The following is a 57,671-nucleotide window of genomic DNA, read 5'->3' as shown; positions in this document are numbered from 1 at the left end:
CCCCGATGAAGGTGGAGCAGGCGTCCTGCAGGAGCGACGCGATCAGCGTCCAGATCACGAGGCCGATGCACAGGTAGGGCAGGTAGGTGCGGACGTCGAGGCGGAACAGCTCCGAATACAGGAAGCCGAGCGCCAGGATGGCGATGGCCATGCTGAGGGTCAGCCAGAACGGCCCCAGCACCGAACCGCGGTAGCGCTGCAGGATGTCCTGCCACGACATCGCCGTCCACATCCACCACCGTCGCGTTCCGTCGGCGATGTCGTGCAGCGCGGCCTCCGTGCGTGAGCGGCGGGGCCGCCCGGCCGGGGTCTGAGCGACGGGAGCGAGCATGCTGTCTTTCGCTTCGATGGTCATGAATTCAGTGCTTCGGGCTATGCGCGGGCGATGCCCGCCTGCCTGCCGTCCACGGGGCTGCGGCCCGGTTGCGGAAGGAAGGCCGGCCGCGAAACGGGGCTCTCCCCCGCCGGTGGAATGGCCGCGCCGAGCCTGGAGCGTCTGTATACATTGTCGCAACGCACCCCGTACACCTCGAACTCGCGAAGCCGTTCCCGCCGGGCCTCTCCGGCAAGCCGTGCAGGGTATAGAGCAATTCCATCCCGCACACCAACAGCAACGTGCCCCGCCCCGCGCCGGGACGGGGTGGTTTTCCGTTAGGCTACAGTTGAATGCACGGGGGAAGATCGCTAGCGTCTGGCGCCGGCATGGCGAGGAGGATGCCGTGGCCTTGCCGGATCCTTGCTTCTCCAGGGAAAACCTGTTTTAGGTCCGCGACGGCTGTCGACTCCGGTTGTAAGGTATCTCAGGGAATATGGTCGCATGAGCGTTGCGGTACTCGACACCACTCCACGTCCGCGGTCCTCGGCGTCGCAGGAGAGCGCCGGCCGGCCGGCTGAGGGCGGCGGAAACGGCCTCCTCCCGCTCCACATTCTTCTGTTCGCCCAGTCGACCGCCGCCACCGAGCGCCGCTCCGGCATCCACCGCGTGACTGTGGAGTTGGCCCGGCGCCTGTCCGGCGTCGCCCCGGTGGACTTCGTCAAGTGGGACACGACGCAGGGGCAGCTCGGCTATTTCGACCGCCGCGACCTGGAGTCCCTGTTCCGCGCGCGCACCCTGCCCGCCGGGGTGCGGGTCAACCCGTACGCCGGGCGCGTCAACGACCGCTTCTCCGCCACCCTCGACCCCGGCAAGCGCTACTGGCTGGTGTTCCCGGAGATCGCCTACCACCTGCCCGACGGCAACGAGACGTTCGCCCGCGTGATCTCGCAGTGCCGCGACTACGGCGTGCGGGTGGCCAGCGTCTTCTACGACCTGATCCCGGTCACCAACCCGCACTACCAGACCTACCGCCCGCCGCACCTGCGCTACAGCATCGATCTGGCCCGCAGCGACCTGATCGTCCCGATCTCGCACCATGTCGGGACGGTGCTGGCCGACTTCTACGCCCAGGGCGGGGTGGACGCCGACGGCGTGACCGCCCGGATCCGCGCCGTCCCCCTGCCGGAGGGCGAGCGCGTCGCCCTGCCGGCGCCGGAGGACGGGCAGCGCGACACGGTGCTGATGGTCGGCACCGTCGAGCCGCGCAAGCGCCAGGTCGAGGTGCTGAAGGCCTTCAACCAGGCCGCCGCCGCCGACCCGGCGGTGGCGCGGCTGAAGGTGGTGGTCATCGGCTCGCTGCACCCCGACAGCGCGCTGGAGTTCCACAGGCAGGTCGATGCCAACCCCAACATCACCTATTGCGACTACAGCAGCGAAGCGTTCATCCAGGACTGCTACCAGCGCGCGCTGTTCACCGTCTTCGCCTCCAACGACGAGGGCTACGGCCTGCCGATCGCCGAGAGCGTGGCGCGCGGCGTCCCCTGCCTGACCGCGAACTTCGGCTCGATGGCGGAGATCGCCGAGGGCGGCGGCTGCCTGACCGTGAACGTCGAGGACCAGGAGGCGCTGACCGCCGGGATCCGCCGTCTGGCCGGCGACGCCGCCCTGCGCGAGCGCCTGTGCGCCGAGATCGCCGAGCGCCGCCTGCGCACCTGGGGCGACTACGCCGCCGACGTCGTCCGGCTGATCGAGGACACCGACGCCCGGGCGCAGCAGGCGCTGGCGGCGGTCCGCCCGCCGGAGGCCGAGCCGGCCGCCGGAGTCCGCGTCCGCGAGGCCACCGTCGGCACGACACCGGTCCGCTTCGTCTCCCTGCCGCGCGCGCTCGACGCCGCGGCGCTGCTGCCGTCCGCGGAGTCCGCCGGCCTGACCGGCGCCGCCTTCCCCGGCTCGGCCGAGGAGCTGCGCGCCCTGCCGGCGGCGGCGCGCGCCCTGCTGTACGCGGCCGACGCCGCGGCGTTCCGCTCGGAGGAGGCCTACCGCGCCTTCGTCGAGGCCGCGCGCGAGGACGGCTGGCCGCGGCTGCTGCCGACCCGCATCGTGCGCGACGCCGACGCGGAGGCCATGGAGGCCGGGCTGTGCCGGGCGCTGCAGGAGCTGGCCGGCCGCCGCGCCGAGCGGATGCGGTGGGCCGACGACGAACGCGTGCTGATGGGGCTCGCCCGCCGCTGGCAGGCCGAGAGCGAGGCCCCGGCGGCGCGGCTGTCCATCGTCATCTCCACCTACAACCGCGCCGCCTTCGTCTGCGAGAACGCCCGCTGGGTCCTGGAGGCCATCGCCCCCTACGGCCCGGAGGTGCGGCTGGTGGTGGTCGACAACGCGTCCACCGACGACAGCTGGGCCCGGCTGCAGCAGTTCGCCGGCAACCCGCAGTGCACGCTCCACCGCAACAGTGCCAACACGGGGATGCTGGGCAACCTGCGGGTCTGCTCGATGCTGCGCGGCAGCCGGCACGTCTGGGTGACCGGCGACGACGACTACATCATGCCCGAGACCCTGGCCGAGGTGCTGCGCGTCCTGCGCGAGGAGCCGGCGCTGCCGCTGGGGGTGGTCAATTTCGGGGTCTACCACCGCGCCGCCTTCAGCCCGATGGACAGCGCCGACATCTTCGTGCGCGAGCGCCAGCCGCTGGCGCCCGAGCCGATGCCGTCGGGCCTGTACCCGGTCAGCAAGGCCGCCGGCGAGCACGACAACCTGTTCACCGCGGTCTACGCGATCATCTTCCGCTCGGACATCCTGGCGGCGTGCTTCAACCACCCGTTCACCGGGGTGCCGTTCATCGACTTGGTGGAGTCGGTGCCGACCACCCGGATCATCCTCGACAACTACCGCCACACGCCGGCTTGGTGGTTCGCGCCGATCGGCATCGTCGGCAACGCCCACAACAGCTGGACGCGCCACCGCATGCGCTGGCACGCCCTGCTGATGCCGATGGTGTTCGAGCTGGCCCGCGAGGCGGGGATGGACGGGGAAAAGCTGTACGGCTGGTCGCGCATCCACCGCGAGCTGTTCCGCGAGGCCGCGGGCATCGCGCTGGAGCGGGACATCCCGGCGCACCTCGACCTGCCCGGCGACCTCGAGGTCGGGGAGCGGGTCTTCCGCGAACCCATCGAGGTCCCGGCCGGGATCCGCCTGGAGCGGCCGGAGTCCGGCTGGTAAGCCGGGCGGCGGTACAGGACGGGGCACGGAACAGGATATCGCTCGCACCATGAAATCGATCATTTCACGCCTGCTTGCCTTGCTGTTCCGGCCCGTCCTCAACGAGATCCGGCAGACGCAGGCGCAGCAGCGGCACCTGTCGGCACGGCTCGATCAGATCTCCGAGCAGATCCAGGCCACGGCGCGCGGCCTCGCCGAGGCGCAGGGCCAGCTGCACCATCTGCTCGCCACCAGCGTCCAGGGGATCGCCGGGGCGCAGGGCGAACTGCACCACCTGCTCTCCACCACTGGCCAGGGCATCGCGCAGTCGCAAGGCGAGCTGCACCACCTGCTGGCGTCGAGCGCGCAGGGGCTCGCCGAGGCGCAGGTGCGCACCGAGGGCGCCGTCCACGGCCTGCGCACCGACATCGCCGCCGAGATGGAGGCGCTGCGCACCGCCGCCGCCGCCGGCATGGACGAAGCCGCGGAAAAGGTCGAGCGGATCGTCCTCGGCGTCGCCAGCCTCGACCGGTGACCGGCGTGCGGGACGTCTACGCCGATATCCGCGCCCTGCAGGCGGCCGCGCTGAAGGACGGGCCGGCAGCCCGCCACCTCGCCGCCGTGCTGTGCGAGGCGCGGCGCCGGCTGCCGGACGGGGCGCGCCTTACCGGCCTCGCCGACCCGGCCCTGCCGGACCTGGACGCCGCCGCCCTCGTCGACCGCCTCCTGCCGTGGGGGGCGCTGCCGGCGGCGCCGCGCGGCGCCGTCCTCCTGCAGTCCCTGGTCCCCGGGCTGGCGCCGATGCCGCATGTCCGGACGCTCGGCGGGTGGGTTCTGCGGGCGGCGCTGCTGCACGCCCTGCCGGACGGCGCCGGCGACCGGCTGGAGCGGATCGAAGCTCTGGCTTGGGCGCCGCACCACGACCGCATCCTCGCCACCGGCCCGGACGTCGCCGGGCGGATGACGGCGGCGTTCGGCGTCCTGCGGGAGCGCATCGCCGTCACCGGCTTGGCCCCTGACGAGCCCACGGCGGCGGAGCGCGTCTGGACGGCGCTGGCCGCCGCCTGGGAGGAGCGCTTCGCCGCGGACCCGGCTCCGGCCGCCGCCGCCCGGTCCGCCTCCTGGCCGGCCCGGCCGCGGATCGCCGTGGTGGCGTCCTGGCCGCCGGCGCCGTCGGGCGTGGCGGCCCGCACCGCCGCCCAGGTGGGGGCGCTCGGCCGGCACGCCGACATCGACGTCTACACGCCCGGCCTGACGCCGGACCGCCCGGCCCGGCCGACGGACGGGGTGCGCGCGCTGCTGCCGCTGTCGGCGCTGCCCTACCTGTCCGACCGCTACGACCGCGTGCTGACGGTCCTCGGCGGGGCCGAGGGTGGCGCCGGGGGCGGCGAGCTCGCCATTTTCGACCTGGCCCTGCGCTTCGGCGGCGCCGTCCTGCTGCACGGCCACCAGCTGGTCGACCACAGCGTGGCGCAGCGCGGCGCCGAGGCGGTGGCGCGGGTCCTGGGCCGCCGGATCGGCCGCGAGATCCCCGCCGGGGAGCTGCGGCACCGCCAGCGCCTCAAGGACGAGCTGCCCGACGCCATGCTGGACGAGACGCTGGCCGTCGCCCGGCCGCTGATCGTGTCGTCGCGCGACCTGCACCGCCGGTTGCGGGAGCGGGGGGAGGACGTGCGGTGGATCCCGGCCTGCCCGACCCGCCGCTTCGCCGACGCGGACCTGGGGCCGGAGGCGCGCGCCGCGGCGCGCCGGCGCCTCGGCCTGCCGGAGGACCGGCTGCAGCTGGCGGCGTTCGGGGCGGTGGCGGAGAGCCGGGGATCCGATGGCGCGATCTGGACGCTGCGCAGCCTGCTCGCCTGGGGCGTGCCGGCCGACCTGACCTTCGTCGGGCCGCCGGGGGCGGTCGGGCCGGCGCTGCGCAGGCTGGTGGCCCGGCTCGGCCTGGAGGAGCGCTGCCGCTTCATGGACGGCTGGGCGGACGACGCCGTCTACGACGACTGGCTGCGGGCGGCCGACGTGGCGCTGCAGCTGCGGACCTACGGCGAGGGGGTGGTGTCGGGCAGCCTGCTCGACTGCATCGCCGCCGGCCTGCCGACCATCACCACCGAGGCCCAGGCGCGGGCGGCGGACGCCCCCGGCTTCTGCGCGCGGCTCGGCGACCGCCTCAGCCCCGTCCTGGCCGCCGAGGCGGTGCTGGCGCTGGTGGAGGGCGGGCGGCACCGCGCCCCGCGCGCGTCGCCGGACCGCGACGCCTACCTGGAGCGCCACGGCGCCGAGGCGTGCGGCGCGGCCCTGTTCGAGGCGCTCGCCCCGGCGCCGGTTCCCGTGCTCGGAGCCGTGGAATGACGCCCGACCGCCGGATCCTGGTGGACATCTCCGAGTTCGCCGCCAACCCGATGCGCACCGGCATCCAGCGCCTGGTGCTGCACACCATCCTGGACTGGCCGGAGCCCAGCACGCTGCGGCTGGCGGTGATCGACGAGGCCGCCCGGCTGCGCTACCTGCCGGACAGCTACGCCGGGCTGATGCGCGGCTACTTCGCCAGCGCCGACGACGATCCCGAGATCCGCGAGCGGCTGCGCCGGGCGGCCGAGGCCGTCTCGGAGCCGGTGCCGGTGGCGGAGGTGCTCGCGCACCGCGCCCTGCTGGTGCCGGAGCTGTTCTACCGGGACGCCCGGCTGACCTTCCACATGGACGTGCTGCGGCGCGCCCCGGACTTCACCTTCGCCGTCTTCATCGACTGGTTCATCTGGCTGCACCCGGAGTGGCGCGAGCAGGGGGTGGCGGTGTGGACCGCCGAGTACCTCGACTTCGCCCGCGCGGTGAAGCACGCCTCCTTCATCTCCGAGCGCACGCGCCGCGAATACCTGACGCGCATCCTGCGCGCCGAGCGGCCGACCGGGCCGGTGCTGGTGCTCGGCGGCGACGGGCTGGGCACGGCGGCGCCAGCCTTCGACCCGGCGCGCCGGGGCTTCCTGTTCTGCGGCTCCATCGAGCCGCGCAAGAACGTCGCCGCCCTGCTCGACGCCTTCGCCGCGCTGTGGGCGGAGGGCTGCGAGGCGGAGTTGACGCTGGCCGGCCGCATCGCCACCGCCGACCCGGGGATCCTCGGCCGCCTGCACGCGCTGCAGGACGGCCAGCCGCGCTTCCGCCACGTCAACAACCCCTCGGACGCCGAGATGCGGGCGCTGATCCAGGGCAGCCGGGCGACGGTCTACCCGTGCCTGTCCGAAGGCTTCGGCATCCCGCCGCTGGAGAGCCTGTCGCTGGGGGTGCCGGTGATCGTCGCCGCCGACGTGCCGTCGGTGGGCTGCATCGCGGCGCACGGGCAGGTGCGGCTGCCGGAGCCCACGGCCGCGGCCATCGCCGACGCGGTGCGCGCCTTCATGGACGATGACGCGGCGCGGCGCATCACCGGGGAGATCGCCCGGCTGACCCTGCCGCGCTGGAACGGCGTGGCGGCGGCGCTGGCGGACTGGATCGCCGAGGCCCGTCCGCGGGGAGTCAGGGCAGCAGCCGACGCGCCGTACGGCGCGCCCACCGGAGCGGCCGGGTAACCTGCCAGCTGGTCGAGTCCGACATGGCGGCGCAGAAGCGGCGCCAGTGCGCGGCGTCCGCCGAGGCCTCGGCCAGGGCACGCTCCAGCTCGGCGACGCGGGCGGCGGCATCCGTGGCGCTTGCCCCGGCCGGCCGCTCGTCGAGGCGCCGGCGCAGGGCGGCGGCCTCCTCGCGGGCGGCGCGCAGGGCGGCGTCGCGCTCCGCCAGCTCCGGCTTCAGGGCGGCGATGTCGAACTGGTGGCGCTCCAGGCTGGCCAGCAGGGTGTCCAGCATGCCGCGGCCGAAGGCGGCGGCGGCCGTGCGCTCCTCCTCCGTGCCCTCCAGGGCGTCGACCGCCGCGGCGAACACCGCCTCCAGCCGGGCGGCGAGCGCCGCGCGGTCGGCCACGAAGAAGGGGGCGAACTCGATCCCGTCGCGCACGCTGGACAGGTCGACCGCCAGCCCGGTGCCGGCGGCGATGCGCGCCTCGACGTCCTGCCGGTAGGCCGGCTCGCGGAACAGCCGGTTGACGTCGATGCAGCAGTCCGCGGCGCCCGCGGCGTTCATCGACAGGTAGAGGTGCAGCCCGGCGAAGACGACGAGGCCGTCCTCGTCCGCCTGCAGGCGCCCGTCGCCGATCGCCATGCCCGGCGCCACGCCGTGCAGCGGCATCCCGCCCAGCCGGGCGAGGAAGCGGTCGTGCCGGTTGCGGTCGATGGTGTAGTGGATCGTGTTCAGGAAGTACGGGTTCGCGTGGTGGCCCAGGCTGGCGTAGGACATCCACTGCTGGTACAGGTCGCGGTACAGGAAGACGTGCCAGCCGCCCAGCCGGCCGCGGATGCCGCGCAGCCGGCCGGGCGAGCGCGTGCAGGACAGCACCGCGACCTTCCCCTCCGCCTCGGCCAGTTCCACGAGGCTGGCGAGGTGGCGTTCCTCGTCCGCGCCGATGGCGGCGCGCAGCCCATCCGCCGGGACGTAGCGGTCGAAGGCCATGCCCGCGCGGTAGTGCCGCGCGCCGCCCTCCGGCTGCAGGACGGGGAGGAACTCCAGGAAATAGGGCGCCACGTCGCCGTGCTTGGACCGCCAGCCGTTGCTGGTGTGGGTGTTCACGTCGCCGGGCTTCAGGGTGGCGAGGATCTCGTGGAAGACCTCGCAGTAGGCCCGCGTCTCCGGCAGCCGCCGGAACCGGTCCCACAGCCAGGTGCTGGAGGTGCGGAAGCTCGAATGCAGGAACACCAGGGACACGAACCGCTCTCCTTGCCGGGCCGGGTGGGCCGGGTCGGGCGCGCGATCGCCCGGCTCCCCGTCTGCGGGTACCGTATACGGTGGCGGGCGGACGCGGTCCAGGCCGCCGACGCGCGGCGGGAATGCCGGTCCGGCATGGCGCGGGTTCCATGATGGCATAGTACTGTTTTGGCCTTCTTTCCAGACGCTGCGACACCGGTAGTCCTGGACACCCAAAGGGTGATCTGCTTTTTTACCGCCGGCATCGCCTCGGGGCCGGCAGTGCTGCGCCGGCCCTTTTCCGTGCGACCGCGTCATCGAAGTTTCTTTCCCGACAGGGCGGGTGTTCCAAGTAATGGCCATGCGGATGCGAGCGATATTCAACCGAGTCATGCGCCTGCAACAGGTGCTGCCGCAGCTGCTCCGCTTCGCCGTCCGGCATTGGGGCCTGTGGAGTCTGCTCCGCCGAGTCGTCGAGGCCTACCGCCAGGGCGGCTTCCAGCTGCTGCGGCTGAAGCTGCGCATGGCCCTGAACTTCATGGTGCACCACCAGCGGCCGCTCGACGGCCCGGTGCCGGCCAGCGCCCTGCCGCCGCCGCGGCCGGCCGGGCTGCTGGAGTCGACCGCCCCGGTGGTGTCGCTGAACACCCGCTACGGCCTGTCCGACGCGGAGTGGACCCGCTTCCTGGACCCCGTCCTCAACGAGAAGTTGATCCGCCCGGCGCAGCGCCTGCCCTCCCGCGCGACTCCGTCGCCGCGGCTGTGGGCGGTGCTCGACCTGAGCGGCGGGGCGGATGCCGGGGGCGACGGCGGGGCCGAGGGCGGAGACGGTGGTCCCGGCCTGGACGAGCGGGTCGCGGCGTCGCTGGCGGCGCTGCAGAGTCTGGCCGAGGCGGCGGAGTTCCCGGTGTCCATCGTCAGCTATGGCGCCGCGGCGCCCACGTCCGCAGCCGAGTCCGGTGGGGCGCCCGCCCTGCACCGATGCGCCACCCTGGCCGAGGCGGTGGCGCTGGCCGGGGACGAGGATCTGCTGCTGTTCCTGCGCCCCGGCGACGCGGTGCGCGCCGAACTGGCGGCGGCGCTGCCCGTCTACCGGCTGTTCGACCGCGCGATCGTGCTGCTCGACCTCTACTATCGCGACAGGGAGGAGGTCCACCCGCTCTTCCTGCCGGGCGTCAACTACTGCCACGCGCTGAACTGCGACTACTTCCGCTCCCGCTTCCTGGCGCGCGGGCGGGAGGCCAAGGCGCAACTCGCCGGGTCTGTGACGCCGCGCGATCTGGCGGTGCGCATCATGGGCGATGTGTACGCACGCGAGGACTGGGACGCCGAGTGCCACCTCGCCGTGCCGCTGATCGAGCTGAGCGAGAGCACGGAAACGCTCCGGCGCGAGCGCACCGACCTGGTGCGCCGCCGCACCCCGCTGCGCTACCCGTTGGCGCCGGAAGCTCCGACGGCGACCGATGCAGCCGGGGCCGGTTCGGTCTCGGTGGTGCTGTGCACCAAGGACAAGGGGCACCTGCTGCGCCAGATCGTCAACGCGTTGCTGCGCTACCCGGCCGGGCTGGTGCGCGAGGTGGTCGTGGTGTCCAACCAGACCGGCAACGAGTACGCCCTGTCGACGCTCGACGACCTGACCGCCAACCCGCGGGTGCACATCGTCCGCTTCGACCAGCCGTTCAACTTCTCCCGCCAGTGCAACCTCGGCGTCCGCAGGACGACAGGCGAGTTCCTGCTGTTCCTCAACGACGACATCGTCCCGATCAGCGAGGACTGGCTGGAGGAGCTGCTGGCGCCGTTCGCCAACCCGCGGGTGGGCATCACCGGGCCGCTGCTGGTCTATCCGGACGAGCGCGTGCAGCAGGGCGGCATGTACCTGGGCTTCAACAACGTCGCCGGCCACACCCTGCGCTTCGCCCGCCTGCCGGACGAGGACTACGGCTTCATGGCGAGCGCGCCGCGCTTCGTCAGCGTGCTGACCGGCGCCGCGCTGGTCATGCGGCGCAGCCTGTTCGAGGCGATGAACGGCTTCGACCCGCTGCTGGCCTCCTACATCCAGGACGTCGACCTCTGCCTGCGGGCGCGCGCCGTCGGCACCGACATCGTGTTCAACCCGCGCTCCGTGCTGATCCACATGGAGTCGATTTCGGTGAAGACCACGCTGGACAATCAGCTGGTCCAGACGACGCGCAACCGCGAGTTCGAGATTTTCCACACGCGCTGGTCGGACTTCCTCGGCCGCGACCCGTTCCACAACGCCAACTTCGCGCCGAGCGACGAGGGCCTGCACACGCTGCGCTTGGCCTAGATCGGATTGCGATCCGATCTGGACCGCGACTGCGGTCCCGGGCGCGCGTGCGCCTCTCGCGCTGGCAAAGCCAGCGCTGACGGCGTCAGGCGGATCGAAGATCCGCCGAGAGCCCGAAGCCCGGCCGGCGTGTGATACGGCCGGCGCCTGGAGGCTTCCAAGATCGGCCGGCCGCATGACCCTCCCGCACATTGCTGTGCAATGTGCTGCCGGGTTTGAACCAAAGGCGCTCGATGGAAGCCATCAAGCGCCTTTGGTATGAGGCCATATGAATCTAGAGCGGATCACAATCCGCTTTAGGGGCGGAATCCGGCTCGGGCCGCGGATTGCTCCGCCAGCGCTGCCGTCATGTGGGTTCCGCATCCGCCAGCCGCCGCTGGGCGACGTGCAGCCAGAGGGCGAAGGAATCGTACGGTGTGAGCCGCAGCCGGGAGAAGATGTCCGCAGCGGCGAACGTGGCGACCGCCGCCCCTTCGCGCAGGTCGAAGCGGTCCACGTCCGCCTGGGTGACCGGCACGATGAAGTAGCTGCGCCGGCACACCGTCTGGCCGAACGGGCGGAGGTCGAAGTCGAAGTCGGTGAACCAGCGCACGGCCGCCAGATCGGCTTCGAACCCAAGCTCTTCGCGCAGTTCGCGCACGAGCGCTTGTTCGGCCGTCTCGCCTTCGTCGATCGCCCCGCCGAACAGCCCCCAATGATCCGGAAACCAGATCTGCGGCAGGGGATCGCGCAGTTGCAGGGCGTAGCGCCCGTCCTCCAGCACCAGAAGGGCGGCGACCGCGTCGCTGGCCCGCAGCGGCGTGTCGGAGGTCAGGAACGGATTGACGCTGCAGGGTTCCATGCGGGCGGTCTTCAGGTGGGGAGGTCGAGGAAATCCGGGTGGTAGAAACAGTATTCCTCGGAGATGCGGGACAGCGGTGTGGCGTACCCGAACCAGTCCAGGTTCCGCGATGCGCGCTTCCAGTCCCCTTCCGCCCGCCGGTTCTCCGCCTCGGCGACCGTCATGAAGGCGCTCTGCACCGGCGAGGAGAGGGAGTCCGTGTGCAGGCCCCGGTCCATGAACTCGACCATTTCGCGCGTGACCGCCAGGATCTCGTGGGCCGACAACTCCTCCACCTGGACCTTCTTGCGGATCAGGTCGTAGGTCGAATAGGTGTCGTGAAGATCGCGCTCAAGGATTTCCCGGAAGCTCATCGGGCGCGGGACCGTGCCGGAGACGTCCATATACTTCTTGAAGGCGAGCAATCCCGGAGCCTCCGGGAAATCGACCGAGCAGATTGGCACGTTGAGCGTGAGAATCGGCCGTTTGAAGCCCCGTGCCAATTCGTGCGGCCCGGACAACGACGAGATCATGAAGTGGCAGCGGCGGATGAAGTACGGTTCGGCGATCGGGTCGTAGAACGGGGAGAAGGGCGCGTCGATCACCTGCGGCCCGAAATCGGGCAGCGGGGTCATGCTGGTGTCGCCCACCCGCACCACGAAGAAGCCCTGGCGCACCAGGTAACGCAGCGCTGCGTGGTAATGGGAGGCGGTGGCGTCGCGGTAGGAGAACTGGGTGACGAGGCTGTGGAAACCGGCCTCGCGCAGATGCAGGACCACCACCCGGGCATCCTCGGGGATGCCCATGCGCCGGGCCGCCGCATGGCCGTGCTCCATCTCCTCGGCGGTGAGGTCCACATGCGCACGCGTGTCGCCGCGGCGCAGGTTCCGGAACACCTCGCGGATCACATAATGATGATCGTACAGCAGATACCCCGTGCGGCCGCGCACGAAGGCCCCGTTGTTCCGCCAGGACAGGTTCAGGACGTCGTAATCGATGGTCTCCACATAGGTCACCCCACGCATGGCGACATCGAAAATGCGCGGATTGATCTTGGGGAAGAGCCGACGCGGCTGTCCGAGCATGATCACGCGTTCGTACGGCCGCTCGCGGCAGGACCGCACCGCGGAGGGCTCGGTGAACACGTGGCCCAGGGCGCCGGTGCGGGCGTGGATGTAGATGGTGCTGTCCGTCGGGTCGGCGTGCGCCGACACGGCGGCGTCGATCCGGTCGAGGATGGCGTCGTAATCGGCCGCCGGGCCGGGACGTGGGGGCAGGTTGCCGTAGTGCACGGCACGGCAGCGCCAGCTGATCTCCAGGGCCTTCCGGCCTAGACCCAACGCGTGGCATGTCCGTCCCAGCCCATCCATGGCGGACAGCAGGCCGGGGGAGGAGGCCAGCGCACGGCGGTAGAGGACGGCGGCCTTTTCCAGGTGATTCTGATCATAGACGGCGCGGGCCAGCGCGTTCAGGGCTTCCGGATAGGCAGGCTCCAGAGCCAGGGCGCGCTTCAAAAACGCCTCGGCCTCGGCCGTGCGGCCGTCCTCCTGCAGGACATGGCCGAGCGGCAGGAACAGCCAAGCGGCGGAGCGGTCGTGTGCCAGGGCCTCGCGGAAGACCGCTTCCGCCGCGCCGCGCTGGCCGTCACTCTCCAGGAGAAAGCCAAGGCGGTGAAGAGCCAGAACGAAGCCAGGACGCAGGCTCACCGCCCGGCGCAGCGCCGCGATCGCCTCCTCGGCGCGTTCCAGTGCCTGAAGCGCCATGCCGAGGTGGTACCAGCCTTCGGCCAGGGTGGGAACCAGGCGCACCGCCCGGGCGATCAGGCGTGCGCTGTCCTCCACACGCTCCAGGCGGGACATCACCACGCCCAGCAGGTGAAGCGCGTCGGATTCGGCGGGCTGCTCGATCAGCAAGCGGCGGTAGGCCGCCTCGGCTTCGGCAAGGCGGCCCGCTTGGTGAAAGGCGAAGGCGTGGGCGAGAGAGGTGGAGGTCATGCGGGGCGGTCGGGGGTGGAGATAGCATCGGCGGGAGACGGCAGGATGATCGCGTCCGCCCGCTCACGCAGGCGGGCGCGCACCACCGCCACCAAGTCGGCGGCGGCGAAGCCGAGGCAGGGCGCCCCGGCGAACTCGGCCCGGCGCAACGCGCCGCGCGCCTCCAGCAGGCCGGCGAACTGGGCGAAGTCGCGCCTGAGGCGCAGGTGCCGACGGGTGTGGACGACGAACTCGGCGCCGTGGCGGTCGCGGCAGACGTAGCGTTCCCGGCGCTCCGGCGGCTGCACGTAGAGGCCCGGCGCCACCTCCTCCTCGACGTGGTGGATCAGCGTGCAGGATTCCAGCCCGACGCCCAGCATGACCACTTTGGCGCCGTGGTCGTCGAGCAGGCCCCACGGGCTCCGCGGCGGGCAGGGGGTGTCGCCGGCCAGGTGCTGGGCGGCGAGCAGCGCGTCGGCCTGCCGCCCCAGCCCGGACACCGCGTGGGTCGGGTGCAGGCTGCGCCGGGTGGCCAGACGGGTGCGGAACAGTTCGCTCAGGATCCCGGTGATCGAGGGCGTCGCCAGCTCGTCGAACACCGGGTTGTCCGGGTTGACGGCCCGCCAGCTCATGGACGGCATCAGCAGCGTGCCGGGCGCCATCTCCGCGGCCAGCGCGTCCAGCACCGCTTCGGCGCGCAGCCCGGCCCGCGAGGGGACGGCGAAGGCGCTGTGCAGCATCAGCACGCCGTCGCGCGGAACGGCAAGCCGGTCGAGCAGTTCGCGGACGGCGCGTGCGGCAGCGGACGTCATCCGCGCCCGGACTGCCCGTCCGTCGCGTCCCCGGCGGTTTGGCCCGCCTGGGCCAGGGTGGGGGAGGCGTGGGTGTTCTGCAGGCTGCCGGTCCAGTTCGTCAGGCGGTCGATGCGGTTGTAGTAGGTGTACTCGGCCGAGCGCCGGATCAGCAGGCCGTCGCGGATCTCTTCCTCGTAGGCATTCGAGGCCCAGCGGTCGCAGTTGGTGCAGAACGGCACCTCGTCGTAGCGCCCCTGCTCGTGCAGCCGGCGGACCTCGGTCAGCTTGGGGCCGTGCCAGACGCCGCGCACGCCGTCCTTGAACACGTTGCCCACGTTGGTGTCGCCGAAGCCGTCCAGGCAGCAGAGCGACACGTTGCCGTCGACGTGGATCGCCATGGTCGAGTAGAGCGCGTGACAGGGCTGGCGCGGGCCGGCGGTGCGGACGTTCGGGAAGCCGTCGGGGCCGATGAACAGCTCGCCGACCCGCACCACGTCGACCTTCCGGGTCCAGTGGGCGACGAACGCGTCGAGCTCGTGCCGGTTGGCGTCCTGCAGCGTGAAGGACACGCCGATGCGCGGCGTCGCGGCGTCGCCGCGGGCGGCCAGCAGGTTCTCGATGCCCCGGTGGATCTTGTCCAGCTTGTTGATGCCGCGAACCTTCATCAGGGTCTCGGGCGTCATCGAGTCCACGGAGACCGATACCGAATCCACCCCGGCCTCGACCAGGAAGCGCGCGGTCGCTTCCGTGAGCAGCAGGCCGTTGGTGTTCATCGCCACCGTGGCCCCGCGCTCCTTCATGGCGCGGACGTGCTCCTGGAAGTCGTGGGCGAGCGTCGGCTCGCTCCACAGGCTCGGCTGGATCAGCGGCTTGGCCGCCATGACCTCGTCAAGGATGCGGCGGGACTGCTCGACCGACATCGAGCGGCGCAGGATCCCCTTGACGGCCGGGTTCTCCGGGTCGCCGTGCACGATGCACATCGGGCACTTCAGATTGCAGTCGGTGCGCAGGTCCATGAGGATGCGCGGCGGCAGATCGGGCACCGGAAGGGCTGCCACGGCCTCGGCGTTTTCCGTGTCGGCGGAAGTCATGTGGGTGTCCATCGCCTGAAGTCCCGGATGCCGAGGGTACGAACCGGCCTTCAGCTATAGCCGCCCCCGCCGGGGGCGTCAATTCGGCAGCCGCCCGCGCCAGGCATGGTCACGGCGTCAGCGCCGGACCGCCGGACGCAAGGCCGCCAGCTGGGCGAAGACGCGCTCCAGCACCGGTTCCCAGCGGCGGCCCGCGTCCTGGCGGAACAGCCGCAGCGACGGGTACCAGGGATTGTCGTCGCGCCCCAGCAGCCAGCGCCAGTCGGGGGCGAACGTGACCATCGTCCACACCGGCCGGCCGAGCGCGCCGGCGAGGTGGACGATCGAGGTGTCGACCGAGATCAGCAGGTCTAGCTGGTCGACCAGCGCCGCGGTGTCGGCGAAGTCCTTGACCTGCCCGCCCAGGTCCGGCAGCCGTTCGGACAGGCCGGCGGCGGCGACCCGCTCGCGCGCCGGGCCGACCTGCAGGCTGTGGAAGTCGACGTCCGGCAGCGCCTCGATGTGCGGTTTCAGCAGCTCCAGCGGCAGCGAGCGGTGGCGGTCGTTCAGGTGCGTCGGGCTGCCGGCCCACACCAGCCCGACCTGCAGCGCCCCCGGCCGCCGCGTCAGTTTCCCCGCCCAGGCGTCGCGCCGGGCCGGGTCGGCGGACAGGTAGGGCACCTTGGCCGGGATGGTCGCCAGATCGGTGCGGAACGCCTTCATCAGGCTGAGCAGCGGGCAGTGCACGTCGAAGGCGGGCAGCGGTTCGCCGTAGGTGACGATCCGGTCGACGCCCTCCAGCCCCTGCAGCAGCGGCACCAGCGAGCGGTGCGCCTCCAGCAGCACGCGCCCGCCGCGCGCCTTGACCATGGCGGCGTAGCGGCAGAAGTGCAGAGTGTCGCCCAGCCCCTGCTCGGCGTGCAGCAGGACGGTGCGACCGTCCAGCGGCTCGCCGTTCCAGCGCGGCTCGCCGAACTCGCGCGGCTGGATCTCCGGCGAGAGCATCCGGTACTCGTAGTGCTCCGCCCCCTCCACCAGGTCGCCGCGCAGCAGCTGGCAGATGCCGAGGTTGCGGTTGGCGTCGACGTCCTGCGGGCGCTGCTCCAGGATCCGGCGGTAGATGGCGATGGCCTCGTCCAGCCGGCACAACCGGGCCAGCGCGTTGGCGAGGTTGGAGAGCGAGCCGTAATGGCCGGGGCTGACGGCGGCGGCGCGGCGGCAGGCGGCCTCCGCGGCCTCCTCCTCGCCCAGGTCGATCAGCGCCGAGCCCAGGTTCATCAGGGTCAGGGTGTGGCTCGGCTCCAGCGCCAGCGCGCGGCGGTAGCAATCGAGCCGCTCCTCCTGCTGGTTCAGCGCCTTGTGCATCACGCCGAGGTCGGCGTGGTAGACGGCGACCTCTGGCATCGCCGCCGCCGCCCGGGTCACGCAGGCGACCGCTTCCGCGAAGCGCCGGGCCTTGTAGAGCAGCAGGCCGAGGGCGTAGAGCGCCTCGTGCATCTGCGGACGCTGGTCGATCAGCTGGCGGTAGATCCCCTCGGCCACCGCGGCGTCGCCGCGCGCCTCGGCCTGGCGGGCCAGCGTCATGGCGTCGGCGACGGTGTAGTTCCCCTGCGGCATGGCCGGCGCCGGCTCGCCCGCGCCCTCGGGCAGCGGCAGCGGCCCGGCCGTCGGGGTGCGGCCGGCGATCAGGTCGGCGAGCACGCGCTCCATCTGCGGCAGGCAGACGGTCTCGATGTCGTAGCGCTCCAGCGCGGTCTGCCGCGCCCGGCGGCGCAGCCCAGCCATGCGGTCGGGGTGGTCGAGCGCCTCGTCGATGCGGTCGGCGATGCCCTTGACGTCGAAGAAATCGACGAGCAGGCCGTTCTCGCCGTCGCGGATGACCTCCTGCACCGGCGGCGTCGCCGAGCCCAGCACCAGGCAGCCCGCCGACATCGCTTCGATCATCGACCAGGACAGCACGAACGGGTAGGTCAGGTAGACGTGCACCGCCGAGGCCTGCAGGATGGCGGTGAAGTGGGCGCGCGGCACCCGGCCCATGAAATGGACGCGGCTGCGGTCGAGGCGGTCGCCGGCCTCCTCCAGCAGCGCCTCGCGGAAGGTCCGGCCACCGCCGAGCTTCGGGCCGTAGCTGGTGTCGTCGCCGCCGACCACGATCACCTGCGCGCGCGGGCGGCGGCGCAGGATCTCGGGCAGGGCGCGCATGAAGACGTGGAAGCCGCGGTAGGGCTCGAGCGAGCGGGAGACGTAGGTGATCACCTCGTCGTCCGGGCCGACGTGGCCGCCGTTGGGCAGCTGCAGGCGGATCCGCGGGTTCGGCCGGATGGCGCGGGTGTCGACGCCCTCGTGGAACACCGAGATGCGCTGGCGGTGGCGTTCGGGGAAGCGGCTCCACTGCCACACGGTCGGCGAGTGCCCCCAGTCCGCCGCCTCCAGGCCCAGCAGGTTGACGGTGTTGAGCGTCCGGCAGCGCGGAAAGTCGCCGAAGTCCGAGGGGAACTCCGGATCGAAGCCGCAGTCGGCGCCGCGCGCCTGATAGTAGAACTCGAAGTAGGAGAGCAGCGGCACGTCCGGCCAGACGTCCTTGAGGAAGAGCGTCTCGCCCCAGGCGTTGTGGCCGATCATAACGTCGGGGCGGAAGCCGCCGCGCTTCAGCTCCAGCGCCGTCTGCAGCACCGCCTCGGCGTTGCGCAGCGCCGTCTCGGTGGTGGCGAGGTTGCGCACGCCGGTGGTGGGCGGGCCGGCCGGGGCCGGGTAGACGACCGTGCGCGCGCCGGGGACGTGGCGCTCGGTCGATTGGGTCAGCACCACGATCTCGTTGCCGGGAACGGCGACCAGACGGCGGATGATGTGGGCGTACTGGCCGGGGGCGTTCTGGTGGACGAAGAGGGCTCTCATGGCACCGGGTCAGGCTTGGGGAGCGGGGAGGGCGGTGTCGGCACGAGGAACGGAGCCGCCTTCTGGTGTCCGATGTGAGGCCATACACTCTTGCCGCGGGGCGGAGCAAGCCTCTTGCGCGGCGCGCCTCAGGCCGGGCCCTTCTGCGCGAGCGCCCAGCGGTAGGTGCGCTCCAGCGCGGCTTCCCAGGGAGTTTCCGGCCGCCAGTCGAGAGCCTCGCGGGCGCGGGCGATGTCGAGGACCACGGCCGGGACGTCGCTGGCGCGCGCCGGGGCGTGGATCCGTTCCAGCGGCCGGCCGGACACCCGCTCGACCGCCGCCGCCACCTCGTTGAGGCTGCACCCCCGCCCGCTGCCGACGTTGAGGACGCGCTGCGCCAGGGCGGGGGAGCGGGCGGCGCGGACCATCGCCTCGGCCACGTCGCCGACGTAGACGTAATCGCGCACCGACGAACCGTCGCCCATGACGCTGATCGGCCGGCCATGCACGGCGGCGTCGATGAAGGCGGCTACCACGCCCTGCTGGCGCTGGCAGACCTGATGCTCGCCGAAGGGGTTGGCGACGCGCAGGACGCAGGCGTCGAGGCCGTGGCGGCGGTGGTGCAGGGCCACGTACTTCTCGATCGTCAGCTTGTTGATGCCGTAGGCGCCGATGGGCTCGGTCGGCGCGTCCTCGGGGATGGGCAGGCGGTCGGTCGGCCCGTACACCGTGCCGCCAGAGGAGACGAAAACGAAGCGGCGCGGCGGCGCCGCGCGCAGCGCCTCCAGGAAGCGCACGGTGGCGACCACCGTGCCGGCGAGGTCGGCGACGGGGTCGCTGTCGGACAGCGCCGGCGAGCGGCTGCCGATCAGGTGGAAGACCGCGTCGCAGCCGCGCGCCGCCTCCACCGCCAGCGCAGTGTAGGCGAAGTCGCCGCGCACCCAGGCGACGCCGGGATCGTCCTGCGCCCAGGGCGGGCTCTCGCCGTGGCCGAACGCCACCACCTCGTCCCCGGTGCGCCGCAGCGCCGCGCACAGGTGCGTGCCGATGAACCCCCCGGCCCCGAGGACGAGTGCCCGCGCCATCCGGCCGGCTCCGCTCAGGCCGTGCCGGGGATGTCGTACCCGGCGGCGACGGCGTCGCGGCGGAACATCTGCACGGTCTCCAGCGAGTAGGCCGTCAGGTTCTTGCCGATCAGCGGCAGCTTGCCCAGCAGGTCGGGCGGGACGGTGATGATCTGGCAGCCGACGGCGTCGGCCTGGACCACGTTGAACAGCTCGCGCGGGCTGGCCCACAGCAGCTCGGCCTTGGGCCGGCGGGCGAGGATGCCGAGGGCGTCCGCCATCACCCCCATCGGGTCGACGCCGGCGTCGGCGATGCGCCCGGCGAACACCGAGACCACGGCCGGCGTCGCCGGGTCGAGCGCCCCGGCCACCATCTGCACCTGGTCGAGCGTCAGGATGGCGGTGACGTTCAGCTGGACACCCTGCGCCGACAGTTCGGCGATCAGCGGGGCACAGGAGACGCCCTCGGAGTTGGTGACCGGGATCTTGACGTAGACGTTCGGCCCCCAGGAGGCGATGGTCCGGGCCTGCGCCTTCATGGTGTCCAGGTCGTCGGCGAAGACCTCGAACGACACCGGCCGGCCGCCGACGATCCCCAGCATCTCGTGCGCGAAGGCGACGTAGTCGCTCACCCCCGACTTGCGCATCAGCGTCGGGTTGGTGGTGAAGCCGGCGATGTACGGCTTGGCGGCGAGGTCGGCGATGCTGGCGAGGTCGGCGCCGTCGGCGAACAGCTTGACCTTCAGGTCCTGGAAACGGGTCAGAGGCATCAGCCAATGCTCCTCTTGGTGGATTGATTGCCGAGGATGATGCGGGCCGCCTCAGCCAGGTCCCGGACGACGGCATCGGGAGCGACGGACGCCGCGCGCTCCCGATAGCCGTAATCGATGAAGAAGGTGCGGCAGCCGGCCGCATGGCCGGCCTCGACGTCGCGCCAGCGGTCGCCCACCATGAAGCTGCGGGCCGGATCGGCGCCGAGCGCCGCGGCGGCCTCGAGGATCATGCCCGGCCTGGGCTTGCGGCAGGCGCAGCCGTCGGCGTCGGTGTGGCGGCACATCCAGATGCCGTCCACCCCCAGGGTGCGGCGCAGTAGGTCGTGCATCGCCTCGACCTCGGCGGGGTCGGCCTTGCCGGTGGCGAGGTCGGGCTGGTTGGTGACGACGGCGACGGCGAACCCGGCGGCGCGGAGGTCGGCCACGGCCTCGGAAACACCGGGCAGGAATTCGAACTCGGCCAGGGTGGCCGGCGGGTAGGGGCGGCCGTCGCGCACCACCGACCGGTTGACCACGCCGTCGCGGTCGAGGAACACGGCGCGCCGGACGGAGGCGCCGCCGCTCACCATTTGGTCTGCGACTGCTGGAGGGCCGGGTGGCTGACCAGGCAATGCCAGACGACGGCCTGGAAGGCTTCGGCGTGCGGGGTGACCCGGTCGGGGGCGACGGTCGGCACCACGACCACGGCGTCGCCGACCTGGCGGGTGTAGCCGCCGTCGCGGCCGACGATGCCGAGGATCCGCAGGCCGCGCTCCTTGGCGAAGCGCAGCGCCTCGACGATGTTCATGCTGACCTTGCGCTCGACGTTGCCGCCGCCCACCGACATCACCAGCACGGCGTCCTTGTCGCCGGCGCGGCTGCCGCGCAGCCAGCCGGCGAAGGCGCCGTCCCAGCCCTCGTCGTTGATGCGGGCGGTCAGCTCCGACACGTTGTCGGTCGGCGCGTACGCCTCGATGTTGCACAGCTTGCGGAAGTCGTTGACGGCGTGCGCGCAGTTGGCGGCGCTGCCGCCGACGCCGAGCAGGAACAGCCGCCCGCCGCGCTCGCGCAGGGCCGCCAGCTCGGCGCACAGTCGTTCGATCGACTCGGTGTCGATCGTGGCGGCGATCTCGGCGGCTTCCCGCATGAACGTCTGAGAATGCTGCATCGGCTGCTCGTGTCCTGAAAGGCGCGGATCGGCCAGGATCCATGGTGCGGACGAACCTGTAGTCCACATCCGGGGACGCTGCAATCCGCTTTGCCGGGACAATCGCAAAACAAACGACGAAGTCACCGGGAAACCACCCCGCTTCCCCGTCCGGCGGGGCTATGCGCGTTGACAAGGCGCCGGGCGACGCCATACCGTCACGGCCGCGGCAATGATCCGGCCAAGCCCGGCGAGCGACGGACCCACTCGATGATTTACGATTGCTTCACCTTCTACAACGAGTTCGAGGTGCTGGACTTGCGCCTCCGAGAACTTGCCGGGGTGGTCGATCGCTTCGTCCTGGTGGAGGCCGACACCACGCACGCCGGCCTGCCCAAGCCGCTGTTCTTCGAGGAGAGAAAGGCCGAGTTCGCCCCTTACCTGGACCGCATCACCCACATCGTGGTGCGCGACATGCCGGAAACGACCGACAGCTGGGTGCGCGAGAACTTCCAGCGCAACGCCATCATGCGCGGGCTCGACGGTCTGAAGCCCGACGACATCGTGCTGATCTCCGACGTGGACGAGATCCCGCGCCGCTCGGTGATCGCCTCCCTGCCGGGCAACGGCGCCGTCGTCAGCGGTCTGCGCATGCCGCTCTTCTACTTCAAGTACAATTACCTGAACATCGCCGGCAACGACTGCATGGTGGTGTGGACGGTCGCGGTGCGCGGCTCGCACATCGCCCAGATCACCCCGCAGGGCGCGCGCAACGCCCGCTTCGCCCTGTCGCAGAACCCGCCGGCCAACACCCGCGTCTATCCCCACGCCGGCTGGCACTTCTCCTACATCGGCGACGTCGAGCACGTGCAGCGCAAGCTGCGCAACTTCGCGCATCAGGAATACAACGACGAACGCTTCATCGAAGCGATCGACATCGACCGCATCGTGGCGAGCGGGGCCGACCTCTACGGGCGTGCCGGCTACGCCTGGACGACGGTGCAGGCCGACGACTACTTTCCCGACCCGCTGCGGGCGAACTTCGAGCGCTACCGCCCGTTCGTGGCCGAAGGCGCCCAGCACCGCATCCAGACCGCCTGATCCCCGAACCTTCCCTCCCAGGACGCCGCCCCATGCGACCGGTCACCATCGTCAGCCTGCTGGTCTGGGACTCCGTCCGCTATCTGGACAACCTGCTGCGCAACCTGGAGGCCTACCGGCCGGGCAACGGCTTCCATCTGCGCATCCTCGACCAGGGGTCGGGGCCGGAGACGCTGGCGCTGCTGCGCGCCTTCGACGCCCGCCATCCGTGGGTCTCGGTCGAGTACCTGGACGCCAACATCGGCTATTCCGCCGGCCACAACCGCAACTTCGAGGCGATGCGGCGGACCGGGCATTTCGATTACTTCGTCACCATCAACAACGACCTGATCTTCGGCGAACCGGGCTGGCTCGACACGCTGGTGACGGGGATGGAGGCCGCCCCGTCCGCCGCGGTCGGCGGACCGGTCTGCTACGTCAGCGAGCCGGGGCTCATCCGCCCGGCCACCCGGGCGGAGAAGGAGGCGGGGCAGTTCTTCTTCGTCAACGGCTCGGTGGCGATCATCCGCGCCGCCGCCGTGCGGCGCTTCGGTCTGTTCGACGAGATCTACACGCCGGCGTACTGGGAAGACGCCGACATGTGCATGCGCTACAAGCACTTCGGACTGCGCGACGTCTACATCGACATCCCGATGTTCCACGCCTACCTGGGCGAGATCGAGCGGGTCAACCAAGCCAAGAACGCCGAACTGCTGGCCAGGCACGGCGACTTCCGCACCCGCAACATGCACCTGTTCTACGAGCGGTGGGCGACGGTCGCGCAGCGCGCCCGCTTCCCGGCGGAGCCCGGCCTGCGCGCCGGCTGCCCGCAACTCTACATCCCGGACTGACGTCCCCTACAGGTCGAACGCCTGCGGCGGCAGCCCGGCGGCGCTCAGCGCGTGCATGCGGGTGAACGCCGCCTCCAGCTTGCGGGCGAAGCGGCCGGCGTCGAACAGCGGCGTGGTCTCGCGGTTCATCCACAGCCGGGCCCGCCACTCCGCCAGCACCGCCGGGTTGAGCGCCAGCGCCACCGCCAGCGCGGCGTAGGCGCGCGCATCCGGGCAAACCAGGGCGCCCAGGCCGACGGCGTGCAGCATCGAGGTGCTGATGCGGTTGGAGAAGCAGTCCCCGGCCCGCACCATGATCGGCACGCCGGCCCACAGCGCGTCGAGCGCGGTGGAGGACGCGTTCATCGTCCAGGTGTCGAGGAACAGGTCGGCGAGCTGGTAGCGGGCGAGGTGGTCGCGCTTGTCGGGCACCCGCCCGGCGAAGACGATGCGCTCCGGCGCCACGCCGAGGGACGCGGCAAAGTCCTGCAGGGTGGCGGCGACCTGCCCGCGGGGCGAGCCGGACAGCCACAGCACGCTGCCGGGGACCTGGCGCAGGATGTCCATCCAGGCGCGGAACGCCGGCTCGTCGATCTTCTCGGTGTTGTTGAAGGCGCAGAAGACGACGCCGTCCTCCGGCAGGCCGTGGTCGGCGCGGCGCGGCCGTTCGGCGATCGGGTGGCGGTCGGCGCAGTGGTAGCACTCGGGCAGACGGACCAGCCGCTCGGCGTACGCGCGCTCGGCGCCGGGCGGCACGACGTGGCGGTCGGCGAGCAGGTAGTCGGCGCACGCCGTGCCGATGCCGCCGGCGTGCCCCAGCCAGAAGACGCGCACCGGGGCCGGGCGGTGCGCCATGATCGCCAGCCCGTCCTTGTCCATGTGGCCGTCCAGGTAGACGAGCACGTCGATGTCCGCCTCGCGGATCCGTTGCGCCGCCGCCTCGGGGGGCAGGCCGGCCAGCTCGTGCACCCGCTCGAAGCCGGCGCGGTGGCGGGCGGCGTAGGGGTCGTCGGGGGAGGCCGGCTTGCGCAGGAAGCCGTGCGTCTCGATCCGCGCGCGGTCGTGCGCGGCGAACTGCGACAGCGTCACCTGGCCGACCGGGTGGTTGGCGAGCAGCCCGGACAGGTAGCCGACGCGCAGCCGCCCGTCCGCCGCCGGAGCCGGGCGCGGCACCGGCGCGGCGGCGGCCAGCGCCTGCAGCCGTTCGGTCAGCGCCGCCTCGGTGCGCGTCCGCAGCGCCTCGGGCAGAGGACGGTAGAGGTCGCGGTACAGCACGCTCGACAGCAGGTGCCAGTGCGCCCGTCCGAACGCCCGCGGCAGCGTGTCGGCCAGCCGCCCGCGCCAGGGCTCGATCGCGTCGAAGCGCATGCCGGTGCGCGCCACGTCCAGGCCGTGCACCGCGTCCTCCAGCCGGCCGGGGTCGAGCGCCAGCGCGCGGGCGTGCAGGGCGAGCGCCTCGCCGCGGCGCTCGGCCCCCGCGCGGCAGAGCCCCAGCCCGGTCATCGCCTCGGCGTGGTCCGGCCGCACGGCGCAGGCCGCCGCGAAGGCGCGCGCCGCCCCCTCGGCGTCGGCGTGCTCGAAACGGCGGCGGCCCAGCATGTAGAGCGCCTCGGCGTCGCCCAGGCCGGCGGCCGCACGCAGCGCCGCCTCGGCCTCGCCGTCGCGCCCGGCCGCCTGCAGCAGGACGGCGAGGTTGCGCCGCCACGTCGGCGCGGCGGGCTCCAGCGCCACCGCCTCGGCCTGCACGGCAACCGCCTCGTCGAGCCGGCCGCAGAGCTGCAGCGCGCTGCCCAGACTCGACAGGATGACGGGCGAGCGCCGGCCGGCGAGCGCCGCGGCGAAGCGCTCCACCGCCTCAGCCGGCCGGCCGGAGCGCAGGCGGATCAGACCGTCCAGGTGCAGCGCCTCGGGCATCTCCGGCCGCACCGCCAGGATGCAGCCGACGACGTGCGCCGCCAGCGCGAGGTCGCCGGCCTCGAGCTGCCGCGCCGCCAGCGCGTACGCCTCCGGCAGCGTGGTGACCGCGCCGACCGCGGAGGGGGAGCCCGCCGGCGTGTCGTCAGCGGGCATGCCGGCCGCACCACAGCGACCAAGCTTGGCGGTAGGCCGCCTCCAGGTCGCGCACGAAGCGCTCGTGCTGCATCATCGGCGAGGCGATCATGCGGTTCTGGATGTCGTGGCGCAGACCGGGGTTGGCCCGCACCTCGGCGACGATCGTCTCGGCGACGGCGACGTACTCCTCCGGCGTGTGGGCGATCCAGTCGGGCCGGCCGATCGCCATCAGCGCGGTGCGGCCGAAGCGCTGCATGGGCGTGTCGCCCTCCAGCGTGACCAGCGGCACGCCCATGAAGAGCGTGTGCATGCTGGTGGTGACGCCAGTGTAGGGGAAGCTGTCGAGCGCCACGTCGATGCTGCCGAAGGTGTCGAAGAACGACCCCAGCGGCGAGAACCCCTCGAAGCGAACCCGGTCGGCCGCCACCCCGTGGCCGGCCAGCGCTTCGATGACGCGGGCCTGCACCATGGGCACGCTGTAGGTCTTGTACTTGAACAGCAGCCGGCTGTCGGGCACGCGCTTCAGGATCTCGGCCCAGGCCTTCAGCGAGGCGGCGGACAGCTTCGCCGGGTTGTTGAAGCAACCGAAGGTGATGTGGCCGTTGCGCTGCCACGGCGCCTCCGCCGGCTCGCGCCCGGCGATCAGCGGGGTGTAGCAGTAGGCGGTGTGTGGCAGCTTGAGCGGCGCCTCGACAAAGGCCGCCTCGGCGGCCGGGCTCAGCAGGTGGGGGTCGAGGACGGCGTGGTCGACCGCCGTCAACCCCATGCTGTTCAGGTAGCCGATCCAGTTGACCGTCACCGGTGCCGGCTTGCGCGCGACGACCAGCACCCGGTTGCGCGCCGTGTGGCCGGAAAGGTCGACCAGGACGTCGATGCGGTCGTCCTGGATCATGCGGAACAGCCCGGCGTCGTCCGTCAGGCCGACGTCGCGCCAGTTCGGCACCATGGACCGGAAGGCCTGGGTCACGGAATCTGACCAGCCGATCAGCGAGTAGGCGAACGGCTCGAAGTGGCTGCGGTCGTGCAGCCGCAGCACCGGCTCGATGTAGTGGGAGGCCGGGTGGTTGAAGAGGTCGCCCGACAGGTAGCCGATCCGCAGCGGTCGGTCGGGATCGGGGGTGTTGGGATAGGAGGTCGGGCGCGGCCCGGCGGCGCGGGCGATGTGCTTGCCGGCGCGGCGGTGCAGCTCCATCAGCTCGGACAGCGGTACCGTCTCGTCGTAGTTCGTGATGGACAGCAGGTTCTGCCAGATCGGCACCAAGTCGGGCTTCAGCCGGTTGGCCTTGTGCAGCGGCTCCAGCGCCTCGCGGATGAAGCCCAGGCCGAAATAGACCGCGCTCAGGTTGGTCAGCGCCTCGACGTAGTCGGGCTTGCGCTTCAGCACCGTCTGGAAGCTGTGCAGCGCCTCCTCGTAGCGGTTGATGCGCATGGCGGCGAGGCCGCGGTTGAAGTGCGCGTCGATGTGGTCCGCCTGGCGGGCGAGGATCCGCTCGCACAGGTCGAACGCCTCCTGGTTCCGGCCGACGTGCAGCTGGAGGTGGACCGTGTTGAGCAGCAGGAGCGGATCCTCCGCGCCGCCGGCGATCGCCTGCTCGCAACGCGCCGCCGCCTCGGCGATCCTGCCGGCGCGCAGCAGCGGCTGGATCTCGGCAAGGATCGGGTGGAGGGGAGCGGCGGGCGCCGGCTTGGACGCGGCGGCGGAGGGCGGCGGGCTGCGGCGGTTCATCGACTTATCCTTCGCCAGCGGTTGGGGCGCCGGCGGGCTGGGAGGCGTGGCGAAGGGATACCGGGTCGGGCGCCGCCGCGCAACGGTCGAAGGGCGGCGGAAGGGCGCCCAAGGGGTGGTGGGACAAACCGCGCCGGCCGTGCGGGCATCCTCGCCAGCCGCGGAAATTGCGGCTATATGTGGCGCCTTCCGGTGGGGCCGCGCCCGGCCCCGTTCTCATGCGAGCAAGAGAATGACTTCGTCGCGTCGCGTTTCCGTCATCGGGCTTGGCTACGTCGGGCTGCCGGTGGCGATCGCCTTCGGCCGCAAGGGCTTCCCGGTCGTCGCCTTCGACATCAACCAGCAGCGCGTGGCCGAACTGCGGGCGGGGCGGGACCACACCCGCGAGGCCGCCCCCGAGGATCTGGCGGCGGCGAAGCTGCACCTCACCGCCGACCCGGCCGACCTGGCGCAAGCCGACTTCCACATCGTCACCGTGCCGACGCCGATCTCCGCCGCCAACCGGCCGGACCTGGGGCCGCTGCTCTCCGCCACCCGCACGGTCGGCCGCCACCTGAAGAAGGGCGACATCGTCGTCTACGAATCCACCGTCTACCCCGGCGCCACCGAGCTGGAGTGCGTGCCGGTGCTGGAGGAGGAATCCGGCCTGCGCTTCGGCCGCGACTTCAGCGTCGGCTACTCGCCCGAGCGCATCAACCCCGGCGACCGGCTGCACCGCTTCGAGACCATCGTCAAGGTGGTCTCCGGCTCCGACCCGGCGACGCTCGACACGGTGGCCGCCATGTACGGCAGCGTGGTCGAGGCGGGCATCCACCGCGCCTCCTCCATCGCCGTGGCGGAGGCCGCCAAGGTCATCGAGAACACGCAGCGCGACCTCAACATCGCGCTGATGAACGAACTGGCGACGATCTTCCACCGCCTGGACATCGACACGCTCGACGTGCTGGCGGCGGCCGGCACCAAGTGGAACTTCCTGCCCTTCGTGCCGGGGCTGGTCGGCGGCCACTGCATCGGCGTCGACCCCTACTACCTGACGCACCGCGCCGAGCAGCTGGGCATCCACCCCAACGTCATCCTGGCCGGGCGGCGGATCAACGACACCATGGGCCAGTACGTCGGGCGCGAGACGGTGAAGCGCCTGATGGGCAAGGGGCCGCGGCCCGACCTGCGGGTCACGGTGCTGGGGCTGACCTTCAAGGAGAACGTGCCCGACCTGCGCAACACGCGGGTGGTCGACGTGGTGACCGAGATCGCCGGCTTCGGCGTCGCGGTGGCGGTGCACGACCCGTTCGCCGACCCGGCCGAGGCGGAGGCGGAGTACGGTCTGGCGGTGCACGCCCGCGAGGCGCTGCCGCCGGCCGACGCGGTGGTGCTGGCGGTGCCGCACGAGGCGTTCCGCCAGGGCGGCTGGCCGCTGGTCACCGGCCTGCTGCGCGGCGGGCGCGGGCTGGTCGTCGACGTCCGCGGCGTGCTTGACCGCGCGTCGGTCCCGGACGGCGTGGAGCTGTGGCGGCTGTGAGCGGGTGAGGGGGCTGCCCCCTCACGCCTGGTCCACGGCGGCGACGAAGTCCTCGGCGAACCGGCGCCAGGTGCGCTCGGTGGCCATGAAGCGGGCGGCGTTGGCGGCGCGGCGCGCGGCCTCGGCGCGGTCGGCGTGGATCTCCTCCAGCCGCTCGACCAGCTCGTCCACCGAGGATTCGCCCCAGTCGATGCGGCTGCCGTCGCGGTCGGCCACCGGCTTCTGGTCGTTGAGCGCGTAGGTGCGGTCGTCGCCGACGATGTCCAGGTGGCCGGTGTTCGCCGACAGCACGGTGGGCACCGCGCAGGCCATGGTCTCCATGGCGACGAGGTTGGTCGCCCCCTCGCAACGGTTGGGGAACACCGCGGCGTGGCAGTCCCACAGCACCGACGCGATCTGGTCGCGGCCGAGGAAGCCGAGGTCGAGGAAGGCGTCCCCCGGCACGCCGTTCGCCGTGGCCCAGCCGGTGATGTCCAGCCGCTGGTCGGCGCCCACCCGCGGCGCCCCGGTGCCGAGCGGCGAGTCCGCCATGCTCATGGCGGTGGCCGGCCACGGGTTGTGCCAGGCGGTCACCAGCAGCGCCTCGGGATGGCGCTGCTGGAAGACGCGGAAGGCGGCCAGCACGATGTCCTGGCCCTTGCGGAACTCCAGCTTGCCGCCGGAGAACACCACGAAGCGGTCGCCGAAGCGGCGGCTGCCGGTGCCGGGGTGGATCTCGGTCGGGTCGATGCCCTGCAGCGCCACCCGCACGTTCGGGACGCCCTTCTCCTCCAGAAGCCGGCGGTTGAAGGCGGAGTGGACGACCATGGAGTCCCAGGAGGAGGCGCGCGTCACCACCTCGGGCGTCAGCCGGGTGTCCTCGTAGGCGATCACCCCGACGTTGCGCCGGCCACGGAAGCGGTCCGACACCGGGCCGGGCAGGAAACCGTTCGACAGCCCGTGCATCACCGTGTGCTCGGCCAGCTGGAAGCGCTTGCCGGGGTGCTGCTCCTGCGCCTTCAGCACGCTCTCGTAGCCCGGCGTCAGCGCCGCCAGCCGCTCGCGGTTGGTCGGGCGCATGGTGTTGAAGAGCGGCTTCTCCAGCAGCAGCGGCGGGCGGCCGACGTCCAGCAGGTAGAGCGCGGTGTGGACTCCCAGGAGCCCCCAGCCGTGCATTTCCGTGAGGTTCCAGGTGATGGCCAGCGGGTGCGGCATGACGGTACGGGCTCCCTCGCGGGTGGACGGCGGGTGGGTTGCGGGCCTGTGTGCGACGCCGGCCTGTGTGCGACGCCGGATGGGCCGCTGTCAATGACGTGCGGCCCCCGTCACGCCCCGAAGCGGCCGGCCAGATGCTCGTCCCACAGGCGGCGGTAGACGGCTTCCAGGTTGCGGGCGAAGCGCGGGGTGTCGAACAGCGGGCAGGTGTCGCGGTTGGCCTCCAAGCGGGCGCGCAGCGCCCGGCGGCGGCCGGGGTCGCGGGCGAGGTCCAGCGCCAGCGCCTCGTACTCCGCCAGGGACCGGGTGATCAGCTCCGGCACGCCGGCGTTGGTCAGCAGGCTGGCGGCGACGCGCGCGGGGAAGGTGTCGCCCATCAGCGTCACCAGCGGGCAGCCGACCCACAGGCTGTCGCTGGTGGTGGTGTGCGCGTTGTAGGGCCAGGTGTCGAGGAACAGGTCGGCCAGCCGGTAGCGCGCCAGATGGCGGGCGAGCGGCACGCGGTCGGCGAACACCACCCGGGCCGGATCGATGCCGCGCGCCGCCGCCGCCTCGGCCAGCCGGCGGTCGGCGAGGTCGTCGGTGTGCAGCAGCCACAGCACGCTGCCCGGCACCGCGTGCAGGATCCGCATCCAGGCGTCGAAGGTCTCGGGCAGTATCTTCGGGGCGTGGTTGAAGCTGCAGAAGACGACGCCGTCTTCGGGCAGCCCGCACGCGGCGCGGGTCGGTGTCTCGGCGGCGACCGGGCGCTTGCGGTCGTTCGGCTGGTAGCAGTCGGGCAGGTGGATCAGCCGCTCGCTGTAGAAGGGCTGCTGGTCGGGCGGCACGACGATGGGATCCACCAGGATGCCGTCCATGAAGTCGGCGCCCGAGGTCCCGGGATAGCCCAGCCAGTTGAGCTGGATCGGGGCGGGGCGCAGCGCCAGCACGTCGAGGCGCGCGTGCCGGGTATGCGCGGACAGGTCGACCAGGATGTCCACCCCGTCCTCGTGGATGCGCCGCGCCGCGTCGAGGGCACTCAGGTCGCGGATGTCGGTCATGCGGTCGAAGCCCGCCTCGATGCGCCGGCGCAGCGGCTGGCCCGCGGCGTCCGGCCCGGTGGAATAGCCGAACACGCGGAAGCCGGCGCGGTCGTGCTCCTCGAACAGGCCGACGATCAGGTGAGCGACGGCGTGGTCGCGGAAGTCCCCCGACTGGTAGCCGATGGTCAGCCGTTCGCGCGGGCCCGGGCGGCGGGCGAAGCGGATTCGCTCGCGCAGGCCAGCCGGCAGCGCCTTCAGCTCGACCTCGCGCATGTGGTTGACGGCGCAGCGATGCTGGTCGGCGGCGGTGGTCGGCAGGTAGAGGAAGGCGAGCGGCGGCAGCGCCCGGTCCTGCCGGCGCACGCGGTCGATGAGCGCGCGGCAGTCGGACTCGAAATGGCGCCAGTCGCAGTAGGTGAACTTCTGGACGATCTTCTCCCACGGCGGGTCGAAGCCGGGGTCGAGGCGCCAGGCGCGCTCGTAGCAGGGCACGGCGTCCACGAGCCGCCCCTGCCGCTCGTGCATCATGCCCAGATTGTAGTGCGCGCGGGCGTCGTGCGGGGCCAGCGCCACCAGGCGCGCGAACTGCGCCTCGGCGCGGGGGTAGTCGAACCGGCGCTCGAACGCGCGGGCGAGGCCGTCGCGGGCGTCGGTGGCGCCCCGGTCGGACATCACGGCGCGGGCGAACCAGACTTCCGCCTCCTCCGGACGGCCGCGGTCCAGCAGGGTCTCGCCGAGGCCGCGCAGGCACGTCGTGTCGCCGGGGGTGCGGGCGAGGCCGGCGCGGTAGACCCGCTCCGCCTCCTCCGCCCGGCCGAGGCGGCGCAGCAGCAGGCCGGCGTTGGTGTAAAAGACCGCGGTGTCGGGGCTGACCCGGATCGCCGCGCGGTAGCGTTCGGCGACCTCGGTGGCCGGAACGGTATCACCCGGCAGCAGGCCGAGCTGGAACAGCGCCGTCTCGTCGGCCGGGGCGAGGGCGAGGGCGGCGCGGAAGGCGGCCGCGGCCTGCCCGGCCCGGCCGCACTGCGCGTGGACGAGGCCGACGCCGACCAGCGCGTCGGCGCGCCGGGGATCGAGCGCGAAGGCGATGGCGTGGCTGTCCGCGGCCTCCTCCGCCCGACCCATCCGGCGCAGCGCGAGGCCGAGCGTCTGGCGGATCTCGGCCGAGCCCCCGTCGGCCGCCACCGCCTGCCGCAGCCAGCCCACCGCCCCCGCCGCGTCGCCGCGCTGGAGCGTCAGGACACCCAACAGGCGCAACGTCTCGGGGTGGTTCGGAACCGCCTGCAGGATCTGCCGATAGACGGCCTCCGCTTCCCCCAGGCTGCCGGCGTTGTGCCGGGACAGCGCGTGCTGGAGGGCTTCCTGCAGAGTCGTCATGGCGCCACCTTAGAGCAGCGCCGCCGCGATGCGCTCCGCCGACAGGCCGTGCTCGGCCAGCAGGTCGGCGTGGCTGCCGTAACAGTGGATGAAGGCGTCGGCCAGCGAGAAGGCGTCGAGCCGGCAGTGCGCCCCGGTCTCCTGGGCGATCGCCTTGACCTGCATGCCGAGGCCGCCGTTGGGCGCGCACTCCTCGATCACCACCACGTGGGCGAAGTCCTTCAGCGCCGCCTCGACCCCGGCGCGGTCGAGCGGCTTCACGGTGTGCACCGACTTGACGCAGACGCTGCGGCCGGCGGCGGCGAGGCGGTCGGCCACCTCCAGCGTCATGTCCATGATCGCGCCGTAGCTCAGCACGCAGACGTCACGGCCGGGACGCAGGGTGCGCAGGCGGCCGAACTCCCACGGCTCGGGCGCGTCGGCGGTCAGCACCGGTTCGCCCGCCTTGGCGAGGCGCAGGTAGACCGGCCCCTGCTCCTGCGTGGCGCACCAGCGCGTCGCCGCCTCTGCCTCCAGCGGGTCGCACGGGGCGATCACCGACAGCCCCGGCACGGCGCAGGCCAGCGCCACGTCCTCCTGGGCGTGGTGGGTGGCGCCCAGCGTCGAGTAGGTGACGCCGCCGCCGATGCCGACCACGGTCACCGGCAGGTTCTGGTAGCACAGGTCGTCGCGCACCATTTCGAACGGTCGGTACAGCGCGAAGGTGGCGATGGTGTAGGCGAAGGGTTTGAGGCCGCGCTGCGCCATGCCGGCGGCCATGCCGATCATGATCTGCTCGGCCACCCCGGTGTTGACGAAGCGCTCCGGAAACTCCTCGCGGAAGCGGGCGATCGAGCCGGCCGGCGAGATGTCGGCGACCACGATGCACAGGCGCGGGTCGTCCTTGGCCAGATCGTAGAAGACGTCGGCAAAGCGGTTGCGCACGGGTCAGTTCTCCTCGATCTCGGCCAGGGCGCGGCGGTATTCCTCGGGATTGGGCGAGCGGTAGTGCCAGATCGGCACGTGCTCCATGTAGGACACGCCCTTGCCCTTGACGGTGCGGCAGGTCACCAGCATCGGCCGGTCGCCACCGGCGCGGCCCTCCACCGCCTCGACGATGGCGCCGCCGTCGTGGCCGTCCACCTCCGCCGCCTCCCAGCCGAAAGCGCGCGCCTTGTCGAGCACCGGGTAGAACGCCCGGTGCGCCTCGCTCATGCGCTCCAGGCCGGAGAAGTCGTTGTTGTCCAGCAGCACGACGAGGTTGGACAGCCGCAGGTTGGCGGCCATCATCATCGCCTCCCAGGTGGAGCCCTCCTGCAGCTCGCCGTCGGAGAGCACACAGAAGATCCGCACGCCGGTCTTCTTCAGGCGCTCGGCGTAGGCCTGCCCGACGGCGATGCCAAGCCCGTGGCCGAGCGAGCCCGTCGAGGCGGCGATCCCCGGCACGCCGTAGTCGGGATGCGCCCCCAGCCGGCCGCCCGGCTTGCAGTAGAGATCGAGGTCGCGGCGCTCCAGCACCCCCATCTCCTCGAGGATCACGTACTGGATCATGCAGCCGTGCCCCTTCGACATCAGGAAGACGTCGAGGGGAGCGCCGTCGGCGCCGCGCCGCATCAGCCCGTTGTAGGCGGCGTCGGTGATCTCCGTGCAGGAGAAGGCCGGCGCTACGTGCAGCGCCGACACCTGCTGCGAGATCTCCAGGATGCGCCGCCGGTAGGCCCGGCAGCGCGCGCGCGCCGCCGCGCGGTCGAAGGCGTTGGAGACACGGTGCTCCATGGAGCGCTCCCTCGGGGGTTCTCGGGGTACAGGGATCGGGTCAGGCCCGCAGCACGTAGTCCGTCGGCCAGTCGCGGATCTGGTCCAGGTAGCGCCGGCCCCACTCGACCATCTCCGCCAGCCCCTCGTCCCAGCCGATCTCCGGCTCCCAGCCGGTATCGCGCTTGAGGGCGCTGGAATCGAGCCAGTAGCGGGAATCCTGGCCGAGGCGATCACCGGTTACCTCGCACAGCTCCTCGAACGGCATGCCGAGCGCGCCGGCGCAGCGCTCCACCACCTCGCGGATCGAGGTCGGCAGCGCCGGCCCGGCGTTGTAGACGGTGCCGAGCGGCGCCTTCTCCGCCACCAGGTGGATGGCACGGCCGAGGTCGCGGGCGTGGATGTAGCTCTTCTCGGCGCGGCCGCCGCCGTGCAGCGGCAGGCGGTTGCCGGTCAGGCCGCACCAGATCGCCTTGGGAATCACCCGGTGCAGCAGCTGCCCCGGGCAGTAGGCGTTGGACGGCCGGATGATGTTCATCGGGAACTTGAGGAACTTGTGGATCGACAGGAGGTGCATGTCGAAGGCCACCTTGGAGGCGGCGTAGGGCGAGGACGGCTTGATCGGCTCGTCCTCGGTGACCGCGTGGTCGACCGAGCCGTACATCTCCGAGGTGCCGATCTGGATGAAACGCTCCAGCCAGTCGCGCTTCATCAGCTCCTCGCTCAGCCGGGCGAGCGCCATGGAGTTGGTCTCGAAGAAGCGCCAGCTGTGCTTCCAGCTCACCGCGCCCTCGCCCTGGGCGGCGAAGTTGACGATGACCTCCGGCTTCTCGCGGTCGAGCAGTTCGAGCAGCAGGTCGAGTTCGTGGGTGACATGGCGGGCGTGGTACTCGTAGCCCGGCTGCTTCTCGATGTTCAGCGAGAAGGGCTCCGGCCGCAGCGGGTTGCGGCCGATGCCGATCACCTTGCGCGGCTCGGCGTGCCGGAGCAGGTAGAAGGCGGCGTGGATGCCGAAGCTGCCGCCGCCGCCCAGGATTGCATAGGTCTTGCCAGCCATCGCGGAACTCTTTCCCTTGGTTTGTCGTGTCGGCGCGCGTGTTCCGCCGCCTATTCGATGATCGTCCAGTAATGGTCGCCGGTGTAGCCCGCCTCTTCGAACACGGCGATCCAGCCCGCGGGGTAGTCGTGGAACTCCGCGGTGAGCACCCAGCTCTCGAAGAGCTCCTTCTCCTCCGGCGTGCGGTAGCTGTCCACCTGCACGAAGGCGCGCCCGCCCGACAGGCGCTGGATCTCACGCATCGCCCGCACGGCGGCGGGGCGGGTCAGGTTGTGGATGGTGTTGAGCGACAGCACGCAGTCGAAGGCGCCGTCGGCGAAGGGCAGCTTCTCGGCGGTGCCCAGGTGCAGTCGGCCGGCCAGTTCGGGCGGGGCGTTGGTGATGGCGTAGAGCGAGACGTCGAGCCCGAACGCCTCCAGCCCCGGGCACTCCAGCATCAGGTCCTTGACCAGGAAGCCCTTGCCGCAGCCGACGTCGAGCACCCGCATGCCGGGCTTCAGGCCGAAATGCGCGATGATGTCGCGCGCCACCGCCCGCCAGCGGCCGTCGTAGCGGTAGCCACCGTAGCCGTACTCGCGCGGACCGTCCCAGTACATCTCGCCGTAGGTCTTGGCGACGGCGACGACCGCCGGGTCCTTGGCGTCCTTGCGCTTCTGGATGTTGCGCTTGGCCTTGGGCAGGGAGGCGAGGAGGTCGATCTCGGCCATCAGGGGGCTCCTTCGGTGGGCGCGGCGGTGGACGCGGCGCGCAGCTGCCGCTCGACGCGGGCGAGGCCCTCGGCCAGCGGGGTCATTTGCAGGTCGGGGAAGGCGGCGCGGATCGCCGACACGTCGAACGGCCGGTAGCCGTTGTGCGGCATCGGCCCGCTGCGCGGCGTGCCGCGGATCGGCACCTCCCGTCCGGCGGCGGTGGCCACCATCTCCGCCACGGCGCGGAAGCTGTGCACGGCGCCGCTGGCCACGTTGAGGCTGCCGGTCGAGCGATGGCGGAGCACGCACGCGGCGATCTCGGCGATGTCGTCGACCAGCACGTGGTCGCGCCGCTCCTCGCCCTCGCCGAACAGCACGATCTCCCGGCCTTCGTGGACGAGGCGGCGGAAGCGGTTGGGGCCGTAGCCGTTGTGCGGGTCGCGGGCGCCGTAGACCAGCGTCGGGCGCAGCGTGGCAAGGGGCGCGCCGGCCTCGGCGGCGAAGGCCAGTTCGCGGGCCAGGTGCATGGCGCCGTGCAGCGAGTCCGGAGCGCGCGGCGAGGCCTCGGTGAGCGGCACCGGGCCGTCGGCGAAGACCGCGTCGGAGCCGATGTTGACCACGTGGGCGACGCGCACCTTGGTCAGCGCCCCCAGCATGGCGCGCACCATGACCAGATTGTCGGCCAGCATCGCACTGTTCCTGCAGGGCGCCAGCGCCGACACCGCCACCAGGCTGTCGTCGGAGCGCAGGTGCCCGGCCAGCCGTTCGGCGGCGTCGGCGGCCAGCAGGTCGACGTCGGTGCGGCTCAGCGCCAGCACCGGCACGCCATCCGCGGCCAGCCGTTCGGCGACGGCGCGGCCGATGAAGCCGCCGGCCCCCAGAACCACCACGCGGGCCGGCGGGGCGGGCGCGACAAGGGAATGGGTGAGCATCGAACGGCCTCCGGTCAGGGTGCGGGCGGTCAGCCGCGGGCGGTCAGGGGCGGGCGCCCCAGGGTGTGGTACTCGAGCCCGGCGGCGACCGCCGCCTGCGCGTCGAGCACCGCGTAGGGGTCGAGCACCAGCCGGCCGGCCATCGCCACGGCGAGCGCCTTCGGGTCGAGGGCGCGGTAGGCCGGCCACGGCGTCAGGATCGCCAGCGCGTCGGCCCCCGCGGCGCAGGCCAGCGGGTCGGCGCAGCCGGCGGCGTCCCGCCCGGCGGCGGACGCCGGCACCACCGGGTCGTGCAGCCGCAGCCGGGTGGCGGCCGGCAGCTGGGCGATGGTGGCCAGCGACGGCGAGTTGCGGGTCGAGTGGGTGTTCTCCTTGTACGCCAGCCCGAGCACCGCCACCGTGGCGTCCGGCCGGGCGTCGAGCAGCTCGCGGCGCAGCGTCCGCGCCGCCCAGTCGCGGCGGTGCCGGCTGTTGGCGATCCAGGCGTCGACCACGCCGGCGTCGGTGCCGTGCTCGGCGGCGAAGCGCTGCACCGTCGCCAGGTCGCGCTCCAGGTTGCCGCCGGCGATGCCGAGGCCGGGCGCGAGGTAGCTGTACGGGCCGATGCGGCGGTCGAGCTTGAGCGACGGCACGATCTCGCCCCACACCGCGCCGACGTGCTCGCACAGCTCGGCCATGGTGTTGGCGACGGCGATCGACGCCACCAGGCACATGTTGATGGAGATCTTGGCGAGCTCCGCGCTCTCGTAGCGCATCGGCAGGACCGGGCAGCCGAAGGCGCCGAGCACCGCGGCGAAGCGCGGGTCGAGCGGCCGCGCGGGATCGGCGCAGCCGACGATGTAGCGCTCCGGCTCGCTCGCCCGCTGCACGGCGATGCCGAACACCAGCGTCTCGACCTGATAGTACAGGCGCTCGGGCGGCAGCACCGCGAGGGCGCGGGTGAAGCCGGGGGGCACCTGGCAGAGCACCACCATCACCGCGTCCGGGCGCAGCGCCGCCGCCACCCGGTCGATCAGCGCGCGGATGCCGGCCAGATCGCTGCGGCCCTGCTCGTCGGTGGGCACGTCGGGGGCGATGTAGACCACGTCGCAGCGCCCGAGGTCGGCCACGTCGGCGGTGAAGCCCTGGCGGCCGCCGTTGCCGGCGACGAGCTCGTCCAGGCCCGGCTCCACCACCGGCAGCCGGCCCGCGCGCAGGCGCCCGACCAGCGCCGCGTCGGGGTCGTAGCAGACCGTCGGGAAGCCCTTGCCGCACACCGCCGAGGCCGAGACCAGGCCGAGGTGCGTCATGCCGGCGAAGCCGACGGTGGGCAGGGCGGTGCTGGCGGTCATCGTGCGGCCTCCGCGCCGAGGCGGCCCAGGCAGCGCTGGAGCCAGAGGTCGTTGGACAGATCGGTCGGGGCGCCGGCGGCCACCCGATCCTTGAAGTGGGCGTACTCGGCCGCCCAGGTCGGGTCGTCCTCGACCAGGGTGGTGCGGGTCTCCGGCGGCCGGCCCGAGGGCAGCACGCGCACCCGGTGGGTGAAGCTGGCCGGCCCCCACTTGCACAGGCTCTCGATGTGGGCGGTGCCGTTCTCGGCCAGGATGTCGCAGGTGAAGTGGTTGCGCCACATGCACAGCGTCATTTCCAGCTCGATGCGCGGCACGCCGCCGCCGGCCGCGGGGCCGTTGTCGATCACCACATGGTCAGGGGCGCGGTTCTCGAAGCGGTTGGCGGCGATCAGGCGGAAGCCGTCGGGCAGGTCGCCGAACCAGAACCGGCACATGTCTAGCAGGTGCGAGCCGAGGTCGGGCAGCACGCCGGCCCCCTGGTCGCGCCACTCGCTGTCGCGCACCAGCCGCGCCGTGCCGTTGCCGTAGAACGCCCGGCAGGAATAGATGCGCCCGAGCGCGCCCGAGGCGATCAGGTCGCGCATGGCGACGAAGTGCGGCTCGAAGCGGTGGTTGTAGGCGGTGCAGCAGACGGCGCCGTGCGCCCGCGCCAGCCGCTCCAGCCCGGCGATCTCGTCCGTGCCGGCGGTCCACAGCGGCTTCTCGACCAGCACGTGCTTGCCGTTGCCGAGCAGGTGGCGCAGCAGCGCCGCCTTCGGCTCGTCCGGGGTGCAGACCAGCGCCGCGTCGTAGTCGGCGAGCGGCACCTCCTCGACGGCGCGGTAGCGGGCCTCCGGGTGCACCGGGTCGACGGCGGCGACGAAGTCCGCCCCGGCGTGCTTGCGCCGCTTGTGGCCCTGGATGCCCAGGCCGACGACGATGACCCTCACGCGGGGTTCTCCTCGAAGCGGGCCTCGCGCTCGACGCGGTCGATCTTGGCCATCAGGTGCTGCGGCGTCACCGGGATGTTGCCGTCGAACTCGCACTCGCAGGCGGCCGCCATGCTGCCGAGGATGGTGGCGACCACCGCGTTGCCGCCGGCCAGCATGGCCAGCGTCGAATAGGCGAGCAGCGCGTCGCCGGCGCCCACCGGGTCGACCACCGTGTCGGCGAAGCTGTCCACCACGAAGAAACTGTCGAGCGCCTCGTGGTCGGCCGTCCGGCAGGCCAGCACGCCGCGCGCGCCGAGCTTGAGGATCAGCAGCTTGCACTGCGCGGTGTCGTAGAGCAGCGAGGCCAGCGGCCGCACGCCGGAATCCTGGTCGGCGAGCGCGAAGCGGGCCTCCCGCTCGTTCGGCGTGATGAGGTCGAAGCCCTTGAACTCGGTGATGTTGCCCCAGCGGCTGGCGACCTGGCTGTCGGCGACCTTGAGGACGCCGTCGGGGATCGCGTCCACCAGCGTGGGGATGGTGCGGCGGTTGAAGAGGCCGTGCCGGAAGTCGGAGAACACCACGGCGTCGGTCGGCCGCTCGCGCACCGAGCGGGCGAGGTCGTCCAGGATCGAGTCCGAGATCGAACGGTTATCGAGCGTGTCGATCTTGAGCAGGCGGTAGCCGCCGGCGACGATGGCGTTCTTGTTGACGGTCGGGCGGGTCGGGTCGATCACCGCGCGCACCTCGACCCCGGCTTCGGCCAGCCCGTCCAGCACGAAGGCCTTGAGCGGGTCCTCGCCCAGCACGGTGGAGAACACCACCTCGGCCCCGGCCGCCTTCATGTGCTTGGCGACGATGCCGGCCCCGCCGATGTAGTGGGACTGGTTCTCGAACAGCACGCTCATGGTCGGCGTCTTGGTCTGGCCGCCGATCATCGCGCAGTGGGTGTAGGAATCGACGATGGTGTCGCCAACCACGTGGACCCGCTTGCCCGCCATGCGGTCCAGCGTCCGGCGCAGGTCGTCGAAGCCGATGCCGGCGCGGTCCATCAGCGTCAGCAGCTTCTCCAGCCACAGCTGCGGCGGGGCTAGGTTGATCAGGTTGCTGGAGGAGTAGACGATGTCGCCCGGCGTGAAGATGATCTGGCCGCCGTAGCCCTCGACGACCTCCAGCTCCTCGCGGGTCTTCGGGTGCATCTGCCCGCTGGCGTTGTACTCGTACCCCTTGGCGAAGTAGTCGGGCCGGATGATGCCGAGGTTGGTCAGGGGCTTGTCGTTCTCGTCGATGACGACGTAGTCGACCATCTCGAACGCCGCGAGATTGAGGGCGCGCAGGTCCTGCGGCACGTGCGGGCGGTACTTGCCCTTGTCGATGTGCCGGTCGGCGGTCAGGCTGGCGATCAGGATGTCGGCCTTGCTCTTGGCGAACAGCAGGTGCCGGACGTGGCCGGGGTGCACGATGTCGAAGACCCCGTGGCACAGGATCGCCTTCCTGGCGCGGGGCAGGGGCCCGAGGATTTCCCGCAGCTCCTGCGCGGTCTTGATCTTGTGTCCGTACTGCGCGGTCAGGGACGACGTCATCTTGCCATCAACCGATACTGTGGGTGGTCATCAGGAAGGAAGGGGACGGCGTCACCCCTGGCGGCCGAGATGCTCGAACCAGGTCTTCGTCGCCACGGCGATCGAGGCGGGGTCCCACAGCGGCGCGTCCTTCCAGTCCTCGATGCGCGCGGCCATCCGGGCGACCCCCTCCTCGAACGGGACCGTCGGCTCCCAGCCCAGCCGGGTGCGGATCTTGGTGATGTCGGCGTGCGTGCAGTCGGGCTCGCCCGGCCGCTTGGGAACGTAGACCACCTCGCCGCCGAGCAGCGCGACCAGCCGGTTGACCGGCTGCGGGTCGCCGGCGCCGACGTTGAAGCGCTCGCCGACGATGTCGGTCTCGGCCGCCGCCAGGAAGGCGCGGGCGACGTCGCTGGCGTAGATGAAGTCGCGCCGCTGGGTTCCGTCGCCGACCACGGTGAACGGCTTGCCGGCCAGCTTCTGACGGAAGAACACGCCGAACACCGCGCCGTAGGCGCCGGTGGTGCGCACCCGCGTGCCGTAGGCGTTGAAGATGCAGATCGCGTTCACCGGCAGGCCGTAGACCTTGTGCCAGTGGAACGCCGCCTGCTCGCCCTGGTACTTGGACAGCGCGTAGGGGTACTGCGGGGCGATCGGGTGGTCCTCGCGGGTCGGCGTGTCGGCCAGCCCGTAGCAGGACGAGGACGCGGCGTAGACCAGCTTGGCCACGCCGGCGTGGCGGGCGCACTCCAGCACGCGCACCGTGCCCTGCACGTTGACGTCCATGTACTCCACCGGCCGCTCGATGGACGGCACGATGTCGCCGATGCCGGCGAAGTGGAAGACGTACCGCGCACCGGAGAAGATCGCGTCGTCGTGCTCCAGGCCGCGGATGTCGGCCCAGCGGCACTCCAGGTCGGGGTTGCCGGCATGGTGGGCGAGGTTGTCCCGGCGCCCGCCCGACAGGTTGTCCACCACCCGCACCCGGTAGCCGCGGTCGAGCAGCAGGTCCACCATGTGGCTGCCGATGAACCCGGCTCCCCCGGTGACGACGGCGATCGGCTTGCTCATGCGGCGTTCTGCTTCTTGAGCAGGCGGACGTTGTAGTACCAGTCGTTGCTCATGCTGTCGGGCAGCTTGCCGGCGCGGAAGGCGCGGCACAGGTCGCGGATCGCCTCCTCGATCGAGTGCTTCGGCTGGAAGCCGAGCACGCGGGCGATCTTGTCGGAGTTGATGTGGTAGGAGCGGTTGTCGTCCGACGGCGTGATCGCCAGGTCGATCGGCGGGCGGCCGGGGAACTCCTCCTCCACCACGCGCTTCACCAGGTGCGCGAGGTCGAGGATGCTCATGTTCTGGAAGCCGACGTTGAAGATCTCGTTGGCGATCTTGGCGTCCGGGGCGGTCAGCAGCAGGCGCACCGCGTCGATGTAGTCCTGAATGTGCAGGTTCGGGCGCAGCTGGTCGCCGCCGAACACCAGGATGCGGTTGTTGGTGACCGCGTGGTTGGTCAGGATGTTGACCGACAGGTCGAGGCGCTGGCGCGGGGCGTAGCCGCACACGGTGGCCGGGCGGAAGACCACGCCGACGAAGGATTCGTCGGTGTGCTTGAACAGCCGCGGCTCGCACATGCCCTTGTACTTGTTGTAGAGCGTCAGCGGCACCAGCGGGTGGGTCTCATCGACGTCCGGGGCGTCGGACACGCCGTAGACCGAGCTCGAGGAGGCGTAGACGAAGCGCTTCACGCCCGCCGCCTTGGCGGCGAGCACCATCGGCTCGAAGGCGTCGAGGTTGATGGTGGTGGACAGCGCCTCGTCCAGCTCGAAGCTGGCGTCGTTGGAGATGCAGGCCAGGTTGACCACGGCGTCCTGACCCTGCAGCGCGGCGCTCAGGCTGGCGGTGTCGCGGATGTCGCCCTTGATGACGCGCAGCCGCGGGTGGTCCTTGGGCAGGAAGTGATCGCCGAAGAACATGATGTCGTAGACGGTCACCTCGTAGCCGTCGTCGAGCAGAGCCGGAGTGAGCAGGCTGCCGACGTAACCGGCACCGCCGGTGATCAGGACCTTCTTGAACTTCATGGCGATCTTGTTCCTGTGGAGAAAATCTCGTAAGAACGGCTTCGCGGACAATGTCCGGCACGTCGCCGTGCCGCGGGCGATCCGGTGGGCGAGGTGTACGCTGTCTCCTTCCGGCAGGCAAGACCGGAGTGGTCGTTTGTCATAGGCTGCGCACGGGGTCTCCGCACGGCCGCACAAGGCCGGACACCCACAGAAGACGATGCCGGAAGGACGCACGCCGATGACGACCGACACCCTCGCCATTCACGGCGGCACGCCCGTGCGCGCCCGCCCGATGCCGCCGCGCCGCGCGCTCGGGGAGGCCGAATCCCGGATGATCGCCGAGGCGCTCGCCCACTACCGCGAGCTCGACGTCGACCCCGGCTATCAGGGCGTCTTCGAACGGCGCTACGCCGAGGCGTTCGCCGCCTTCATGGGCGGCGGCCACGCCGACGCGGTGGCCACCGGCACCGCCGCCCTGTTCGTGGCGATCGCCGCGCTGGAGCTGCCGCCGGGCTCGGAGGTGCTGGTCTCGCCGATCACCGATCCCGGCACCCTCTCGGCCATCGTCCTCAACCGCCTGGTCCCGCGGCTGGTCGACAGCATGCCCGGCAGCTACAACGTCGGGCCGGAGCAGGTGCTGGCGCGCGTCACCCCGGCCACCCGCGCCGCCGTGCTGGTCCATTCCATCGGCCGCCCCTGCCCGATCGACGCCATCGTCGAGGCGCTGCACGCCCGCGGCGTCCGGGTGGTGGAGGACTGCAGCCAGGCGCACGGCGCCCGCCTCGCCGGCCGCCGGGTCGGCGCCTTCGGCGACATCGCCGCCTTCTCCACCATGTACCGCAAGGCGCACATCACCGGCGGCTCGGGCGGGGTAGTCTACGGGCGCGACGAGGCGCTGTTCCGCATGGCGCTGGCGCACGCCGACCGCGGCAAGCCGCGGTGGGTGGAGGGCTTCGACGACCGCGACCCCAACGGCTTCCTGTTCCCGGCGCTGAATCTGCACACCGACGAGCTGTCCTCGGCCATCGGGCTGGCGTCGCTGGCCCGGCTGGACGACACCATCGCCCGCCGCCTCGCCTTCGTCGCCGACGTGACGCGGCGGCTGGAGGCCGAGGCGCGGGCCTGCCGGCCGTACGGCTGGGGCGAGGGGGATTCGCCCTTCATCTACCCGATCGTCGTCGATCCCGCGGCGATCGGCACCGACAAGACGAGCTTCGCCAGGGCGGTGCTGGCCGAGGGCATCGGGCTGAGCCCGCACTACAACTACCTCGCCGCGGACTGGCCGTGGCTGCGGCCCTGGCTGTCGGACGGCTTCGACACGCCGAACGCCCGCGCCATCCGCGACCGCACCTTCAACCTGTACCTCAACGAGAACTACGGCCCGGAGGAGGCCGCGGACGCGGCGGCGGCGATCCTCAAGGTCGAACGCCACTTCGCGCAGCCGGGTCGGGCATGATGCCGCAGCGCTCCCCGGACGCCGGCGAACGGCTCCAGAGGGCCATGGAAGCCCACAACGCCGGGCGCTACGACGACGCCATCGCCCTGTACCGGACGGCCCTGGCGCTTGACCCCGGCCTGAACGACGCCCGCCACCTGCTGGGGCTCGCCTGCGGGCGCAACGGCCGGATCCTCGAAGGATTGCGGCTGCTCCACGGGGCGCTGCGCGCCGCACCCGGCCATGCCATCGCCCAGGCCAACCTGAACAACCTGCGTGCATCCGTGCCTTACACGCTGATGGGCATGGCGCGCCTGGCCGACGCCCCGCCGCCGCGGGGTGACGGTGCCGACCTGGAGCCCGGACGCGCCTGGTGCGCCGCCGTCCACTCCGACGAAGCGTTCCGGATCGAGCGCCTGCCCACCGTCGTCGCCGCGCCAGACCGCGCGCCCCTCGACCTGCTGGCGCAGGCCGGGTACCCCTGCTCCCTGGAGCAGCGCGCGGGAACCGCCACGCTGGCCAAGCTCGACGATGTCCACCTCGACGCCGGAACGGGGATCATCTTCGACGACCGGTCGCTGTTCCTCGAGTCCTGCAGCCGCGTCGACCCGGCGACCCGCATCGAGGATGTCGACTTCGGATCTCCCGGCTCGGTCTTCAGCTACACCGACCAGTTCATCGTCGAAGCCCATACCGACTTCGAGACGGGCGCCCGGACGAACCGGTTCTTCGTGCAGACGGCGCTGGTCGAGGGGGCACCGCTGATCCGGCGGCCGTCGATCTGGCTCGGCGGAACGTCCAACTACTATCACTGGATGCTGGAGAACCTGACCAGGGTGCAGGTCGTTCGCGACTTCGGCATCGACGACCGCACGCTCCAGTACGCGGTGGAGGGCCGGCCGACGTCCATGGTGGTGGAAACGCTGGGCGCCCTGGGGATCGACCGCGACCGCATTCTGTTCCTCCCTCCGCGGGTGCACCGCTTCCGCTCGCTGCTGGTCCCCAGCATGCTGGTGCCGGAAAGCCGGATGGCTCCCCGCTCGATCCGCTTCCTGCGCGCGGCGCTGCCGGCGGCACCGCACCCGGACCTGCCGCGGCGCATCTACGTCTCGCGCAAGGACGCCACCATGCGCCGCGTCGCGAACGAGGCGGAGATCCTTGAACGGCTCAAGCCCTTCGGCGTCGTGGACGTGTCGTTGAGCGCCATGCCGCCGGCCCGGCAACGGGCCCTGTTCGCCGGAGCGGAACTGGTCGTCGGCCCACACGGGGCGGGCTTCGCCAACCTCGCCTTCTGCCGCCCGAGAACCCCCGTCGTCGAACTGTCGCCGCACCGCTGGCATCCCTGCTTCGGTGAACTGAGCGACCTCGTGCCGTGCCGTCATCACGTGGTGTTCCCGCGGCGCGAGGTGCAGAAGGCCGCCCGCGTGCCGATCACCTTTGACGCCGGCACGAACCCGCTTTCCATGGAGTTCGACCCCGCCACCGTCGAACAGGCCGTACGCCGCGCCCTGGCGCCGTCCGACGCCTGACCCGGCGCCGGTCCGGGCCGCCGTTTCGCTTTGCGCCGGAATGGCCGGCCCGTATATGGTGCCGCGCACCCCGGAACGCCCGCCATACCGGAAGGCAACACCCATGACCGAAACGCCCTACAGCCGCGCCTTCTACGACATGATCGTGGCCGGATCGAGCCAGTCGGCCCGGAAGATCATTCCCCTCCTGCTCGAGCGCCTGAAGGTTGGCTCGGTCCTCGACGTCGGCTGCGGCACCGGAGCCTTCCTGAAAGCCTTCGCCGAGCGCGGCATCGGCGACATCCAGGGCGTCGACGGCGATTATGTGGAGCGCGCCCAGCTCCTCATCGATCCGGCGCGGTTCCGCGGCCACGACCTGGGCGAACCGCTCGACCTCGGCCGCCGCTTCGACCTCGTGCTGTCGCTGGAGGTGGCGGAACACCTGCCTAGCGACCGCGCCGACGGCTTCGTGGACAACCTGTGCCGCCACGGTTCGGTGATCCTGTTTTCCGCCGCCATCCCCCTGCAGGGCGGCACCCATCATGTCAACGAGCAGTGGCCGAGCTACTGGATCGAGAAGTTCGCCCGCCGCGGCTACGAAGCGATCGACTGCATCCGGCCGCTGATCTGGCAGGAGCGCGACATCCAGTTCTGGTACCGCCAGAACTGCCTGATCTTCGCCGACGCCGCCGGGCTCGCCGCCAATCCCGGCCTGAGGAAGGAGCGGTCGCCCGGGCGCCCGGCCGGCGCGTTTGACCTCGTGCACCCCGAGATGTTCTTGCCCAAGGCCATGCAAGCCCAGAAGGCAACGGAACTGCAGGGCGCGCTCGACCAGCTGTGCAGCCGTGGCGGCGCCTACAGCTTCAGCCGCAATCCCGACGGCAGCACCACCATCCGCAAGATCTGAAGCCTTTGGGGCGCCGATACCGGCGTCGAGGATGTCCGCCCGTGCAGAACGAAACCCTGAGCGCACTTGAGACGGCCGTGGCGCACCACCGCGCCGGCCGCTTCGCCGAAGCCGAAGCGATCTATGACCAGGTTCTGGCGGCGGAGCCACGCAACCCCGATGCGCTGCACCTCATGGGCCTCATCCTGGAGCGGCGCGGCGAGTTGGAGCGGGCCGCCACGCTGATCGGCCAATCGGTGGCGGCCAATCCCGGTTTCGCCAACGCCCAGGAAAGCCTGCTGCGGGTTCTGCGGGCCGCCGGGCGCGCGGGGGAGGCGGTCGCTCCGGCGGAGGCGCTGACCAGACTGCGGCCGGACTCCCTCGCCGACTTGGCGCAGTTCGGCGACCTGTTGCTGGAAACCGGGCAGGCGGAGCGCGCCGCGGCCGCGTTCCGCGGCGCGCTCGCGCGCAGCCCCGGCGATCCGGCCCTGCCGTTCAAGCTGGGAGAAGCGCTGCTGGCGCTCGCCGACCTGCCGGGCGCCCTGGAGCAGTTCCGCACGGCGGTGATCCGGCAGCCGTCCTTCGCCGCCGCCTTCGAACGTTTCGACATGGTCCGCCGCGAGCTGGAAACCGCCGCGGCGCTGCAGGCCACGCTGACGCGCAACCGGGAAGGGGCGGGCCTGCGCGGCGACCGCCGGCTGTGCACCATCTACATCAAGGGTTACAGCCGCCCCTTCTACATCGACCGGCTGATCCGCAGCATCGGGCGCTGCATCCGCAATCACGGCCCGATCGTGCTGCTCAACGACGGCATCGGCGAGGTCTACACCGACAAGCTGAAGCGCGACCATCCCCACCTGGAGATCCGCAACTCCCCAAAGGTGGAGAGTGGCGTGATCGCTGCGCCGGCCGGCGGCCTCTACCACGAGCGCAAGGCGTTCTACCGCTCGCTTGACTTCTTCGACCCGGCACGCTTCTGGGTGCGCGAGATCCGCAGGGATCCCAATGACTACGTCATGTACCTGGACGAGGATCTCTGGTTCTTCCGTGAGATCGACCTCGAGGGCATGGTGGAGAACCTGCGCGCCAACGGCGCGCTCGGAGCCCTCCTGCTGTACCAGAAGGCCAACCTGCGCGCCGCGCGCCAGCAGCGCGATCCGACGGTCCACCAGGAGCCGGTCGGCTGCGGCGCCGTCATGGACTATTACGCGGCGCGTATTGACAGCCTGGACTACGCCGAGGGCTATCGCATCAATCCCGGCACCATCACGCTGAAGGATTACTGGGTCAACGCCTACGAGGACTGCCTGCATTTCGCCGACGAGATGCACCAGAACCGCAAGACGCTGCAGCTCTTCACGGCCCTGGCAGCCCGGATGCCCGACCTGCGCATGGGCATCCTGGACGGCGGGGCGATGAAGCACTCCAGCTCCTCCACGGCCCGGCCGGACGCCGGCGGCAAGATCCTGGCCAACCGCATCGCGCCCGACGTCTTCCACGACCTGCTGAGCCGGCACTGGCTGGAAGGGCGGCTCGACACCATGGCCGACTTCCCCGACGATTTCTCCATCGAGCGCTTGGTCGGGTTGATGCGCGGCCACATCCCGGAGGAACAGATCGCCGCCTGGGTGGAGTGGCAGCGCGACTTCGTGCGCATGTACCACTGGCTGGATTGAGCGCCCCCGCCGGCTGGCGGGGGCGCCGCCGTCAGCCGAGACGCTTCAGGTAACCGTTTGGGTTGTTGGTGACGAGCAGACGGTGCTTGAGCGCATCGATCACGAAATCGCCGCGTTCGTCCACGAAGCGGCGGATCGCCTCCATTGGCCCGCTGGCCTCGGGGTTGGGCGGCTCGGTGTAGCCCGGCCACACCGGATGGCCGTTGATGTTGGAATCCTCCACGACCATGTAGCTGCCGACCGACACGAGATCGGCGTAGATGCGCATCTCGGCCAGGACATGCGAAGCGAGATGCGAGGAATCGAGGGACACCAGCACCGTCTTTCCCTCGGCCTCGGCGCGCAGCGGATCGACGATCGCCGGATCGATCGACGAGCCGGTCTGGTAGGTGATGCGTGGGTGCTGCGGACGGTCGGGCATCGGCTCCACGTCCACGGTGACGATCCGGCCATGCCCGATGAGGTCCAAGAGGTGCGCCAGGAAGAAGGCGCTGCCGCCGTTGTAGGTGCCGGTCTCGATGATGAGGTCGGGCTTGGTCTCGAAGACGATCTCCTGATAGAGCATCAGGTCGTTGGGGAACTTGAGCACCGGGACGCCCATCCAGCGGCACATCCCCCATCCGTTCTGCAGGAAGGAGAGAGCCTGCACGGCACGGATGAAGTCCGGCTGGGTATCGACCGTGTGCCGCACCGCCGCCGGATTGCCGTAGATCGGGAAGGTGAAGGTGGTCAGCGTCTGGTCAGCCGGGTTGGACGAGATCACCGCCGTGCGCCAGAAGGCCCGGTCGTGCTCCACCCCGTTCAGGATGCTGATCGCTTCTGGTGTGTCCGGCCGGATCCGCAGGATCTCCCGGCACAGCGCCGCCGCCCCGTCGAGGGCACCGCAGGTGTGATAGCCCCGCGCCAAGTCGAGAGCGCCGCGCACGGCACGGTCACGCTCCGGCTGGTCGGCGGATGGCGCGGCCGCCAGCTGCGCCATGGCATGCGATAAGACGTCACGGATGCGGGTGGTCATTCCCCTGCTCCCAAGTGTGCGAAAGCGGCGGCCATTATAGAAGCCTTCGCGTGGGCCGCATTGGATTTCGGCGGCGGGAAGTCCTTGAGAACGGCCGATGGATGGTGGTATTCCCGCGGGGCCGCACGCATCGTGCCCCCACCCCGGTGCGGCGTTTCGAAGAGAGGCGCCCCTTGACCTCCAGTCCGACGTCTTCCCCAGGCATCCGGGTCGCCGTGATCGGCTGCGGGCACTGGGGCAAGAACCTGGTCCGCAACTTCCACCAGCTGGGCGCGCTCGCCGCGGTGCACGACGCCGACCCCGGGCACGCCGCCGACATCGGCGCGCGCCATGGCGGGGTTCCGGCCCGCGGCTTCGAGGAGATCCTGGCGGACCCGGAGATTCCGGCGGTGGCCATCGCCGCCCCGGCGGAGGCGCACTACCGGCTGGCACGCGCCGCGCTGCTGGCCGGCAAGCACGCCTTCGTGGAGAAGCCGCTGGCGCTCGCGGTCGAGGAGGCGGAGGAGCTGTGCCGGCTGGCCGAGGCGCAGGGCCGCGTGCTGATGGTCGGCCACCTGCTGCAGTACCACCCCGCCTTCCTGAAGCTGAAGGCTATGGTGGCGGCCGGCGAGCTGGGCCGGCTGCAGTACGTCTATTCGAACCGCCTCAACCTCGGCAAGGTGCGCCGCGAGGAGAACATCCTCTGGAGCTTCGCGCCGCACGACATCTCGATGATCCTGGCGCTGGTCGGCAACCGGCCCGAGGAGGTGCTGGCCACCGGCGCCGCCTACCTGCACAAGGTCATCGCCGACGTCACCACCACCCACATCACCTTCGCCGGCGGCGAGCAGGCGCACGTCTTCGTGTCGTGGCTGCACCCGTTCAAGGAGCAGAAGCTGGTCGTGGTCGGCGACGGCGGCATGGCGGTGTTCGACGACAGCCTGCCCTGGGCCTCCAAGCTGGTGGTCTACCCGCACCGCATCGACTGGGTGGACGGCATGCCGGTGCCGGCCAAGGCCGACGCCACCCCGGTGGCGCTGGAGGAGGCCGAGCCGCTGCGCGCCGAGTGCCTGCACTTCCTGGAGTGCGCCGCCGGGGGCCGCCGCCCGCGCACCGACGGCGCCGAGGGACTGCGCGTCCTGCGCGTGCTGCAGGCCGCCCAGCGGTCGATGGACGAGGGGCGCGCGCTGCGCCTCGACGCCGGCTCCGCCGCCATTCCCGCGGCCAGCCCGGCCCCGGCCGCCCCTCCCGCCGGCGCCGACCTGCCGCCGGGCGTCACCGTGCACGCCACCGCCTGCGTCGACGCCCGGGTGGAGATCGGCACCGGCAGCAAGATCTGGCACTTCAGCCACATCCTGCCCGACACCCGCATCGGCCGCGACTGCGTGATCGGCCAGAACGTCGTGGCCGGCCCGCACGTCACCATCGGCGACCGCTGCAAGATCCAGAACAACGTCAGCGTCTACAAGGGCGTGACGCTGGAGGACGGCGTCTTCTGCGGCCCGTCCTGCGTGTTCACCAACGTCGTCAACCCGCGCGCCGAGATCGAGCGCAAGGACGAGTTCAAGCCCACCCTGGTGCGCCGCGGCGCCACCATCGGCGCCAACGCCACCATCGTGTGCGGCGTGACGCTCGGCGAATACTGCCTGATCGGCGCCGGCGCGGTGGTGACGAAGGACGTGCCGGCCTACGCCCTGATGGTCGGCAACCCGGCGCGCCGCATCGGCTGGGTCAGCCGCACCGGCGACCGGCTGGGCGACGACCTGGTCTGCCCGCGCACCGGGCAGCGCCACCGCCAGACCTCCCCGGACAGCATCGAGGAAATCCCCAATGGATAAGACGGCCGAGCGGGCTGCCGCGCTCTCCGACAACCCGGGCGCCGGCCCCGTCCCGTTCATCGACCTGGCCGCCCAGCGGCGCCGCCTGGGGTCGCGCATCGAGGCGGCGATGAACCGCGTGCTGGAGCACGGCCAGTTCATCATGGGCCCGGAGATCAAGGCGTTCGAGACGCAGCTCGCCGCCTTCTGCGGGGCGAAGCACGCGATTTCCTGCTCCAGCGGCACCGACTCCCTGCAGATGGTGCTGATGGCCTGGGGCGTCGGGCGGGGCGACGCGGTGTTCGTGCCGACCTTCACCTTCGCCTCAACCGCCGAAGTGGTGGCCATCCTGGGCGCCACCCCGGTGTTCTGCGACGTGCTGCCCGACACCTTCAACATGGACCCGGCCAGCCTGGAGGCCGCCATCGGCGCCGCCAGGGCCGCCGGCCTGACGCCGCGCGCCGTCATCCCGGTCGACCTGTTCGGCCAGCCGGCCGACTACCGCCGCATCGAGCCGGTCGCCCGCGCGCACGGCCTGAAGCTGCTGGCCGACGCAGCGCAGAGCTTCGGCGCCGAGCTGGACGGCCGGAAGGTCGGTACCATCGGCGACGCCGCCTCGACCAGCTTCTTCCCGGCCAAGCCGCTGGGCTGCTACGGCGACGGCGGCGCGATCCTCACCGACGACGACGAACTGGCCGAGGCGCTGCGCAGCATCCGCGTGCACGGCAAGGGCAGCCACAAGTACGACAACGCGCGCGTCGGCATGAACGGCCGGCTCGACACGCTGCAGGCCGCCGTCCTGATCGAGAAGCTGTCGATCTTCGCCGACGAGGTGGCGGCCCGCCAGCGCATCGGCCGGCGCTACAACGAGCGGCTGGAGGGCATCGTCGCGGTGCCGGCGCTGCTCGACGGCGCCACCTCGGTGTGGGCGCAGTACACGGTCAAGGCCGAGGACGCGGCGCGGCGCGACGCGCTCGGCGCCGCGCTCAAGGCGGCCGGCATCCCGACCGCGGTCTACTACCCGCTGCCGCTGCACCGCCAGACCGCCTACCGCGGCTTCCCGGCGGCGCCCGGCGGGCTGCCGGTGTCGGACGCGCTGGCCGACCAGGTGATCAGCCTGCCCATGCACCCCTACCTGGACGAGGCCGTGCAGGACCGCATCGTCGCGGCGGTGGCCGCGGCGCGCAAGGCCGCCTGACGACCGCCGGAAGGCGCGCTTTCCCCGTCCCGGTCTCCCTGCCCATGGACATCGGCTCCTTCATCGCCCTCCTTCGGAGCGCCCACCGGGTCCTCCAGCAGGACAAGCTTGACCGCTTCCGACGCCGGGTCCCCTTTGGCGACTTGGTGTCCGAGCGGGCCGAGAACGCCGCGGCCTACGGCTTCGGCGAAGGCACCACCTGCTACGACGGCACGCTGATCATCGGCGACGTCAAAGTCGGCCGCCACGTCTGGATCGGCCCCGGCGTGGTGCTGGACGGCTCGGGCGGACTGGAGATCGGCGATTACGTCTCGATCAGCGCGGGCGTGCAGATCTACACGCACCATACGGTGGCGTGGTCCACCTCGTTGGGGCGGGCTCCCGTCGAGCACCGGCCGACCCGCATCGGCTCCGGCGTCTACATCGGCCCCAACTCGGTGATCCAGATGGGCGTGGAGATCGGCGACCGCGCGGTGATCGGCGCGCTCTCGCTGGTCAACCGGTCGATCCCACCCGGCGTCCGCGCCTGGGGTACCCCGGCGCGCGTCCAGTCCGATTCCCCCTCCACCGCGCCCTGAAGGACCGGCCATGGCCTCCGCTCTCATCGCACCGTTCGATCCCGCGCGACCGCTGCGGGTCCTAATCGGCACCATGGAGAACGGCGAGAACCTGTCGAATTTTGCAGAAGGGCTGAAACAGCTTGGCCACACGGTGACCAAGGTGTTCCAGTTCGCCGAATCGCAGCATGGCCGCCGGATCGTCCCCGACCACCTGCTGCGCGACGTGCTGGCCGGGACCACCTACGGCATTCCCGCGGAGGATCCGGACACGATCTTCTGGAACCCAGGCCCCCGCATCCAGGAGATGATCGACGGCCACGACCTGTTCATCTTCCAGAGCGGCAAGACCCTGCTGCCCGGCAACGACGATCTGCCGGTGATCAGGAACGCCGGGAAGCGGATCGTCTCGGTCTTCACCGGCACCGACGTGCGCCACTGGAGCGCTGCCGAGCCCCAGTACAGCTCTTGGGGACGCCGTTACTGGCCCGCCCATACGGAGAAATGGGATCAGCCGCACCCGACCAAGAGCCAGATGGTCCTCGATCAGTACTTCTACAATAATTGGTCGGTGGCGAATAAGATCTATACGCTTCGGATGGCGGAGCTGTACAGCGACGTGATCCTGTCGGTGCCGGAGCAGGCAGGGTTGGCGATCCGGCCATACTTCCACTTCCACGTTCCGATCGACGCCAACCGCTTCACCGCTGCAGTGCCGGACCGCGAGGTGCCCATCGTCGTGCACGCCCCCTCGCACCGCATCCGCAAGGGTTCAGACTTCATCCAGTATGCCGTCAACCTTCTGAACTTCCAGGGCGTCAAGGCGGAGTACCGGCAGTTCGAAGGCCTCGACAACGCCGTCGTCGCGCAGGAACTGTCCAACGCCGACATCGCCGTGGACCAGATCTTCGCGATGATGCACGGGGGGTTCGCGCTGGAGGCCATGGCCGCCGGCTGTGCCGTGCTCGCCTCCAACGTGCCCGAGTTCATGCCGGGTCCGGAGGAGCGACCGATCCTGGATGTCCACCCTGGCAACCTTCACACCCAGCTGCGCCGCCTCATCGAGGATCGCGCGTTGCGTCGTCGTCTGGGCGAGGAGGCACGTCGCCATGTGGAACGCCACCACACCCCGGTGGCCGCCGCCCGTCATCTTCTGAACGCCCTGGCGCGGGCCGAGGCTGACGACTTCGACTACTGGCCCTCCTTCTTCCTGCAGCACTACCGGCTGCCGCGCTCGGAAGTTCTGCCCCCGCACGTCCTGGGCCTGAATCTGGAGGTCATCCGCAGCGGCCGCGTGCCCCGCGGCACCCACCCCACCCTGCTGCGCGAGCGCGGCCTGATCCCCGACGCTCCCCTGGACCCATTCGAGCGGAGCCGCTTCCTGCAGCGCACCGACCCCGCCATCGGGCCGTACGGGCTGCGCTTCGACCCGATCGACTTCCCGTAGGGAATCGGGGTCAGCGCCCCGCTCCGCCCGGCGCCTGCCCGTCCAGAAAGATCCGGCACCACCACTCGAAGCACAGCAGCGACCAGATCAGCAGGCGGCGGTTGACTTTGCCTTCCAGATGCTCGCTCACCAGCTCGCGCACGGTGTCGGGGCGCAGGAAACGGTAGAGCGCCGCATCCTCCTCCAGCAGCGTGCGCGAGACGTAGGCCAGGCTGTCGCCACGGAACCAGCTGCCGTCCGGGCCGCTGAAGCCCTGCTTGGTGCCGTTGACGTAGTCCTCGGGCAGGAAGCGGCCGAGCATCCGGCGCAGGATGATCTTGCCGTCGTTGGTCTTGTCGCCATACAGCGCCGGCTTGGCGCCGGGGGTGTTCTCGTCGAAGCGGATGACCTGCTCGAGGTCGCGCAGCTTGCTGCGGATCGGCAGGCGCATGGCGAAGTCGACGAGGTCGTTGTCGAGGAACGGCACCCGCGTCTCCAGCCCGTGCGCCATGCTGAGCCGGTCCTCGACCACCAGCAGGCCGTGCAGGAAGGTCCGGCACTCGAAGTACAGCGAGTTGTTGACGTAGTCCTCCGGCCCGTGCGGCGCCGCCACCTTGTGGCCCTCCAGCACCGCGCGGAAGCTGTCGATGGTCAGCCGGTCGCGCACGGCGTCCCACACCTCGGGCTGGAACAGGCGGTGGATGGTCTTGTTGTTCACCAGCCGCTGCCAGAACACGTAGTAGTTCCGGACGTAGTCGTCGAAGTCCGTGCTGGCGACGGTGCGGTAGTAGCGCCAGGGATAGCCGGCGAACAGCTCGTCGCCGCCGGTGCCGGCGAGCATCACCTTGACGAACTTGCTGGCCAGCCGCGAGACGTAGAAGTTGGGGTAGGACTGGCCGACCCGTAGGTCCTCCAGGTGCCAGACCAGCGAGGGCAGGCAGCGCTCCAGGTCGCCGGCCTTCAGCACCACCTCGTAGTGCTCGGTCTGGAACTGGTAGGACAGCGCCTCGGCGCGCCGGCGCTCGTCGAAGCCGAGCTCCAGGCCCGAGGCCGAGGACAGGTCGAAGCCGCCGGTCACCGAGACGAGGTGCGGGATCTCCCGCGAGGCCACCGCGGTGATGGCGCCGGAATCCATGCCGCCGCTGAGGAAGGCGCCGACCGGCACGTCAGCGACCAGCTGGCGGCGCACCGCCTGGACGAACAGCCGGTGCAGCTCCTCCTCGTACTCCTCCAGGCTGCGGGTCTCGGACGGTTCGCGGAAGTCGAAGTCCCAGTAGCGCTCGACCGTCTCCGACCCGTCCGGGCGCACCAGCATGGTGTGGCCGGGCTGCAGGATGCGCACCCGGTCGAACAGCGTGCCGCCGCCGAACACGTTCTGGAAGGTGAAGTAGTCGAGCAGCGCCCCCGCATCGACGCCGGCGCGGAACGCCGGGTGCTGGCGGAACGCCTTGACCTCGCTGGCGAACAGCAGCGTGGACCCGTCCCGCCAGACGTACAGCGGCTTCACCCCGTAGCGGTCGCGCGCCAGGAACAGCGCGCGCTCGCGCCGGTCCCAGATGGCGAGCGCGAACATGCCGTTGAGGCGCGACACCGCGGCCGGCCCCCACTCGGCGTAGGCGTTCAGCACCACCTCGGTGTCGCTGCGCGAGCGGAACTGGTGGCCGCGCGCCTCCAGCTCGACCCGCAGCTCCTGGAAATTGTAGACCTCGCCGTTGTAGGTCATGACGTAGCGGCCGTCGCCGCTCATCATCGGCTGGTGCCCGGCGGGCGACAGGTCGATGATGGCGAGGCGCCGGTGGCCGAAGCCGACGCCCTCCTCCACCCAGGTGCCGTCCCCGTCGGGGCCGCGGTGGGCGATCGCGTCGGTCATCCGGCGCAGCGCCACCGGCGAGACCGGCGCGCGGTCGAGGTTGAGGATTCCGGCGACGCCGCACATGGCCGGTCAGCCCAGCGTGTGCAGAGCCTCGGCGACGTAGGCGTAGTCGGCCATGCTCATGCGGTTGTGCAGCGGGATCGCCATGCTGTGCCGGTCGCAGTCGCGCGCCCCGGGGAAGTCGTCCGGCGCCAGGCCGAAGCGGTCGCGGTAGTAGCCCAGCATGTGCACCGCGTGGGTGCCCGGCCGGGTGGCGATGCCGCGGGCCTGCAGCCACTCCATGATGTCGTTGCGCGGCATCGGCGCCGTCGCCTCGTCGACGAAGCAGACGTAGGCCTGCCAGGCGTGCTCGCAGCCCTCCGGCACCTCCGGCGTGCGCAGCCACGGCAGGCCGGCGAGCGCCTCGGCGTAGAAGGCGGCGGCCTCCGCCCGCTCCTTGATGAAGCGGTCGAGCTTGCCTAGCTGCACCAGGCCGACCGCGCCCTGCAGGTCGGTCATCCGGTAGTTGAAGCCCAGCAGGTTGAACTCCGGCAGCAGGTAGGGACGGGGCCCGCGGTGGCGCTGCTCCTCGGACACGCTGGCGCCGTGGTTGCGCAGCATGTTGCAGGTCTCGGCCAGCGCGGCGTCGGCGGTGGTCACCATGCCGCCCTCGCCGGTCGTCACCGACTTGCGCGGGTGGAAGGAGAAGGACGCCGCCAGCCCCAGCGTGCCGGCCGGCCGGCCCTTGTAGGCGGCCCCGGCGGCGCAGGCCGCGTCCTCGATGACCGGGATGCCAGGGGCCGCGGCGGCGATGGCGTCCATGTCGGCGCAGCGGCCGAACAGGTGCACGGCGATGATGGCGCGGGTGCGCTCCGTCACCCTGGCGGCGAGCTGGGCCGGGTCGAGGTTGAAGGTGGCCGGATCGACGTCGACGAACACCGGGGTGGCGCCGCAGTAGACCACCACGTTGGCTGTGGCGACCCAGGTGAAGGCAGGGACGATCACCTCGTCGCCCGGCCCGATCCCCATGGCGGCGAGGACCAGGTGCAGGCCGGTGGTGCAACTGGTGGTGGCCAGCGCGTGCGGCACCCGGTGGCGCTCGGCGAACGCCTTCTCGAAGGCGGCGACCTTCGGCCCCTGCGTCAGCCAGCCGCTCTCCAGCGGCTCGCGCAGGGCCTGCCACTCCTCCTCGCCGAGCGAGGGCAGCGAAATGCCGATGGAGCGCGGCGCGGTCATCGGCCGGCACCCTGCCGGCGGCGGCGCTCGACCTCGGCCTTGTGGGTGTCGCGCCACTCGATCAGGGCGCGCAGGCCGTCCTCCAGCGGGACGCCGGCGGTGAAGCCGATCTCCTCGGCGGCGCGCTTGGGGCAGCCGATGCGGTTCTTGACGAAGGTCTGGCCTTCCGGCTCGTAGCGGACCTGCAGTGGCGAGCCGCTGAGCCGCAGGATCATGTCCGACAGCTCCTTGATCGAGGTGCGCCGGCCGGTGCCGACGTTGTAGAAGCGGTCGACCGTGTCCGCCTGCATGGCGCAGACGTTGGCCTTGGCGCAGTCGCCGACGTAGACGAAGTCGTAGGCTTGGCTGCCGTCGCCGTAGATCACCGGCGCCTCGCCGTTGTCGAGCCGATCCAGCATCTTCATGATCACGGCGATGTAGGCGCCGCGGTAGTCCTGGCGCGGGCCGTAGACGTTCATGTAGCGCAGGCCGACGGAGGGCAGCTTGTAGCGGTGGTGCAGCGAGCGCAGCATCGCCTCGCCGGCGATCTTGGTGGCGCCGTAGAAGTTGGTGTTGAGGAACGGGTGGTCCTCGGTCATCGGCTCCTCCACCGCGTCGCCGTACACCGACGCCGAGGAGGAGTAGACGAGGCGCTGCACGTTGTTGGCGACGCACGCCTCGATGACGTTGAAGGTGCCGCGGATGTTCACGTCGAAGGCCGAGCGCGGGAAGTCCTGGCAGTGCAGCAGCCACAGCGCGGCGAAGTGGAACACCCCGTCCACGCCCTTCATCGCCGCGTTCAGGATGTCGGTCTGCAGGATGTCGCCGCCGAGGTCGAAGATTTTGACCCGCGGGTCCTTCAGCGCCTCGGCCAGGTTCTCTTCGCGGCCACGCACGAAGTTGTCATAGACGATGATCTCCCCGACGTCATGGCGGGGGAGGGCGGCGACGGGGTGGGGG

Annotated in this window: 45 protein-coding genes (1 of these 45 running past the window's edge); 16 read left to right on the top strand and 29 right to left on the bottom strand. The window is 71.4% G+C overall.

Going from position 1 to position 57,671, the window contains the following annotated elements:
* Positions 1–355: the 5' end (the start) of an ABC transporter permease gene (locus tag TSO221_RS05515; protein ID WP_109117479.1), read on the bottom strand. Its footprint begins 500 nt before the window's first position; only the first 355 of its 855 coding nucleotides appear in the window; the start codon lies at positions 353–355; its stop codon lies beyond the left edge, outside the window.
* Between the two features lie 462 nt (positions 356–817).
* On the opposite strand from TSO221_RS05515, the gene TSO221_RS05510 reads away from it, so the two are divergent.
* Genes TSO221_RS05510 through TSO221_RS05495 form a run of 4 tightly spaced genes read left to right on the top strand, consistent with a single transcriptional unit; the run spans position 818 to position 7,071 of the window.
* The gene (locus TSO221_RS05510) at positions 818–3,535 is read left to right on the top strand and encodes a glycosyltransferase (protein WP_109117478.1); all 2,718 of its coding nucleotides are present in this window, start codon (positions 818–820) and stop codon (positions 3,533–3,535) included.
* Between the two features lie 49 nt (positions 3,536–3,584).
* Positions 3,585–4,049 (top strand): hypothetical protein, encoded by a 465-nt coding sequence (locus TSO221_RS05505; RefSeq protein WP_109117477.1) that lies wholly within the window; start codon positions 3,585–3,587, stop codon positions 4,047–4,049.
* A gap of 5 nt (positions 4,050–4,054) precedes the next feature.
* Positions 4,055–5,860: a glycosyltransferase gene (locus TSO221_RS05500; RefSeq protein WP_146208712.1), complete on the top strand. Its 1,806-nt coding sequence runs from the start codon at positions 4,055–4,057 to the stop codon at positions 5,858–5,860.
* Complete coding sequence (locus tag TSO221_RS05495) at positions 5,857–7,071, top strand: glycosyltransferase (RefSeq protein ID WP_109117475.1); 1,215 nt, start codon at positions 5,857–5,859, stop codon at positions 7,069–7,071. Before TSO221_RS05500 ends, TSO221_RS05495 begins: the two co-directional genes overlap by 4 nt.
* On the opposite strand, the gene TSO221_RS05490 is transcribed toward TSO221_RS05495, so the two are convergent.
* Positions 7,019–8,296, bottom strand: coding sequence for a hypothetical protein (locus TSO221_RS05490; protein ID WP_109117474.1), 1,278 nt, complete (start codon positions 8,294–8,296; stop codon positions 7,019–7,021). The two genes, TSO221_RS05495 and TSO221_RS05490, sit on opposite strands and share 53 nt — an antisense overlap.
* Positions 8,297–8,666: 370 nt before the next feature.
* On the opposite strand from TSO221_RS05490, the gene TSO221_RS05485 reads away from it, so the two are divergent.
* Complete coding sequence (locus TSO221_RS05485; RefSeq protein WP_109117473.1) at positions 8,667–10,583, top strand: glycosyltransferase; 1,917 nt, start codon at positions 8,667–8,669, stop codon at positions 10,581–10,583.
* 346 nt (positions 10,584–10,929) lie between these two features.
* Here the strand turns inward: TSO221_RS05485 and TSO221_RS05480 are convergent, their stop codons facing one another.
* The 9 genes from TSO221_RS05480 to TSO221_RS05440 form a co-directional block, all read right to left on the bottom strand.
* Complete coding sequence (locus TSO221_RS05480) at positions 10,930–11,424, bottom strand: NUDIX domain-containing protein (RefSeq protein ID WP_109117472.1); 495 nt, start codon at positions 11,422–11,424, stop codon at positions 10,930–10,932.
* Between the two features lie 11 nt (positions 11,425–11,435).
* Positions 11,436–13,397 carry a TIGR04372 family glycosyltransferase gene (locus TSO221_RS05475; RefSeq protein ID WP_109117471.1) on the bottom strand — a complete coding sequence of 654 codons (1,962 nt, stop codon included), beginning with the start codon at positions 13,395–13,397 and terminating at the stop codon, positions 11,436–11,438.
* Positions 13,394–14,188: an AAC(3) family N-acetyltransferase gene (locus tag TSO221_RS05470; RefSeq protein ID WP_109117470.1), complete on the bottom strand. Its 795-nt coding sequence runs from the start codon at positions 14,186–14,188 to the stop codon at positions 13,394–13,396. Before TSO221_RS05470 ends, TSO221_RS05475 begins: the two co-directional genes overlap by 4 nt.
* Positions 14,185–15,261, bottom strand: a complete 1,077-nt coding sequence (locus TSO221_RS05465) for a radical SAM protein (RefSeq protein ID WP_109117499.1) — start codon at positions 15,259–15,261, stop codon at positions 14,185–14,187. Before TSO221_RS05465 ends, TSO221_RS05470 begins: the two co-directional genes overlap by 4 nt.
* A gap of 117 nt (positions 15,262–15,378) precedes the next feature.
* Positions 15,379–18,135: a glycosyltransferase gene (locus TSO221_RS05460; protein WP_109117469.1), complete on the bottom strand. Its 2,757-nt coding sequence runs from the start codon at positions 18,133–18,135 to the stop codon at positions 15,379–15,381.
* A 128-nt stretch (positions 18,136–18,263) separates the two neighbouring features.
* Positions 18,264–19,199, bottom strand: a complete 936-nt coding sequence (locus TSO221_RS05455; RefSeq protein WP_109117468.1) for an NAD-dependent epimerase/dehydratase family protein — start codon at positions 19,197–19,199, stop codon at positions 18,264–18,266.
* 14 nt (positions 19,200–19,213) lie between these two features.
* Positions 19,214–19,948: a transaldolase gene (locus tag TSO221_RS05450; protein ID WP_109117467.1), complete on the bottom strand. Its 735-nt coding sequence runs from the start codon at positions 19,946–19,948 to the stop codon at positions 19,214–19,216.
* Positions 19,948–20,520 (bottom strand): HAD family hydrolase, encoded by a 573-nt coding sequence (locus TSO221_RS05445; RefSeq protein WP_109117466.1) that lies wholly within the window; start codon positions 20,518–20,520, stop codon positions 19,948–19,950. The genes TSO221_RS05450 and TSO221_RS05445 overlap by 1 nt, the downstream gene beginning before the upstream one ends.
* Positions 20,514–21,098: an SIS domain-containing protein gene (locus TSO221_RS05440; protein ID WP_109117465.1), complete on the bottom strand. Its 585-nt coding sequence runs from the start codon at positions 21,096–21,098 to the stop codon at positions 20,514–20,516. Before TSO221_RS05440 ends, TSO221_RS05445 begins: the two co-directional genes overlap by 7 nt.
* A 90-nt stretch (positions 21,099–21,188) precedes the next feature.
* On the opposite strand from TSO221_RS05440, the gene TSO221_RS05435 reads away from it, so the two are divergent.
* Both TSO221_RS05435 and TSO221_RS05430 read left to right on the top strand, forming a co-directional pair.
* On the top strand, positions 21,189–22,178 hold the full coding sequence (locus TSO221_RS05435) for a hypothetical protein (RefSeq protein ID WP_348770252.1): 990 nt from the start codon (positions 21,189–21,191) through the stop codon (positions 22,176–22,178).
* 32 nt (positions 22,179–22,210) lie between these two features.
* Positions 22,211–23,008, top strand: coding sequence for a glycosyltransferase (locus tag TSO221_RS05430; protein WP_109117463.1), 798 nt, complete (start codon positions 22,211–22,213; stop codon positions 23,006–23,008).
* Between the two features lie 6 nt (positions 23,009–23,014).
* On the opposite strand, the gene TSO221_RS05425 is transcribed toward TSO221_RS05430, so the two are convergent.
* Both TSO221_RS05425 and TSO221_RS05420 read right to left on the bottom strand, forming a co-directional pair.
* Complete coding sequence (locus TSO221_RS05425) at positions 23,015–25,057, bottom strand: glycosyltransferase (RefSeq protein ID WP_109117462.1); 2,043 nt, start codon at positions 25,055–25,057, stop codon at positions 23,015–23,017.
* Entirely contained in the window at positions 25,047–26,765 is a 1,719-nt protein-coding gene (locus TSO221_RS05420; RefSeq protein WP_109117461.1) for a tetratricopeptide repeat protein, read from the bottom strand. The genes TSO221_RS05425 and TSO221_RS05420 overlap by 11 nt, the downstream gene beginning before the upstream one ends.
* Positions 26,766–26,997: 232 nt before the next feature.
* On the opposite strand from TSO221_RS05420, the gene TSO221_RS05415 reads away from it, so the two are divergent.
* Positions 26,998–28,284: a nucleotide sugar dehydrogenase gene (locus TSO221_RS05415; RefSeq protein ID WP_109117460.1), complete on the top strand. Its 1,287-nt coding sequence runs from the start codon at positions 26,998–27,000 to the stop codon at positions 28,282–28,284.
* Between the two features lie 21 nt (positions 28,285–28,305).
* Here the strand turns inward: TSO221_RS05415 and TSO221_RS05410 are convergent, their stop codons facing one another.
* From TSO221_RS05410 to TSO221_RS05355, 12 genes are all read right to left on the bottom strand, one after another.
* The gene (locus TSO221_RS05410; protein WP_109117459.1) at positions 28,306–29,478 is read right to left on the bottom strand and encodes a glycosyltransferase; all 1,173 of its coding nucleotides are present in this window, start codon (positions 29,476–29,478) and stop codon (positions 28,306–28,308) included.
* Positions 29,479–29,588: 110 nt separating this feature from the next.
* Positions 29,589–31,877 carry a tetratricopeptide repeat protein gene (locus TSO221_RS05405; protein ID WP_109117458.1) on the bottom strand — a complete coding sequence of 763 codons (2,289 nt, stop codon included), beginning with the start codon at positions 31,875–31,877 and terminating at the stop codon, positions 29,589–29,591.
* Between the two features lie 9 nt (positions 31,878–31,886).
* On the bottom strand, positions 31,887–32,801 hold the full coding sequence (locus TSO221_RS05400) for a transketolase C-terminal domain-containing protein (protein ID WP_109117457.1): 915 nt from the start codon (positions 32,799–32,801) through the stop codon (positions 31,887–31,889).
* 3 nt (positions 32,802–32,804) lie between these two features.
* Positions 32,805–33,632: a transketolase gene (locus TSO221_RS05395; RefSeq protein WP_109117456.1), complete on the bottom strand. Its 828-nt coding sequence runs from the start codon at positions 33,630–33,632 to the stop codon at positions 32,805–32,807.
* Positions 33,633–33,672: 40 nt separating this feature from the next.
* Positions 33,673–34,668, bottom strand: coding sequence for a GDP-mannose 4,6-dehydratase (locus TSO221_RS05390; protein ID WP_109117455.1), 996 nt, complete (start codon positions 34,666–34,668; stop codon positions 33,673–33,675).
* 50 nt (positions 34,669–34,718) lie between these two features.
* A complete protein-coding gene (locus tag TSO221_RS05385; RefSeq protein WP_109117454.1) occupies positions 34,719–35,375 on the bottom strand; it encodes a class I SAM-dependent methyltransferase in 657 nt (218 codons plus the stop codon).
* Entirely contained in the window at positions 35,375–36,289 is a 915-nt protein-coding gene (locus TSO221_RS05380) for an NAD-dependent epimerase/dehydratase family protein (protein WP_109117453.1), read from the bottom strand. Before TSO221_RS05380 ends, TSO221_RS05385 begins: the two co-directional genes overlap by 1 nt.
* Before the next feature lie 29 nt (positions 36,290–36,318).
* Positions 36,319–37,620, bottom strand: a complete 1,302-nt coding sequence (locus tag TSO221_RS05375; RefSeq protein WP_109117452.1) for a UDP binding domain-containing protein — start codon at positions 37,618–37,620, stop codon at positions 36,319–36,321.
* Positions 37,617–38,549 (bottom strand): Gfo/Idh/MocA family oxidoreductase, encoded by a 933-nt coding sequence (locus tag TSO221_RS05370; protein ID WP_109117451.1) that lies wholly within the window; start codon positions 38,547–38,549, stop codon positions 37,617–37,619. The genes TSO221_RS05375 and TSO221_RS05370 overlap by 4 nt, the downstream gene beginning before the upstream one ends.
* A complete protein-coding gene (locus tag TSO221_RS05365; protein WP_109117450.1) occupies positions 38,546–40,111 on the bottom strand; it encodes a PfkB family carbohydrate kinase in 1,566 nt (521 codons plus the stop codon). Before TSO221_RS05365 ends, TSO221_RS05370 begins: the two co-directional genes overlap by 4 nt.
* Positions 40,112–40,162: 51 nt before the next feature.
* Positions 40,163–41,161 carry an NAD-dependent epimerase/dehydratase family protein gene (locus TSO221_RS05360; protein ID WP_109117449.1) on the bottom strand — a complete coding sequence of 333 codons (999 nt, stop codon included), beginning with the start codon at positions 41,159–41,161 and terminating at the stop codon, positions 40,163–40,165.
* The gene (locus tag TSO221_RS05355; RefSeq protein WP_199229391.1) at positions 41,158–42,165 is read right to left on the bottom strand and encodes an SDR family oxidoreductase; all 1,008 of its coding nucleotides are present in this window, start codon (positions 42,163–42,165) and stop codon (positions 41,158–41,160) included. The genes TSO221_RS05360 and TSO221_RS05355 overlap by 4 nt, the downstream gene beginning before the upstream one ends.
* A 220-nt stretch (positions 42,166–42,385) precedes the next feature.
* Here TSO221_RS05355 and TSO221_RS05350 point away from each other — a divergent pair, with 220 nt between their 5' ends.
* The 4 genes from TSO221_RS05350 (at position 42,386) to TSO221_RS05335 (ending at position 47,652) form a co-directional block, all read left to right on the top strand.
* A complete protein-coding gene (locus tag TSO221_RS05350; protein WP_158283996.1) occupies positions 42,386–43,603 on the top strand; it encodes a DegT/DnrJ/EryC1/StrS family aminotransferase in 1,218 nt (405 codons plus the stop codon).
* Between the two features lie 44 nt (positions 43,604–43,647).
* Positions 43,648–45,111 carry a glycosyltransferase 61 family protein gene (locus TSO221_RS05345; protein WP_158283995.1) on the top strand — a complete coding sequence of 488 codons (1,464 nt, stop codon included), beginning with the start codon at positions 43,648–43,650 and terminating at the stop codon, positions 45,109–45,111.
* Positions 45,112–45,214: 103 nt separating this feature from the next.
* The gene (locus tag TSO221_RS05340) at positions 45,215–45,997 is read left to right on the top strand and encodes a class I SAM-dependent methyltransferase (RefSeq protein ID WP_158283994.1); all 783 of its coding nucleotides are present in this window, start codon (positions 45,215–45,217) and stop codon (positions 45,995–45,997) included.
* A 41-nt stretch (positions 45,998–46,038) separates the two neighbouring features.
* A complete protein-coding gene (locus TSO221_RS05335; RefSeq protein WP_158283993.1) occupies positions 46,039–47,652 on the top strand; it encodes a tetratricopeptide repeat protein in 1,614 nt (537 codons plus the stop codon).
* A 31-nt stretch (positions 47,653–47,683) separates the two neighbouring features.
* On the opposite strand, the gene TSO221_RS05330 is transcribed toward TSO221_RS05335, so the two are convergent.
* A complete protein-coding gene (locus TSO221_RS05330) occupies positions 47,684–48,667 on the bottom strand; it encodes a CmcI family methyltransferase (protein ID WP_109117444.1) in 984 nt (327 codons plus the stop codon).
* A 173-nt stretch (positions 48,668–48,840) separates the two neighbouring features.
* On the opposite strand from TSO221_RS05330, the gene TSO221_RS36770 reads away from it, so the two are divergent.
* The 4 genes from TSO221_RS36770 to TSO221_RS05310 are packed head-to-tail and all read left to right on the top strand — an operon-like array spanning position 48,841 to position 53,665.
* A complete protein-coding gene (locus TSO221_RS36770) occupies positions 48,841–50,484 on the top strand; it encodes a Gfo/Idh/MocA family oxidoreductase (protein WP_282187708.1) in 1,644 nt (547 codons plus the stop codon).
* The gene (locus TSO221_RS05320; RefSeq protein WP_109117442.1) at positions 50,477–51,661 is read left to right on the top strand and encodes a DegT/DnrJ/EryC1/StrS family aminotransferase; all 1,185 of its coding nucleotides are present in this window, start codon (positions 50,477–50,479) and stop codon (positions 51,659–51,661) included. The genes TSO221_RS36770 and TSO221_RS05320 overlap by 8 nt, the downstream gene beginning before the upstream one ends.
* Before the next feature lie 44 nt (positions 51,662–51,705).
* Positions 51,706–52,239: an acyltransferase gene (locus tag TSO221_RS05315; protein ID WP_109117441.1), complete on the top strand. Its 534-nt coding sequence runs from the start codon at positions 51,706–51,708 to the stop codon at positions 52,237–52,239.
* Between the two features lie 10 nt (positions 52,240–52,249).
* The gene (locus TSO221_RS05310; RefSeq protein WP_109117440.1) at positions 52,250–53,665 is read left to right on the top strand and encodes a glycosyltransferase; all 1,416 of its coding nucleotides are present in this window, start codon (positions 52,250–52,252) and stop codon (positions 53,663–53,665) included.
* Between the two features lie 10 nt (positions 53,666–53,675).
* On the opposite strand, the gene asnB is transcribed toward TSO221_RS05310, so the two are convergent.
* The 3 genes from asnB to TSO221_RS05295 form a co-directional block, all read right to left on the bottom strand.
* Complete coding sequence (asnB, locus tag TSO221_RS05305) at positions 53,676–55,580, bottom strand: asparagine synthase (glutamine-hydrolyzing) (protein WP_109117439.1); 1,905 nt, start codon at positions 55,578–55,580, stop codon at positions 53,676–53,678.
* Positions 55,581–55,586: 6 nt separating this feature from the next.
* On the bottom strand, positions 55,587–56,732 hold the full coding sequence (locus TSO221_RS05300; RefSeq protein WP_109117438.1) for a DegT/DnrJ/EryC1/StrS family aminotransferase: 1,146 nt from the start codon (positions 56,730–56,732) through the stop codon (positions 55,587–55,589).
* Positions 56,729–57,671 (bottom strand): NAD-dependent epimerase/dehydratase family protein (locus tag TSO221_RS05295; RefSeq protein WP_109117437.1); only part of this gene is annotated, 943 nt, incomplete at its 5' end. The genes TSO221_RS05295 and TSO221_RS05300, both read right to left, overlap by 4 nt.

This window comes from Azospirillum sp. TSO22-1 (assembly GCF_003116015.1).
Lineage (GTDB): Bacteria > Pseudomonadota > Alphaproteobacteria > Azospirillales > Azospirillaceae > Azospirillum.
This window is presented reverse-complemented; position numbering and strand designations above follow the sequence as displayed.

What these genes read in the sequence shown, in the direction of transcription:
- TSO221_RS05320 (WP_109117442.1), top strand. Translation starts at nt 50,477, where the DNA reads ATGGATAAGACGGCCGAGCGGGCTGCCGCGCTCTCCGACAACCCGGGC.
- TSO221_RS05495 (WP_109117475.1), top strand. Translation starts at nt 5,857, where the DNA reads ATGACGCCCGACCGCCGGATCCTGGTGGACATCTCCGAGTTCGCCGCC.
- asnB (WP_109117439.1), bottom strand. Translation starts at nt 55,580, where the DNA reads ATGTGCGGCGTCGCCGGAATCCTCAACCTCGACCGCGCGCCGGTCTCG.
- TSO221_RS05440 (WP_109117465.1), bottom strand. Translation starts at nt 21,098, where the DNA reads ATGCAGCATTCTCAGACGTTCATGCGGGAAGCCGCCGAGATCGCCGCC.
- TSO221_RS05480 (WP_109117472.1), bottom strand. Translation starts at nt 11,424, where the DNA reads ATGGAACCCTGCAGCGTCAATCCGTTCCTGACCTCCGACACGCCGCTG.
- TSO221_RS05405 (WP_109117458.1), bottom strand. Translation starts at nt 31,877, where the DNA reads ATGACGACTCTGCAGGAAGCCCTCCAGCACGCGCTGTCCCGGCACAAC.
- TSO221_RS05340 (WP_158283994.1), top strand. Translation starts at nt 45,215, where the DNA reads ATGACCGAAACGCCCTACAGCCGCGCCTTCTACGACATGATCGTGGCC.
- TSO221_RS05380 (WP_109117453.1), bottom strand. Translation starts at nt 36,289, where the DNA reads ATGCTCACCCATTCCCTTGTCGCGCCCGCCCCGCCGGCCCGCGTGGTG.
- TSO221_RS05415 (WP_109117460.1), top strand. Translation starts at nt 26,998, where the DNA reads ATGACTTCGTCGCGTCGCGTTTCCGTCATCGGGCTTGGCTACGTCGGG.
- TSO221_RS05360 (WP_109117449.1), bottom strand. Translation starts at nt 41,161, where the DNA reads ATGAGCAAGCCGATCGCCGTCGTCACCGGGGGAGCCGGGTTCATCGGC.
- TSO221_RS05395 (WP_109117456.1), bottom strand. Translation starts at nt 33,632, where the DNA reads ATGGAGCACCGTGTCTCCAACGCCTTCGACCGCGCGGCGGCGCGCGCG.
- TSO221_RS05365 (WP_109117450.1), bottom strand. Translation starts at nt 40,111, where the DNA reads ATGACGTCGTCCCTGACCGCGCAGTACGGACACAAGATCAAGACCGCG.
- TSO221_RS05300 (WP_109117438.1), bottom strand. Translation starts at nt 56,732, where the DNA reads ATGACCGCGCCGCGCTCCATCGGCATTTCGCTGCCCTCGCTCGGCGAG.
- TSO221_RS05410 (WP_109117459.1), bottom strand. Translation starts at nt 29,478, where the DNA reads ATGCCGCACCCGCTGGCCATCACCTGGAACCTCACGGAAATGCACGGC.
- TSO221_RS05505 (WP_109117477.1), top strand. Translation starts at nt 3,585, where the DNA reads ATGAAATCGATCATTTCACGCCTGCTTGCCTTGCTGTTCCGGCCCGTC.
- TSO221_RS05425 (WP_109117462.1), bottom strand. Translation starts at nt 25,057, where the DNA reads ATGCCCGCTGACGACACGCCGGCGGGCTCCCCCTCCGCGGTCGGCGCG.
- TSO221_RS05390 (WP_109117455.1), bottom strand. Translation starts at nt 34,668, where the DNA reads ATGGCTGGCAAGACCTATGCAATCCTGGGCGGCGGCGGCAGCTTCGGC.
- TSO221_RS05485 (WP_109117473.1), top strand. Translation starts at nt 8,667, where the DNA reads ATGCGCCTGCAACAGGTGCTGCCGCAGCTGCTCCGCTTCGCCGTCCGG.
- TSO221_RS05430 (WP_109117463.1), top strand. Translation starts at nt 22,211, where the DNA reads ATGCGACCGGTCACCATCGTCAGCCTGCTGGTCTGGGACTCCGTCCGC.
- TSO221_RS05460 (WP_109117469.1), bottom strand. Translation starts at nt 18,135, where the DNA reads ATGAGAGCCCTCTTCGTCCACCAGAACGCCCCCGGCCAGTACGCCCAC.
- TSO221_RS05450 (WP_109117467.1), bottom strand. Translation starts at nt 19,948, where the DNA reads ATGCCTCTGACCCGTTTCCAGGACCTGAAGGTCAAGCTGTTCGCCGAC.
- TSO221_RS05510 (WP_109117478.1), top strand. Translation starts at nt 818, where the DNA reads ATGAGCGTTGCGGTACTCGACACCACTCCACGTCCGCGGTCCTCGGCG.
- TSO221_RS05475 (WP_109117471.1), bottom strand. Translation starts at nt 13,397, where the DNA reads ATGACCTCCACCTCTCTCGCCCACGCCTTCGCCTTTCACCAAGCGGGC.
- TSO221_RS05345 (WP_158283995.1), top strand. Translation starts at nt 43,648, where the DNA reads ATGGAAGCCCACAACGCCGGGCGCTACGACGACGCCATCGCCCTGTAC.
- TSO221_RS05445 (WP_109117466.1), bottom strand. Translation starts at nt 20,520, where the DNA reads ATGGTGAGCGGCGGCGCCTCCGTCCGGCGCGCCGTGTTCCTCGACCGC.
- TSO221_RS05420 (WP_109117461.1), bottom strand. Translation starts at nt 26,765, where the DNA reads ATGAACCGCCGCAGCCCGCCGCCCTCCGCCGCCGCGTCCAAGCCGGCG.
- TSO221_RS05330 (WP_109117444.1), bottom strand. Translation starts at nt 48,667, where the DNA reads ATGACCACCCGCATCCGTGACGTCTTATCGCATGCCATGGCGCAGCTG.
- TSO221_RS05375 (WP_109117452.1), bottom strand. Translation starts at nt 37,620, where the DNA reads ATGACCGCCAGCACCGCCCTGCCCACCGTCGGCTTCGCCGGCATGACG.
- TSO221_RS05355 (WP_199229391.1), bottom strand. Translation starts at nt 42,165, where the DNA reads ATGAAGTTCAAGAAGGTCCTGATCACCGGCGGTGCCGGTTACGTCGGC.
- TSO221_RS05455 (WP_109117468.1), bottom strand. Translation starts at nt 19,199, where the DNA reads ATGGCGCGGGCACTCGTCCTCGGGGCCGGGGGGTTCATCGGCACGCAC.
- TSO221_RS05470 (WP_109117470.1), bottom strand. Translation starts at nt 14,188, where the DNA reads ATGACGTCCGCTGCCGCACGCGCCGTCCGCGAACTGCTCGACCGGCTT.
- TSO221_RS05350 (WP_158283996.1), top strand. Translation starts at nt 42,386, where the DNA reads ATGACGACCGACACCCTCGCCATTCACGGCGGCACGCCCGTGCGCGCC.
- TSO221_RS05310 (WP_109117440.1), top strand. Translation starts at nt 52,250, where the DNA reads ATGGCCTCCGCTCTCATCGCACCGTTCGATCCCGCGCGACCGCTGCGG.
- TSO221_RS05385 (WP_109117454.1), bottom strand. Translation starts at nt 35,375, where the DNA reads ATGGCCGAGATCGACCTCCTCGCCTCCCTGCCCAAGGCCAAGCGCAAC.
- TSO221_RS05315 (WP_109117441.1), top strand. Translation starts at nt 51,706, where the DNA reads ATGGACATCGGCTCCTTCATCGCCCTCCTTCGGAGCGCCCACCGGGTC.
- TSO221_RS05465 (WP_109117499.1), bottom strand. Translation starts at nt 15,261, where the DNA reads ATGACTTCCGCCGACACGGAAAACGCCGAGGCCGTGGCAGCCCTTCCG.